This window comes from Cytobacillus sp. (genome assembly GCF_032154635.1).
Taxonomy (GTDB): domain Bacteria; phylum Bacillota; class Bacilli; order Bacillales; family Cytobacillaceae; genus Cytobacillus.
This window is the reverse complement of record NZ_JALDXW010000028.1, coordinates 1-57,671: the sequence shown is the minus strand read 5'-3', so window position 1 is coordinate 57,671 and position 57,671 is coordinate 1. Positions and strand designations below refer to the sequence as shown.

Sequence of the window (57,671 nt, the reverse complement as noted above, 5' to 3'; positions counted from 1 at the left end):
TTATAGCTTTAAAAGGAATCATATACTGCTTTAGTTGCGATAAAAACGTATCTGCTTGCTCTTTCTCTCTAATTTCAACAATCGGATTAAATATTTGTCTCTGCTCCTCACTAAGATCATCGAACAAATGGATAATCTTTTCATCAGTGAGCGTTTTCAATGCTTCAAGTACCTCTTTATCATTAACGGTTGTAAATCCATTAATGAGTATTTGTAGTTGATTTTTAATATAATTAAATTGATCACTTCTAATGAAGGGCTCCATTCTTTTCCACTCCTGTTCAAAACATATTTCCATTTAACTTTAAAAGGTACACGTCATGTATTCAATGGAAAAATTGATTAGGAAATAAAAACGCCATAGATAAAAGCACTGATTAGGATACCAGTGCTTTATTTAGTATATACGATTTTTTTTATCGTTTCGGTCGAGAGATAATATTCCTCAGCTAATTGATCAATTGTCCTTCCGCCTTTAAAAGCTGTTCTTATAGCAGAATTTCTTTCATCAATCGCCTTTCTCGTACCAGATCGCGTACCCCATTTACGATGGGATGCTTTCTTTTTCGGGATATAAATCGTCTCACCTTGAATATATTTTTGAATTTCTATAATTAAACTTTCCGGTAAAATTGCGTTTGCTTTTACATATTTCATCTCTGGTTAGCCCCTCATTTATTTTTTTCAAAATAAGGTGCAAAGCCGAATGAATTAGAAAAGCGTACTTGGGCGATTTTTCAATTTAAAGTCTACCCCATGCAAAGTATCGCCTTTCCAAAACTAGGCTTTGCATGAGATGCTACAGAATCTGGCCTCCTTATCGCCAATTCGATCACCTCCTATAATTACTTTTAATCCCATTATAATAAAAGAACGCTCTTCATGGCTAACGGAACATGTTGATCAAAGAATTTTTAACCTAATTTTCCTTAATTAGTTCAATTACTTTCTCTAACTGAATATCTTTATTTAAAACAATTGATTCCCTTGTTTTAGGAACTAAATAATCTGGATAAATCGCGTCTTTGTAAGTTTTGGAAAGGATATATTCTTTTGTGGATAAAGACAAATTTATCTTGCTATTTGGAAGAACTCCACTGACAACCTCTCCGAATGCAAATGGAGAATTTCCGGTAGGTTCACCAATAAGTATACCGATATTATTTTCTTGTATGACGCTCGCAAACATATTAGCGGAACTAAAAGTATGATTACTTATAAGCACATAAGTGTTACCTGTAAAACTCGAGTAATTATTAATACTTGAAGGTTGTATACGATTTATAAAAGCATCAATAACCGCGGAATTTCCCCCAGCATTTTGCCGTAAATCAATAACGATATTCCCTATACCATCCCTTTTAACTTCTTTAAAAAAGAGACTTACATTTTTCCGGTACTCCCTTGTATCATCACATGCATGTAAATAATAGTATCCAATATCATTTTCGTGGTCTATGGACCAGCCAAATGTATTTGAATCGTTGAACCGTTTATACCAACTATACCAGTTATCCTCTGCATCGGTCATTTGCGAATCTGCTACAGCTTTCTTTACAAGGGGAATTCTTACCTTCCTTTTTTCTCCTTGTATATTTTCTACAGATACTACTACTATATTGTTTTTAACCAATGACAGCTTTTTCAAATAATATTCATCTTTAATGAAAAAATTCGCACGAAACTTTTTCCAGTAGGGGTTCTCCGCCGATACGAATCTTCCTAAATCCTCAACAATTTCTTCAACTTCCATTCCGCCTAAGCTGACAATAAGATCCCCTTTTTCAACGCCATGTCCACTCTCTAAAACTGTCCACCCCTCTTCCGTCCAATCAAGAAGTAATGGCAGTATTCTTCGTTCGTCTAACATCACAAGACCCGTATGAGCATCTTCCATTTCCGCAACAAATTCTTGAAGAATAAAATAAAAATCTGTTGTGCTTTTTTCAGAATCCAGTTCACTTTTTATTTCAGCAATCCGCTTATCCCACACTTCCTTTGTCATTTTCCTTGCAGGATCGGGATGCTTTGCTAGCATTTCATCTATTAAAAATTGAAAGTCCTCCTGCATTTCATCTGGCTCTAGCATGACAACTGGATTCACTTCCTCTTTCGAAAATAAGTACCAGCCCATAAAAATTAGAAAGAATAACATACCTATTCTTGCCGTAATTCGGCTCTTATTTAAATTCCTTTCTATTTTCACCGCACCCACTCCTTAAATACACATATTCCCAATTATACCAAGTGGATATTATGCAATTTTCTAACTTATATGACAAAAAATCGACTGTTCAATATCAACAGTCGATTAATAAACATTATTATTTACTTTGTTCAGGCAAAGGAATTATTCCTCTTCTTATAAAGTTTGCAGACACTGGCTTCTTCCCGACTTCTCTTGCCCAGACAGAAATTTGACCGATATGATGAATTTCGTGAGCAATTACGTGACGCATCACCTCACCCCAAGTAAAAGTTTCCACCCGCCCATCTGGTAAAGAATCATGAAGCAGGTTACTTTCCATGCTTGCATCCCAATTTCTCACAAATTCTTCTACTTCAACTCTGAATTTAGTATCAAGCTCTTTTACCTTTTGCAGACTTTTATGCTCTTCAAAGCTTTCCTGAAAGTCAGGTTTGCCTTGAAGAAGACGAATCCAGCTCCATTCAACATCGATGATGTGAAAAAGCGTATGCAAAATTCCTCCTACCCCACCTGTTCGGGCTATAAGAAGCTCCTCCTCTTCAACGTCTTCACACCATTGATACCAATCTTCCCTTTTCAACCAATTGTACTGAAACAATGCTTGCATAAAATCCCTCCTGCTTGTCTAAAAATTCTAAATATACAAGACGAATTTTATCATAAGTAGGTTTTCTCCGACACTTATATTGACTCTTCTTTCTTATTAACTGGACCAATATATTTCGATTGCGGACGAAAGATAACATTGTTTTCTGCTTGTTCTAAAATATGGGCGCTCCAGCCGACTATTCGGCTGGCAGTGAAGGTTGGGGTAAATAAATCACTTTCCATTTGGACGGCTTTCATGATCGCAGCTGCATAAAACTCTACATTCGTATATAGTGATCTGCCAGGCTTTACCTCCTCAAGAATTTGCACGCCCAGCTTTTCTACTTTCATTGAGAGATCTAGCCACTCATCTTCACCTGAAAATGCCAGGAGCTTTGATTTCAATGCGGCTGATCGAGGATCAACCGTTTTATAGATTCGATGTCCAAAACCCATCAGCTTTTCTCCACGATTTAATTTATCTCTAATAACCTTTTCTGCATCCCCCTGTTCGTGTACATCATTTAAAAAAGAGATTACTTCAGAGGGTGCACCTCCATGAAGAGGTCCTTTCATCGTTCCAATTGCAGAGGTAATCGCTGAAACGATATCAGACTCAGTAGATGCCGTCACTCTTGCAGAGAACGTAGAGGCATTCATCCCATGCTCCATCGTTAGGATCATATATGTTTCCAGTGCATGAACATGTGCTTTCAGTGGAACTTCTCCATTTAGCATGTAAAGATAGTTTTCTACATGGTTTAGTTCAGGCATCGGCGAGATAAATGTTTTTCCTTCTAGATGTCTTTTTCGATAGGCAATGATTGTTGGTGTCATGGCAGTGATTCTTATTGCCTGTTCAATGGTTGGTTTCCAGCCATAATTACTTCTTCCTTCAGCAGAAATGACCGTTCTCAACACACTCATCATATTCATGTCATCAGGCAAGCTCCTAATTAAGTCAATCAGATAGCTAGGAAGTTCCCGATTATTGATTAATGAAGCTTTTAATTCACTTAGCTGTTTATTTGTTGGAAACTCTCCATTCCATAGAAGATAAGCTGTTTCTTCAAAGGAATAGGCTTCTGTTACTTCCCCAATTCCATAACCCCTATAGATAAGCTGCCCCTTTTCACCGTCCACATGGCTAATCTTTGTTTCCGCTGCAATCACACCTTTTAAACCGTAATGAATCATTTCCCATTTCCCCTTTCCTTATTTAGGTAAATTATATAAAATATATACAATTAAAAAAATTGAATGTTTTTAAATATTTTGATTTATATTTTTAATCAAAAGGAGAGATAACGGATGGATTTTAGCTGGATCCATACATTTTTAGTCGCCGCTAAAAATGGCAATTTTAGAAGAACAGCAGAATTACTTTACATTTCACAGCCTTCTGTAACCGTTCATATTCAAAATCTCGAGAAGGAATTAGGTGTTCAGCTTTTTGATAGAGAAGGCAGAAAAATGAAACTAACAGAGGAGGGCAGGCGGTACATTCCACATGCAGAAAAATTGATGGAGACATACCAAAAAGGGGTAGAGGATTTACACTCCTTTAATCAGGGGTATACTTCAAAGCTATCACTTGCTATCTCTCCGTTAATCGCTGATACGATCCTTCCGTTTGTTCTAAAAAAATATATAACTATCCATCCTCATGTTGAAATTTCAGTGAAGGTTCTTGAATCCATGGATATCGAAAAAGCTGTACTAAATGATGACATTGATATTGGGCTTTCCTGTCTCCATAGCACGAGTCCAGAATTATATTGCGAAGTTTTGTATAAGGATGAAGTGAAATTAATCGCACAGCATGATGGATTGGATGCGGAATCTGCTCCACCATTGGATGAAGAAGAAGTGCTGATGAAAAATTATCTGCTAACTGACAATCATCCGGTCTATTGGGAAACTTTAAGCCGTGAAATAAAATACAAGTTTCCATCTGTGAAAATGATGAAGGTCTCGCAAATTCATATTACTAAAAGATTTATCGTAGAAGGATTGGGTGTTTCCTTCTTGCCTGTTTCAACAGTCAGACGAGAATTAATAGAAGGGTGGCTGCTGGAAGTTCCCTGCAGTTCTATCAAACTGCCAGAAGCAAATACCTATGCAATTTTGAAGTATCATCATTCCAAGCAAAAAGAATTTATGAAGTTTTTAATGAATTTCCGAATATAGGTCTTAATCATCTAATATTTTCCTAGTTGATGTTCTTTGCAAAAATGGAGATAACACGAGAAATATCGTTCCTTATTAATGAGGATGACTATGTCAGATAGGAGACAATAACAAAAGATAACTAAATTGTAATAGGTGTTATAGATGCGATTACGGAGTGAAGGCATAGGATTTTCTTTAGCTGATTTTATCTTTGATATTTTTAAAAAACAGGATCATTTTCTGCCTAACCATACCATAATCGCATCCGTTAGCTGATTATTTTCTCCCAAAGTTTTAAATGTCCTTTAAAACTCACGAAATTACGCTTCTACACATTCATTAGGAAATTACCCCCATGCCTTTTTGCTCATCCAATTTAATGTTTTCTTAATCCCATCTTTATAAGGTGTCTGTGGGATAGGTCCGATGTTCGCTTCGTACTTCTTACCACTCAAGATTACGGGATCATCCATTAAGTACATCATTTCCACCATCTCTCGCATAAATGGCTGAAAAATTCCGATAAACCGAATCATTGTTTTTGATACCGTTCTTATCGACTTTTTATATCCTATCTCCCTACGTAAGATCTCAATAATTTCCTCACCCGTTATTGGATGTGCAGATGGAATATTCCAATTTTGATTGTACGTATCCTCTCGTGAAGCTAATTCCACCATTGCCTTTGCACCATCCAATGTAAAAATAAACTCTCGAGCCAAACTGATGTCACCAACAAAATTTGCAGATTTATTTGTAACCACTTTTTTTAGTGTTTCATGAAGGATTGTATTTTCCGCATTAGGTCCGTATAAATCTGGCATATGCACAATCAAATAAGGGGCATTACTTCTTTTTAACCTATTTTCCATTGCAAGCCGGATTTTTCCCTTTTTTGTATGTGGCTCCTTCCTCGTTTCTTCATTTACTTCTATTTTGGATTGCCTGCCATAGGCATATATATTATCTACTAATGCAATCTTTGCTTCGTGCATCTCTGCAGCCCGGACTATTATCTCTATGCATAAAGGATGTTTGTCCTTCCATTCTTGGTAGGGAAAGCTCACTGCATGAAAGATAACATCTGCACCATCTGCAGCCTCGATTACATCCTTTTCTACTAATGCATCCCCTAAGAAAATGGATACCTTTGGTTCGTGCTGATAAAGAGCATCTAACCTTTCTTTTGTTCTTGCAAACGCCACCACTTCCACACCTCGATCAACTAGCTCACGAACTAATGCATAGCCTATTCCGCCTGTTGCACCTAAAACTAATGCTTTCTTCATTAATTACACCCTTTCTTCATATTTGACCACTGGTCAAAAAGAGATAAAAAAATATAGCAAGCTCTAAACCCACGAAATGATTTAGAGCTGTTCTAGCCATTTAATCCTTTTAATATAAAATTTACATGCGATTTAGCTGCCAATTTCGCTTCTTCAAAATTATCAACATAGCCACGATAATGGGAAACAAAGCCATGTAGCGCTATAAATGCAGACCACACGTCTATAATCTCCAATTTTTTCTTTGCTAAAGATTGAACCGCTTGAGCAAATTTTTGATAACTGTAGTTGGCTGCTTCTTGGGATAGGCTATCTACCTCTGTATTTCTTACCAAAAACATGATTTCATACTGACTTTGATGGTTTAATCCAAATTCAATAAAACGAATTAATACATTATAAAGCTTTGTAGAATCATCTTCAGATCCTTGAATGGTTTCTTCTAACCAATAGTTCAGTTTAGAAAAATCTTCTTCTACAATCGCATAAAACAGTTCTGCTTTATTTTTAAAATGATAATAGATCGCTCCATGACTGCATCCCAGTAGCTTTGCAATACTGCGCATGGAAACTTGTTGAAAGCCTTTTTCGACAAACGTAGTTCGTGCTTTCTGTAAAATGATTTCTCTTGTCAGCTCTTGAGAAGTTGTTTTACGAGGGGACATCATCGATAACTCCTTTTATTGACCATTGGTTAATAACAATATACCACATTCTTTATCATAATCAAAGATCATAACAGAAATTTGGCGTGATATTCCCCTTCTTGAACAATTATCGTAATTGTTTCAGCGCGTAATCCGTTGTCATGGTGATGTTATCTGGCATCTCGTCAATCGGGAACCACTGGATTTCTTCTATAGCATGAGGCTCATTATTTATCACTTGACCATTTGTAATACGGACGATAAAAGTAGGAGCGACATAGTGAGTATCTTCTGCTTGAATAATATGATTGGTTACACATAACAGTCGTGAAATCTCAATATCAATTCCAAGTTCTTCTTTAATTTCACGTATGACTGCATCTTCTATCGTTTCCATGTAATCAACTTTACCTCCAGGCAGACTCCAGCAGCCCGCTTCCGGCTTCTTTTTACGCAAGACGAGTAAAATTCTGTTATTCTCATCTAATATAACAGCTCCAACGCCAACCATTGGCAATTTTTCTTTTTCCATTAGTATTCCTCCTTACATGCATGCCGTTCTCGATTATACAAGACAACCAAGAGTCTGGTAAAGTATTCCATAAAAAAAAGAGAATATTACGCAGTGTTAGAGTGTATAAAGAGAACGAAAAATGCCGCACAACTTTGATTTTAGGAGTTAGATCTCCACTTTTTTAGTTTTCGAACAGCAGTTTCTACATATTATAATAAAATCCGTACGTCCCAAGCTTATTCTTATCTTTTAAAAACCAAAAAGGTATTTTTATATAGTTAATTATACCATTTTACGTTTTTCATAGGCAGTGTAATCAGAGGATACAATGTAAAGCTGTTTTACTCTTCAATAGAAATTTCTTTATTCTTCTTTGATAAAAACCAGCCGCCAGCCGCAATCAATATTAATACTGCATAGAAGGTAATTTTCCATTCCGGCGACTTTGCGAAGCCTTCAGGCAACACTGATAATGCGGGGTGTGAAAGTGTATAAACCGATAATTTCACTCCAACCCATCCGACAATAAGGAAAGCGGCAATTTCCAAGCCAGGTCTAGCATGAAGTAATTTAACAAAAAAGTTTGCAGCATAGCGCATAATAATTAATCCAATGAAACCACCGGCGAAGATGACTAGAAACTTTCCTCCATCTAATCCGCCAATATGTGGCAGCCCTGAATCAGGAAGAGCAATAGCTAATGCGACCGCCGCAAGAATAGAATCCACTGCAAAGGCGATATCCGCTAATTCCACCTTAAACACCGTCATCCAGAAACCTGCATTTTTCTTCCCCTTCTCAATATCTGCCCTTTCTTCTCCTTTTTTGATTATCACTTTTCTATAAATATGATTAATAGCAATAAACAGCAAATAAAGGGCTCCGATCGCTTGAACCTGCCAAACATCAACGAGAAAGGAAATTGCAAATAGTGAACCAAATCGAAAAACAAATGCTCCTGCAAGTCCATAAAATAAGGCTTTCCTTCTTTCCTCTTCCGGTAGGTGCTTAACCATAATCGCTAAAACTAATGCATTATCTGCTGCCAAAAGCCCCTCCAGCGCAATTAATAATAATAATACTCCACCGTACTCTAGTAAAATGGCTAAGTCCATGTAAACATCATCCTTCCAAAATAGAGATATTTAATCAAATAAGTAAGTGGAAGAGGCTTTATCAAAAAAACAGAAAAAGCCTTTACCACAATGGTAAAGGCCCGTAAAACAATAAAGACCCTTACCCGAAATTGGTAAAGGTCTTGCTAACAACGATAACGTTGCCACCAAAGCCGAGAGTTACTCACTCTGAAATGACGACTTTGCTGTAAAAGCTACTCCCCTTTAGGAGTTACTATTTGATTGATTACTTTAATTGTAATCACATCTAAGTCAAATTGTCAATAATATTATTTCTTTCAAATTCATCAAATATTAACGGATTGGAAGCTTTTCTCACCTTATATTAAATGTTTAGGAAGTTCCCTAAATCGCCTTAGCTTCTTTTTTTCTTTTCAAATATTTATCATCAATCCGTTTTTCAATTTTCTCAAGCTGTTCACGGTCTCTTAAAAGCTCTTCTTTATTATCTCTTATCAGATTGGATAACGTCATTCTTTTTCTCGACATCTCTTCATCTCCTCTCATGCTGCGTTTGTAAGGAAAATTCATTTAATTACTAAACACTTTTCCTATAAGAGCTTGTTCATCGCCGTACAAACACAGAAGGGCCAGTTCTTTCGATAAAGAAGACACAATGAGTGGATCGAATTGATGTGACCTTATCGTAGGGAGTGGACCTAAAATTTACTAGGCGATCGGACGCTGGTGCTAGACAATCCCTAACTCAATAGTTATACATTTTTCCTATAAAAAAGGACAGAAAAGGTGTAGTAATCTCTACCCTTCCCTGTCCTTTATACCTGTGAGTTTTATCCCAATAATGGGTCCCCTTTGGTGCCGTACGAATGTATACGAGCTCTCCAGAGATGCGTCCTATTTGTGGTTCTTCTACCTGAGAGATTTGTTCCAAGGGTCTTTTCGGAACTTGCCCCTTCGGTGGCCTGTCATAATGCACTCTCCCACAATAGTCATCCGCTCATATTGAATTTTCTATATATTTAAAATAATACTTATTTGCTGAAATGTCAAGCGGAAGGGTCATATGCAGGGAATTGTAAAAATCTTACTAGTTTATGAAATTGACAAATGAGTTCCTCTGCCTTAAAATTTAATCTTTGGGCAATGCTCACGTGGTTCGAGAACCTCCCACGAAAAAAAACTAAGGAGAGAATAGAATATGAAGGTAAAAACACTTGTTGGTAATGGCATTTTAGCAGCTTTATATATTGCTGTTTCCATGCTCATCCAGCCCTTTGGGTTTACGGCTGTCCAGTTTCGGGTATCCGAAATGTTCAATCATCTAGTTGTCTTCAACAAGAAATATATTTATGGAATGATTCTAGGTGTATTTTTAACAAACTTGTTATTTTCACCAATGAAAGCGTACGATCTTATTTTCGGGGTCGGACATTCTTTCCTTTCATTACTAATCACAATTATTTGCTGCCGTTATATAAAAAACATCTGGGTACGAATGATTGTAAACACAGTCGTCTTTACGTGTATGATGTGGATCATTGCTCTTGAGCTTAACCTCGCATTCGGGTTGCCATTCGGCTTTACCTGGGTCACAACTGCCATAGGTGAGTTCGTTGTCATGGCCATCGGAATTCCAGTAATGTATGCATTAAACAAACGAGTTAACTTTGAGAAACTAGTCTAAAAACTCAATATATAGCATGTGAAATCTTAATGAATTTCACATGCTATTTTTTATTTCTCAAGCATGATAACCATGCACGCCAAATTTCATAGAAATCGAATAGATGTTTTATCATTTGATATTGCTTTCCTTCATTAAAAAAGATGTGAAGAGGCAATCGATACTTATCTCAAAAAAATTATTCCTTATATACTGTGATGATCGGCTGAAGACGGACTTTTATTTCCTTGATGAAGGAATTTTTACAAGCTAACCGGACAAGGATGGGCTTTCATTCACTTAATGAAGGGCTCTTTGCAGGTCAACCGAGCGCGAACGGGCTTTCATTCACTTGATGAAAGACTTTTTGCAGGTCAACCGAGCGCGAACGGGCTTTCATTCACTTGATGAAGGACTTTTTGCAGGCTAACTCAACGAGACGGGCTTTCATTCACTTAATGAAAGACTTTTTGCAGGTCAACCGGACAAACACTTGCATTCATCTGGAAAATTCATAAAAAAATAACAAGGCAGAAAAATGCAATAAACTTTCCTGCCTTGTTATTTTCTTTTTCCCACAAAAGCGAGTCCGCTATACCAAAAGCATCCTCACTTTTTTTGTCCACCACACATGGACAAAATCACAACTTTTGTCCACGGACGGTGCCTGGCACTTGTTCAAAAGCAGACCAGTTAATACATTTTTCTAATAAGATGGATAGGAGCACTCCCATGATGAGTCCATTAGAAATAAATGGCTGGATGAGTACAGGCAGGTTTTTGAAAAGGGATGGCGAGACATTCATTAAACTGATGCCAATAAGAACTGGCGCAGCCAGCCGGAAGATTGTGTTCGAATTGAACTCTTTACCATTCAGACTGCTGAAGGCCGTACCAAACAGCTGTAGATACGCTACAAACAGGACTGCATTCCCAACGGTAATAGGCATTGATGCCAATAATGATCCGAGTACAGGAATTAGTCCAATAACAGCGAGAAGTGCACCGCCAATGTAAAGTGGCTTTTTTTCTAAAATCCGTGTACTTTGTAAAAATCCGATTGAAGATGTAAATGGCGTGAATGGGACTAGTCCAAAGCCTGTCCCCACTATCGAAAAAATACATGTAATAAAAATAGAATGACTGTACTGTTTCTCTGATGCCTCATTTTTAAAAAGCTTTTGAGCGGCACTAATTGAAGCAATTGTGTTGCTTAAATTTAACATTCCAGCAAAGAAAGCTACCGCTATCATACCAACCTCTAAATTTGGCTTACCTAAAGGAAACAATGTAAAGGCAAAACCAGAAGCTTGTGTGACTGAATCTGCTTGGTTATAAAAGATTAATTCATACAGTCCCCATCCAATAATCAATCCGATTAAAATCGAAAAATTACTGATAACTGCATTGCCTTTTAATTTTATTAGACTAACCAATATGACAATTCCAACAGAAAACAGGCTCACAGGTATATCAATCGTTCCTTGCTCCGTGATTTTCAGCATACCTTTAAAAAAGATTAAAACAAGCTGAAAGGTTAATAAAAATAAATAGACCGACATCACCATCGGATTGAAAATCGATTGCAGGAGTGAAATGCCATTGAAAGCTGCAAGAATGATCGTCACAACACACGCTATTAGAAGGCCAGTGGCAATCCCTCCGCCAATGGTAGAATAGCTCATTCCAAGTGAAGAAGCTGATAAGCCTAAATTAAGAATAAGTCCCCATATTAATCCTGAATGCCCCTCCATTAGCGGATAGCGATGTCCCTTCCATCCTTGCAAGATGCATGCAAGACCTGTAAAAACAAGTGAAACTTTCAGCATCATCGCCATTGTTTCGTGTGGCAGCTGAAAGGCATTTGCCACAGATATCGGAACCATGACTGTATTTGCAAAAATAAAAAACAGCCATTGAACAGAAGAAAATACAGTCATCGATGAAAACCATTTATTCATATTTCCACCACTTTCTAATAAACAATTGAATAATTTTATAGTTTTTGCTCCTTTTGACAGGCACTTCCCTACTTAGGTAAGAAAAAACAGAAAAAAGCCGACTGCTTCAGCCGACTATCCTATTATAATATAATTGAACGAATCCTTAAATTTTTTTATTTCCTAGTCATTATTCAGCAAAAAGATAGGTCAACTACGTATGGGATCAATGGCGTTCAAATAAATTTTCTTATCAATCAATTAAAATTGTTGATAAAAAATTGAAAAACAGATGATAGGGTACAAATATGAGGTGTATATCATGAAATACAAAATTCTAATCGTAGATGATGAAATTGATATTGTCCATATGCTGAATGATTACTTTGAATTAAATGGTTATGATGTTCTTACAGCAATTGGAGGAAAAGAAGCGTTAAAGAAAGCAGAGAAGCAGCCTGATATTATATTGCTCGTTATAAATATGCCCGACATTGATGGGATACAGGTTTGCATTCAAATTCGCAATTTTGTATCTTGTCCTATTTTATTTCTTACGGCGAGAATTGAGGAGAGTGACAAAATAAAAGGCTTCGGCATCGGGGGTGACGATTATATCGTTAAACCTTTTTCTATTGATGAGCTTGGAGCTAGAGTAGCAGCACATCTTCGGCGTGAACACCGGCAAAAAGATTCCCCCAAAATTAAATTTGATCATGACCTTGCAATTGATTACTCTGCCAGATGTGTATATTTCAAAAATGAGCCACTAAGCATTGCAAAAAAGGAATTTGACATAATTGAGTTACTCTCACAGCATTCAGGACAAATATTTGACAAGGAACGTATTTACGAGAGAGTCTGGGGCACGGACGGCGAGGGAGACAGTGCAGTCATTGCGGAACATATACGCCGTATACGGACAAAATTCAATTCTGCAGGAATGAAACCATATATAGAAACGGTTTGGGGTGTTGGATATAAATGGGTAAAGTAAAGAATATATTTAACAATATGTCTCTTAAAACTTCTTTTATCATTTATACGTTCATTTTCCTTGCGACCGCATTTTTGTTTTCACTTGCTTCCTCTGGATTTTGTCAGTATTGGCAAGACTCAATTAATAAAAAATATAAAGAGCTATTTGAAGATGAGATTAGGGTAGAAGGGCAAATTATTGTTCAGGGAGATGCAAAATACAACGATAAAATTTACTTATATACTGAAAATTTACACTCCTTTTACACTTCTCAGGATGAATTAATCTACAACCTTCTCAGTTTTTTCAATATTTTCCTTGTTCCAATATGGTTTTTAACCTGCATCATTACAGCAGGGATACTATTTTATAAACGTAAACTAAAAAAGCCGCTTGAAATCCTCGATCATGCAGCAGCTAAGATTGCAAATAATAATTTAGATTTTTCAGTGGAATATAGTAAAAAGGACGAAATGGGAAAGCTTTGCTTTGCATTTGAAAAAATGCGTCTCGCTTTAAAAGAAAATAATTTGGAAATGTGGAGACAGATGGACGAGCGCAAACGGCTTAATGCTGCATTTTCCCACGATTTGCGAACACCACTAACCGTTTTAAAGGGACAAAATGAAATGCTGCTCAAATATGTGCCAAACAAAAAAATGACAACAACGAAATTAGTCTCTACTTTACACACAATGAAAACACATATTAATCGTCTTGAAACTTTTGTAAATACAATGAGCAAACTGCAAAGGTTAGAAGATATGGAAATAAATAAAACAGCAATTACCTCTAACGAACTGATCATGCGTTTGAAAGAAAGCAGTGAAATTTTGTGTACAGAAAAACGATTGAGTTTCAATGATCATTCTTTGACTACATCTACTTTGAAAGTAGACTTATCTGTCGTTATGCAAGTTTATGAGAATATTCTTTCTAATGCCATCCGGTACGCTAAAAGCAAAATTATCATTGAATTTTCCAATAATAAGGCTTTTTCTATCACTGTGTCTGATGATGGAAACGGCTTTAGCAATATAGATTTAAATAACGCAACTAAACCTTTTTATCAATCTGAAATATATCCAAATACCTCTCATTGCGGCATGGGGCTCAATATTTGCAAAATTTTATGTGAAAAACACGGCGGCTATATGAAACTATCAAATAACTCAAATGGTGCAACAGTGAAAGCTGTCTTTTAACTGAATAAAGTACATTTTAAAAACTTCTGTTAGCACTTTTTGGTGACAGAAGTTTTTTTCGTAGATAAAAAGTTGAAATTTATGCTTTACGATAGCTTTGATAAGAAGAATTGAAATTTACCATTAAAAGGAGGTTTTTATATGAGTAAAAATACGATTACCATCCAAAATTTAAACAAGTTTTATGGTAAAAAACAAGCGTTATTCGATATAAATTTAAAGATTGAACAAGGAATGTTTGGTTTGCTCGGAAGAAATGGTGCAGGAAAAACTACATTGATGAAGACACTCGCCACCTTGACTCAATATAAAAACGGTAATATTACGATCTGTGGTGTACCTATTGAAAAAACAAAGGAAATACGTAAGATTATCGGCTATCTGCCACAGGAGTTTTCGATGTATCCGAGCATGAGCGTGATAGAGGCAATCGATTATTTAGGTGTACTTTCCGGAATGGACAGCAAGGAACGGAAAAATTTTACTTAATCAGGTAAACCTGATTGAACATAAAAACAAAAAAATAAAAGCTCTTTCTGGTGGAATGAAACGCAGACTTGGTATTGCACAAGCTCTATTACACGATCCAAAGGTGCTGATTGTTGATGAGCCTACCGCTGGGCTCGATCCAGAAGAACGGATACGCTTCCGGAATCTACTTTGTGAGGTTGCAGAAGATAGAACCGTCATTCTTTCCACACACATCGTAGGTGATATTGAGGCAACCTGCGAGAATATCGCCATTTTAAATAATGGCAAGCTGCTTTATAGCGGCACGGTTGACACACTATTAGAAACAGCAACAGGTAAAGTTTTCACAAAAGTTGCTAATAAATCAGAACTGCCAAAGTTAAAAAAGGAGTACAGCATAATAAGTATACTTCCCCTGGGAGATCAGACACATATACGTTTTTTATCGGACTCTCCTGTTTCAAGTGCAGACGAGTGCAAGCCGAATATAGAGGATGCATATATGCTTTATCTTTATCATAATGGAGCAACCTTTGAAAGTTTTGGGGGTGAGAGGTAATGTTCGCTCTATTTCTTCGGGAGTTCAAGAAAGTCATATTATCCCTTACCTTTCTCACATTAGTTGCGGCAATACTTTTAATGGTCTATTCACAAGATGTACTTAATTTCAATGACAGAGAAATTAAAATGCCTCATCCGGGACAGAATTACGGAATGCAGACAGAGGAAATTCCAGAAATCATAATGCCCGCAGCACTTACATCTCTATACAGTGAATACAAGTCCAACAGCTATACAGCCTATCCAATTGGCTTTTATAAAAATGTAAAGCTAAACAATAGAGATCAGCAGCAAGTGGCGAAAATTCTATCTATGCTTACTGGAATATCATTGGATGAACTTATAAAATCAGCGAGCGTCACTGCGAAAAATCGTAAGAGCCTCATATTCGAAGACGGCAAGGATGCAGCTCTTTTAGTGAAAGATGAATTAACTTATGAAAAATTCAAATCATATATGAAGCAGGTGGATAAGCTTATTGGCGGCGGTTCAAATTATTCCGAAACCTTCTTAATTAACTTTGGGAAGATCCCCATTACTTATGAAGAAGCGGTTGCTAGTTATCATATGATAAAAGATGAGGACCATTTTTTAGGAGCATATGCCCGTTTATTTAGTGATTATATGGTCACGGTACTTTCGATTCTTCCCGTTTTTGTCGCTATAGCTATCAGCATAAAGGATAAACGCTTCGTTATCCATGAGCTTATTTATACACGAAAAATATCATCTGTAAATATAATCCTAATACGATACATTTCAATCATTACGGCAATTATGATTCCAGTGATGGTCATCTCCTATATTTCTAATATGTCCGTATGGTCATTTTATGACGGGATGAAGCTCGACTACCTTGCTCCTCTTAAATATAATTTGGGCTGGATTTTACCATCTGTAATGATTTCTGCAGCAGTAGGAATGTTCTTTACCGAACTGACAAATACTGCAATTGGAGTTGCTGTTCAAGGCTTATGGTGGTTTATTGACATTAACAGAGGAATAGCTGAAGTCAATAGTAGTTATTCCCTTTTCCGTCTGTCTCCTCGCCACAATTCATTGGCAAATACACAAACTTTTATTGATCATTTTTACAGTCTTATCGCAAACCGACTATTCTTTATAGTGTTAGCTTTGATTATAGTTGCAGCAACCATTCTTATTTACGAGCAGAAAAGGAGAGGAAAATTAAATGGTCAAGGAAAACTCAAATTACTTATCAAAAAAACATTTGCAAATATGGAAAATAGCCAAAGCAAATCTGAGGCATAATTTTCTTCCGCACTTTCTGTTGTCTATCTTATTGCTGATCCTAACTCCATTGTTGTTTGGAATATCCAGTTTAGATAGTAAAGCATCAGCCGTTCCTCTTGAAGTTTTTATATCATTGAATGGGATCCTGCTACTTACGCCGATATATCAACCTGAACAAGATCCTGCTATTGACGAAATAATATCCTCAAAATACATCAATAATACTTATGTTTATCTGATACGTATTGCCTATTCGCTTGGATCGTTGGTTATGCTAATCAGTATTTTTTCATTATTTATGAAGGGGAGGGCTTCTGATATAACTTTGCCATTATATTTAGGAGCCATTGGAACTGCTATGTTTTTAGGCTCTATTGGATTACTTACTGCTTCAATTTTTGGGAATGTAACCGTCTCCTATATGGTGCCAATTATTTATTATGCACTTAATTTTGGAGGGGATCATTTAGGGAATTTCTACTTATTCTCAATGACTAGAGGGGAATTTAAGCCGAAGATATGGCTTTTTGTAAGTAGTTTAATATTCATCATTCTTTCAATTTACGCAATGTGGATATTATCTGGTCAATTAAAAGCTATTATTCTGAAAAAATTGCATCGGTGATTGTTATTAGAATAATTGAAAAAATAATCCCTGAACCCAAAATGAACTTCTATGATCAGGGATTATTTTACATTTCAAATATCCTGTTTCATAATTGTCGGTATGTAGGAAGGCTACTCTTTTATACCGTCACCGCAGCGAAAAACTCCTCATAAAGTGCCTGGACTGCTCGTTTTTCATCGATTTCCTTTACACCGAACATCATGCTGACCTCAGATGAGCCTTGATTAATCATTTCGATATTTACGTTTGCATTCGCTAAAGCTTTTGAAGCCCTTGCCGTTGTTCCGATATTGTGGCGCATTCCTTCTCCAACAACCATGATTAATGCAAGGCCACGCTCGATAACTACTTCGTCAGTGTGAAGCTCTGTTTCAATCCGTCTTTTTATTTCCTTTTCCATATTCGGATTAAATTGATTTTCTCTTAAAATAATGGAAATATCATCAATACCTGAAGGAATATGTTCATACGATAATCCGAAGCTTTCTAGTATAGCTAACAGCTTTCTTCCAAATCCAACCTCTCTATTCATTAAATATTTACTGACATAAATGCTGCAAAATCCTTGGTCACTAGCAATCCCAATAACCGGTCCATTTGTATTATCACGTCCAGAAACAATCCTTGTTCCTGGCGCTGATGGATTATTCGTATTTTTAATTTGCACAGGAATGCCTGCCTGAAATGCCGGAACGAGCGCCTCATCATGAAGCACTGTAAATCCAGCATAGGAAAGCTCACGCATTTCCCGGTAGGTTAACTCCTTAACCTCCTTTGGCCGACTAACGATGGATGGATTGACAGAATAAACAGCATCTACATCAGTAAAATTTTCATATAAATCTGCTTTTAGCCCATTAGCAAGAATGGAACCCGTCACATCCGATCCACTGCGAGAAAAAGTGTATACTTCCCCTTCCTTACTATATCCGAAAAACCCAGGAAATATTAATATGCCTGAACGTTCGCGAAGTGAATAAAGTAATTCATACGATTCTGGAAGGACTTGAGCATTCCCTGGATCCGCACTGACAAACAGACCAGCATCCTTTGGATTCACATAATGGGCTTCTACTCCCTGATTTTGAAAATAGGCTGCCACCAACTTAGCATGGTTATCTTCCCCACTCGCTTTTATTAAATCGATGAACTGGTTTGGCTTGCTTCTATCCCAAGCTAGCCTCCCCACTAAATCATCTTCAATTTCCTTAACAATCTTACGAGGGAGCTGCAATTCCAATGCAATAGAAGAATATCTTTCTATTACCCTTTCAACCCATTCCGATGGGTCAGTATTTAATAAACATTGCTCTGCGCATTCAATTAATAAATCTGTTACTTTATCATCTGCAGCAAACCTCTTCCCAGGTGCCGAAACAACGACTATCTTTCTTTCAGAATCAGATTGAACAATCTGGAAAACTTTCTCAATCTGTTTCCCAGATGCTAAAGAGGAGCCACCAAACTTCACGACCTTCATCCATACATCTCCTAATCTCTAAAAATTTAATCTTAATTTTACTCCTATTCAGAAAATAATCAAGAGTTTTTCCTCCGTATAAATACATTTGTTTATATAGGGAGAACAACGAGATTCTCTACACTAGGAATAACTGCCTATAATTGTGAATATAAGCCCTCTCCTTCATGACAAACGGATGGTTTTTAAGCGAATCTCTAACAGATGGATTTAGTTTTAAAATATAATGATAGTATCTAAATCAACCGTATTTTTACAATTCATACAGGAAATTGAGAAAGGAAGCAGAACTCATGGGGATTTTAATAGTAGATGACAATCAATCAAACTTGTTTGTTATTGAAAATATTCTAAAACGGGCTGGATATGATCATTATCTATCACTAACATCCGCTAAAGAATTGTTTGCTTACTTCCAGCAAAAGCCGCAATTACCTATGGAGGTAGACATTATATTAATGGATATTATGATGCCTGAAATGGACGGCATTGAAGCCTGCAGACGTCTTCAGCAAATGCCGCATCTAAAAGATATTCCTGTCATTTTTGTAACTGCTCTTGAAGATTCTAACAAGGTTGTAGAAGCGCTCGATGCCGGCGGAATTGATTATGTAATGAAGCCAATTAATAAAACAGAGCTTCTAGCAAGGATTCGAGTTGCATTAAGATTGAAATATGAAAAAGATTGGCATATCGAACGGGATCAGAAAATTCGAAATGAGCTCGACCTCTCCATGCAAGTGCAGACGAGTCTTTTAAGTGAACCAGTTAATAAAGAAAACCTGTTATTAACAGCCTCCTATTTACCTGCATATAAGCTTGCAGGCGATATGTATTATTGGCAAAAGCTTGATGAGAACCGCTACGCTGCCATTCAGCTGGATATGATGGGGCATGGAATATCCGCCTCACTCGTGTGCATGTTTATTTCATCGGTCCTAAGGGATGCGATCACATCAGGCTCAGATCCAGAATATGTCATGAAAGAGCTCAATCGGTGGATGAATTCGCTGAATCGGCGTAACCAGCAAATCCCTTACTATTTCACAGCCATCTATCTTGTTCTAGATACTAAGAGGAAGTGCATAGAATATGTGAATGCCGGCCACCCAACTGGATTTGCCTTAATAGACAATAAGGAAGTAAAGGAACTTGCAAGCAATACTTGTGCTGTAGGATTTTTTGAAGAGATCCAAATAAATAAAAAAGTTATCACCTATGCTGATTCTGTTCAGCTTCTGCTATGCACTGATGGAGTAGAAGATTCCATTGAAAAATACGAGCCGAATGGATATAAGTTTCTAAAGGCGAAGGCAAATTCCTATTGGACAGATATCGAAAACAAACAGCCTATTGATTATCTCTTATCCAAAAAGCAGCAAGCAAATGCAGAAGATGATATGTGTGTTGTATTAATTCAAGCTGGATAAAAAAGAAGCAAATAATCTTGTTGGATTATTTGCTTCTTTTTTCAAGAATATTATTCCTTTTTATGCATCAGTTCTCCTTAAATATTCCTTCAAATCATCTTGGATGCTTTCTTTCGCAAGTTCTACATTTGAACGGTAAGCCGATCGATTTAATAAATGTGCTACAACCGGTGAGGTTAAGAATACAAAAAAGATTCCAAGTATTAATCGAATACTTACATATCCCTCTGTCAGCAAAAAGTATAGAAAAGTCCCGAATAATATACTTGATACCCCAATACTCGTGCTCTTTGAGGCTGCATGTGCACGAGTATAAACATCAGGCAGACGAATTAAACCAATTGCACTGAGAAAACTAAAGGCAGTTCCGATAAGAATGAAAATAGAGACGATCATTTCACTTAACATGTTTGCGTTCAATGACAACTCCCCTTTCAATGTATCTAGCAAAGGCAATGGTACCAACAAAGGAAAGAATCCCCAGCAAAAGAATAATGTCTAAAAATGCATGGGTATGAAAGAGGATAGAAAGAATAGCCACACCTGCTAAAAGGTTTACCCCAATATTATCCAATGCCATTACACGATCAGGCTTAGAAGGACCTTTAACTACTCGATAGAGGGCAGCGATAATGGAAAGAGTGATGAAAAATAAACATCCCATTAAAAAAAGTTTGAACATTATCGGGTTACCTCCTTTATAGCTTTCTCATATTTAATTTTTGATTGAATAACCGCATGTTCAGAGTCTGGTAAATTCAACCCATGAATATAAAAAATTCTATTGTCTGGTGTAACCTCCATCACAACCGAACCCGGAGTCAGCGTCAGAAGAAGAGCTAGAAGTGTTATTTCCATATCTCCTTCTAAATCCGTCTCCAGCTTAAATATTCCTGGCGTAACTTTAATCTTAGGTCCAATCACTTGACGAATGACATAAATACTTGATGAAACGGACTCACTAATAAACAAGCACAACAAACTTAAGATGGAAATAAAACGTTTTAAATAAAAGGATTCTGGAAAAAAACGCCTCATACAAAACAACACAAGGATACCTACTAAATAACCGCCTATGAACGATAAGATGCTCCATTCATCTTGAAAAAACATCCATAAAAATGCGATAAATAGGTTAATTAATACTTGAATGGGCAATGGTACCCCTCCTTTTCATGATCATTAACATCTATCAATCTTTATCGGATCGGATTCCCACCCATAACAGCTTCTATATACATATTCGGATTTAGCATGCTCTCCGTCGCTATTTGCACATAATCCTGGATTCCCTCTGCACCCAATCCAAGTGCAATGGTTATGGCAGTCAGACATCCAATGGACACCATCATACTCCCATTCAATTTCCCTTTCTCCATTTCCTTGCTTACATACGTTTCTCCCCAAAAGCTATTCATAAAGATTTTCATAATTGAATAAAGGACCATTAAACTCGTAATTAATCCTATTGCACCAAGCCAATAGTATTCGGCTTCAAAAGTTCCTCTAGTAATAAAAACTTTTCCTAAAAATCCACTAAGCGGTGGAATTCCAGCAAGGGAAAGAGCCGCAACAAAGAACATCCAGCCTAAATAGGGATGATTGCGTATAAGCCCGCTAATTTCCTTTAGCTTACTTGTTCCGGTGAGATGAATAATCATTCCTCCCAGCAAGAAAATAAGCGCTTTTATAAGCATGTCATGAATAAGATAATAAATGGACCCCATCATTCCCATTGTTGTTAATGAAGCAAGTCCAGCGATAATGAACCCCACTCCTACGATGACATTATAGGTTAATATTTTCTTTATATCCCAATAAGCAACTGCACCAATTGCTCCTAATACCATCGTTATTGCCCCAAGAATGCCTATAACTAAATGCGTAATTTCCGGCTCATGATAAAACACGAGAGTAAACAAGCGGAAAATCGCATATATCCCTACCTTTGTCAATAAACCAGCAAAAATGGCCGCCACTGCTGTTGGCGGTGCACTATAGGAACTAGGGAGCCAAAAGAATAGGAAAAGGGCTGCTTTCATGCCAAACACAATTAAAAACAAAAAGGCAACCGTTGTCATGAGACCGTCCTGCCCTGCCTCAGCTACACGCAAGGAAAGGTGAGCTAAATTCAATGTGCCTGTTATTGCATAAATATAGGCAATCGCAAGCAGAAATAAAGAGGATGAAAGAACATTGATTAAGATGTACTTAATTGATTCCCTCAGCTGAACTTTTGTTCCGCCTAAAGAGATAAGAACATACGATGAAATAAGCATGACTTCAAAACAGACAAATAAATTGAATAAGTCACCTGTCAAAAAAGAGCCATTCACACCTGAAATCAGAAATAAAAACATTGGATAGAAATAGTGCTTTTCCCTATCCCTCCCAATAGTTGAAAAAGCAAAGATCAAACAAAATAGAGCAATAATACTAGTAGTAAGAAGAAGAAGAGCAGAAAACATATCAGCAACAATCGTTATGCCAAATGGAGCTTCCCAGCCCCCCGCCTGAAGTGTCTGTATCCCTTCATTTCTAATCTGATTCATTAATAAGACAGATACAGCTGCTAAAGCAATAATTGCAATTATGCTTAACAACCGTTGAAAACGAATATTTTTTCTAAAGATGACCATAATTAGCCCCAATAGTATAGGCATAATCATTGGCAGTATAACAGTATTATTCATCTTCAATTCCCCTTAATTGATCCATATTATCTGTCCCTAATGTTTTATATGTGCGATAGCTAAGTACTAGAAAGAGTGCAGTGACTGCGAAGTTAATTACAATTGCTGTTAAAATAAGTGCCTGCGGTAATGAATCTGTAAAAGTAGTGTCATGCTTCCCCAGCAACGGAGGGCCTCCTGTCTTTAACCCCCCCATTGTAAGAATTAGCAAGTTAACACCATGGCTAATAATAGAAGTCCCTAATATGATTCGAAGCAAACTCTTTGTCAAAATTAAATAGGTCCCTATTGTAAAAAGGACACCTATAAGAATAGACATCGATGTTTCCATTTTATCCATCCTCACTTATGCTTAAGATAATGGTTACTGCTGTTCCAATAACCGCTAGAGCAACCCCAACATCAAATAGAACAGCCGTTGCAAGCTCTGTTTTCCCGAAGATTGGAAGATTAAAATAACCGAAAGCTTGATTCAAAAAGGGTTTATCGAACAACAAAGATATTGCACCGGTAAAAATAGCAATTAATACACCAGATGCAGCAACTTTTTTAAAATCGACTGGGATATTTCTTCTTACCGTTTCGATATCAAAGGTTAGAAAAAGAAGAACCAACCCTGAAGCTACGCTCAATCCACCGATAAAGCCCCCGCCAGGATTATGATGGCCTCCAAAAAAAAGGTAGATAGAAAATGTCAAGATAATAAAAACTGCTACCTTTGTCACTGAATGCAAGATGACATCGTTAGGTTTCATTTTTTCTCCCTCCCAGCTGATTGAAGCTTTATTAGCGTGTATACACCTAAGCCTGCAATACAAAGTACAAGAATTTCTAACATTGTATCCAAGCCACGAAAGTCAACAAGAATGGCATTAACGATGTTTTTCGCACCTGCCAGAGTATAAGAATCTTCAAAGTAACTCGAAATCGATTCAAAAAGACGATGATTATTCGCAGATATTGCTATGACAGTAACGACTGTTCCCACTCCTAGCGAAACAAGCAAATTGGTTAGTCTAAAAGGAATACCGCTTCTTTCCTTGCGCAGCTCTGGTAAATGGTAGAAGCACAGCAGGAATAATGCTGCTGTTACCGTTTCAACAACTAACTGTGTTAAAGCTAAATCAGGTGCACGGAAAATAACAAAGAAAAGAGATACGAGATATCCTAGTGCACCAACTGCAATAATTGCCGTAAATCTAGTTTTAGAAAAAACTACAGTGAGAGCGGCAATGAGCATCGCACAAATTACCCCGCCTTCATATAAGTGAATGGGTGCATTATCGGAGAAGTCGAACGAAATATCCTTTGATAACAAAAGTGACCATCCAAGCAAAAATATCATAAATGTAAAAATATATACTAAATAATCACGGACAAGACCGGTCATATACTGTTTTGTCAATTTCAGTGAAATTCTTTCCATGCCTGCAAGCGAATGATTATAGATGCCATTTAGCGTTAGAGCTTGTGGGAAGTAGCCGTAAAGTGGGGACCACTTTTTTAAAGAGCGATACATTAGTAAACCGATGCCAACGACACCTATTGTCATAAATAGCTCCGTGCTCCACCCATGCCAAGGGCTGATTTTCACATCAAGTCCTCCTACTCCAGCAAATTGCGGCAGAACAGCCATTAGAGCAGGCTGCAGCAGATACTCTGAAACTACATTTGGGAAAAAGAAAATAACAATGACTAAAAGGCAAAGAATGATTGGTGGAATCAGCATGCCAATTGGAGCCTCGTGGGCCTCCTTATCCAGCCTTTCAGGACGGTGTTTGCCCGTAAATGTTTTAAATACGAGAATCATGCAATATATAAATGTAAATACACTCGCTACCCAAGCGATGATCGGAAATAGGATTGCCAGACTGTTCATCCCAAACACTGGTGATTCAAAAACCTTCAGGACACTTGTAAAAAACATTTCTTTGCTTAGAAATCCATTAAAAGGCGGAAGGCCAGCCATCGCAAAGCTCCCAATGATTGTTAACGTAAATGATACAGGCATCAAACTCATCAACCCGCCTAATTTCCGGATATCACGCGTACCTGTTTCATGGTCAATAATGCCAACAACCATGAACAAACTCCCTTTAAAGGTGGAATGATTAATTAAGTGGAAAAGGGCAGCCAATATAGCAAAGGCATAAACTGTCGATTCATCTCCTTGGCCAAAATACAAAGAAGCCGAACCGATTCCAAGAAGGCTCATGATTAACCCTAATTGACTAATTGTCGAGTAAGCTAATAATCCTTTTAAATCTTTTTGATTAACAGCATTAATCGAACCATACATTAGTGTCATTAATCCAATGATTGAAATAATCCAAAACCACTCAGCTGTTCCTCCAAATATAGGCGTAAATCGGGCTACTAGGTAAATACCTGCCTTGACCATCGTTGCAGAATGTAAATAGGCGCTTATTGGAGTAGGTGCTTCCATCGCATCAGGCAGCCAAATACTAAATGGAAATTGAGCAGATTTCGTGAATGCACCTAAAAGAATCAGTAGCATCGCAGGCAAAAATAAAGGATCCATTGTTATCCGATTCACATGCTCGGCCATTTCACGTATGCTATATGTGTCAGCCATCATGGCAAGCATGATCAATCCTGCCAGCATGGCTAGACCGCCAAAGATGGTAATTAACATCGACTTTTGGGCACCATTTCGTGAGTTCTTTCGCTGATACCAGTAGGCAATTAATAAGAATGATGAAATACTAGTTAATTCCCAAAAAACGTATAAAACTAAAATATTATCTGAGATTACAAGGCCCAGCATGGCTCCCATGAATAACAGCATATAGACATAGAAGTTATGAAGCGCTTCTTTTTCTTTCGACATATAATAAATCGAATAAAGAACGACTAGCGCACCAACACCGGTAATTAATAAACTAAAAATCAAACTCAGACCATCGATATATGCGGTATAATTGATTCCTAATGACGGCATCCAGTGAAGGTCTAAAGTGATTGTCTCCCCCTTTGCAATAGAAGGAATATACTTTAAAAAATATAGAAATACTGCTAGTGGAACAGCGAGCACAAACCAGCCTGTATGGACTCTAACCGAAGTCCATTTATAAACAAATGGTACGAGGATAGCAAAAATAAATGGGATAAATATCATAACATGTAACCAGGACATCCAATCCCTCCTCCTGACATTGGTGTAAATAAAATGTATTTTGTTAAATTACCTGTAGTTGATATTGACTGAAACGAGTGCATAAGCTATAGTCATACATAGTCTAACCGTGCCACCTAAATTTCATCTAACTTTGAGGTGAGTATTAAAATGAAGAAGTTCAAAGGACGTATGGACGAAAGCATCCTCGTCTGCGTCTATTATGGGCCAAATGGTGAACGTCTCATTCAGCGTGGATGTAAAATAGCGCATATGCTTGATTGTCCGCTATATATCCTAACCATTGATCGTTTGCCTTTTGATGAGCTGGATGCCGAAAAATCAGATTATATTACCAGATGGAAGCAGTTAGCTGAACAACATAATGCAGAGGAATTTATCTTAAAAGATAATGAAAAACGGCCAATCTCAAAAGTAATTGCTGAAATCGCAAGAGAAAAGAAAATAACACAAATTATTTTAGGCCAGACAGCCCAAAGCCGATGGGAGCAAATTGCAAAGGGGTCCATCATTAACGCATTATTACGTGAAATCCCTTTCGTAGATTTACATCTTATTTCCGTTTCTCGTTCACTAAGAGACCATGAGGGGCAGTTCGAAAAAGGGGTCCGTGCTTATCTGACGAGAGAAGGAGAAGTCTATCGTTTAAGCTTTAACTATACGAAAGATGTTGAATTTGAAGGAATTTTCTTTAAGGACCATGGCACAGATTTTAATAATGGTGTATTTAAGTTTATGAAAGATAAAGAGACACTGCAAGTTAATGTAACAGAAGACATCGTGAAGGAACTAAAGCATGTTCGAATGATTGAACCGCTAGACATAGATGAAGATTAGTCATATGCGCTCTTCCGCTTACTCATTTATAAGCGGCAGAGCTTTTTTATTGTATTATAAATTCACATCAACCTTTATTAACTGCTTTTCGTTCTTCTCAATTCCTATATAACGTAAAGTTTCTGCTGGAGTATGATGATTATAAATCGACATTAATATAGAAATAGCTATGCCTTTTCGATAAGCGTGATAGCCAAATGTTTTTCTCAGTGTATGCGTGCCTATTTTCCCACTAATCCCCACTTCTTTTGCAGCCTGATTAATAATTCGATATGCCTGCTGACGTGTAATAGGCAGGTTGTTTTTTTTAGATTTAAAAAGGTAATCATCATCTTGTAATTTTGAGTTTTCTAAATAGTTTTCTAACGCCATTCTTACTTGATTATTAATGTAAAAACCTTTCTTTTCTTCGCTTTTTTCATCACTTAAATAGAGAAATTCCTTAGCACACGTTCCATCCCATACATCACAAACTTTTAGGGAAAGCAAATCATGAACTCTAATCCCCGTATTAATTCCTAATACAAATAACAATAGATCCCTTGGTGACTGATTTCGTAAATTCTTTTTTATTGCAAGAATTTTATTTATGTCTCTTATAGGATCAACATATTCCACCGTAATTCCTCCTACAGCTTAATGTTACATAACATCATTTTATCAAAAGCTAAGTAACATTACAATTATAGAAATTGGCAAAAAAAAATAGAGCATCATGAATACTCTATTTTTCCCAATCTAATTACACCTTATTTTTAATTTACTTTTTTACGAAATAATTTTTCTTTTGCATTAAAGTCTTCGAAGAAATTTGCTTCCGTTCGAATGGATTCCTTACTTCCTAACCCTAGAAAGCCGTTCGGGCTTAAACTTTCGTTAAATAATTCAAGAACACGCGCCTGTAAACTGACATTAAAATAAATGAGGACATTCCGGCAGATAATCACATGAAACTCATTAAATGAGCGATCAATTACTAAATTATGCTGTGCGAAAACAACCGCTTCCAGCAAATGAGGATTTATATAAACATACTCACAATCAGCTGTATAGTATTCGGAAAAGGATCGTTTTCCACCAGCTAGCATATAGTTTTTTGTGTATGACTGCATTTTTTGAAGAGGGATCATTCCTTTTCGTGCTTTTGTAATGACTTTTTCATTCATATCTGTTGCATAAATCTTCGCCCGGTTTCTTAGCCCCTCCTCCTCCAATAAAATAGCCATGGAATAGACTTCCTCTCCAGTGGAACAGCCCGCATGCCAAATACGGATTTCTGGCAGTTCCTTAAGATAAGGAATAACCTCCTCGCGAAAGGCTTTAAAGAAAGAGGGATCCCTAAACATCTCAGTCACATTAATAGAGAAATCACCCAATAATTTATTCATATATGTCTCATCATGGATAACTCTTTCTGTTAGACTAGCAATGTTTGGCAGCCTCTCCTGGTTAAGGCGGTTTTGAACTCTTCTCATAATAGAAGATTTCATATATTGTCTGAAATCGTAGCCCGAAAGCCGGAATACGGCTAGTAATAACAATTCAAGTTCCAATTCTTCCTTATCTATTCTTGGCATTCTTGAGCATCACTTCTCCATAGAAATCTTTTCTTTTTTACAAACTAGGACAGCCAAACCCTCATCACAGATAATAGCTGTTCAAGGTTTAGCGGCTTGCTGATGTAATCGGAGGCACCTGATTCAATGCACTTGCGCCGATCACTTTTCATTGCCTTTGCAGTTAAAGCTATGATTGGCACTTCCTGATATTTCTCTATTCCACGAATCTTTTGCATCGTTTCATACCCGTCCATAATTGGCATCATAATATCCATTAACACGATATCAATTTCTTTTGTTTCCTCGATTATTTTTAAACATTCTATTCCATTTTCTGCCGTTCTTACATTCATCCCCTCCTTTTCGAGTGCATTTTTAACCGCGAAAATATTTCGGTAGTCATCATCGACAACAAGGACTGTTTTTCCTTTTAAGACGGAAGAGTTCTCATCAAAAAATTCCACTGTTTCAACTGATTGGGACTCCTTCAGTTCTTCTGTATGCATTTCATCTGCTATTGCGGATGCAGCCTCCTCTTTCACTCGATTCTCCTCTATTTCTGGCAATCCTTCCGGCAAGCTAGGGATAAGTAAGGTAAAGCTGCTTCCTGCCCCTTCAATGCTCTGTACTTTACATACCCCGCCAAGAAGCTGTGCAAACTCTTTTGTAATAGATAATCCTAATCCCGTTCCCCCATACTTTCGCATTGTCGCTCCGTCCACTTGCTGAAATGCTTCAAAAATTTCCTCCTGTTTATCTTTTGGAATTCCAATTCCCGTATCTGTAACTACTACTTTTAGCCAGGTATCCGCTTCTTTTCCAAGAGATAACTCGAGAAATTCTTGCCTTTTTGCTTTATCTACTGAAACAGAAACAGAGCCTTCCTCTGTAAATTTAAAGGCATTTGAAAGCAGATTTTTAATCATTTGCTGCAGGCGCTGCTCATCTGTAAAAATAAATTGTGGGGCTGTTTCACTTACATTGACAGTAAAGGTAAGATTTTTTTGATTAGCAAATGGCATGAAGTGACTTTTTAATCGGTTAGTAAATTCGTTAATGTTCACCTCTTCAAAATGAATATCGAGCTTCCCTACCTCTACCTTAGACAGGTCCAAAATATCGTTAATTAAATTTAGCAAATCCTGACCCGATGAATGAATAACCTTGGCAAATTCCACCTGCTCCTCATTCAAGCCGTGTTCTAGATCATCTATCATCATTTCTGAAAGCAATAATATGCTATTTAATGGTGTGCGGAGTTCATGGGACATATTTGCTAGAAACTCTGATTTATATTTCGAGCTTTGCAGAAGCTCACGTGCCTTTTCTTCCAGACTTTCTTTTGCTGCTCGTAGTTCCTCCGATTTAAGCTCAGCATCCTTTGTTCGCTCTTCTAATTGCTCATTGATCATGCGGAGCTCTTCTGCTTGCGTTTGCATCTCCTCGGATTGCGATTGGAGTTCCTCTGATTGGGTTTGGAGCTCCTCTGATTGCATTTGCAATTCTTCCGTCTTCGCCTGGGACTCTTGAAGAAGACAAGCAATTTCCATTCTTCCAAGTATATTTGTAATGGCAATCCCGAGAGTTCCAAGCACCTCCTCCAAAAGCTTTACCTGTGTAGATGTAAAGTCTTGCAAGCTAGCTAGTTCAATAACAGCTAACACCTCATCTTTAAGCAATATAGGTGCCATTAATATACTTTTCGGTTTGATTGCCCCCAGCCCTGTTGAAATTACCTGATAATCATCAGGAACCTCATGTAAGAAAAATATTTTTCCATCAATCGCACACTGCCCAACAAGACCTTCTCCTTCGAAAAAGTGATCTCTGCCTGCCTCGCGATCCATATCCGCATAGGAAGCAATTTTACGGAAAATAGGCTTCTTTCCTTCTTCCTTTAAATAAAAAACACCAAGCTTTGCTTCTAGCACTTCTGCTAATTTGTTGATTAGTTCTTCTGCAAGCCCTTCAATTGTTACATGATGACTATACAGATGAACAATGCTTGACGAATGCGTTGTTACCCAGTTTTGTTCAGTAATTTCTAGTGTGTATTGCATTTCCCTTGCACTATAGGTTTCCAGTGACGTTGCCATTGAATTAAATGCAGATGCAATTTCACCGATCTCATCTTTTGTGTTTACATCTAACCTCGGAATTCTTGTTAAATTTGAAAAATCAATTTTCTTTATTCCTTTCGTAATTGAATGGATATTTCTGCTTGTACTTCTAATTAACCAAAGGGTCACAATAATGATTAATAAAAGAGCAACCGCGACAGCAGAGATAAGCACAGTCACCAGCGTATTATATGTATTTGTAGCGTTCTTCAATGATTCTTCCATTAACGATTCCTGATAATTTTTAAACTCGTCTAAATTTATTAGCAGCTCATCCCGATTTGTTCGTTCCTTATCATATAAAGATCTGAGATTATCTATTTCTCCGTTTTTAAGATCTACAAGAAATTGCTGTTCCATTTCATAATACGATTGGTATGCTACTACTATATGATTGATGTACCTTTTTCCTTCTTTCGTGTTTACTGAATTCTGGAGATCAATCAGTCTCGATTGAATACTAGCATCGTTTTCCTTTAGTGACTCTGAAATAATAGTCGTTTCGGGTACTTCATTATCTACAACAATTCTTAGAAGCTGACGATCGGCCTGATCAAATAATTGCCTAATTTCCGTTGCTTGCTTCACTTTATAATATCTGTCCTGAACAATTTCTATCATATTTGCTCTCATCACATTCGCCATAAATAAGATGACAAACATTAATAGAACCATACAAAAGATCGTTAAGCCCAATCCAAGAAATTGCTTCTTTTTAAAACTCATATTTCCTCCCCCTTCCTCCTAAAATATCATTCTTATTGAAATCTATTAGAATACATTTTAGAAGGCTGTAGTAGATCAATGGTGATAGTATTACATTGAAGGCGGAAGTAATAATACTTCCGCCTCATTATGTGGAGTCCTTAAAGCTCATCTCTATTCTCACTGATACTGATGAAGCGCTTCGCCGGCATTTGTCATCCATTCTATTTGTCGAAGTTTTAGCTGGAATAGTGTTAACGGATCGCGATAGGTTTCAGGATTCATTCTCATTTCCCTTAATGACTCTTTATTCCATTCTATTTCTTTACTTGCTTCTTCTGCTGCTTCATTTAATACAGTGAATGGATGGTCAAAAAACATGTGTATATCTCGATGCAGCGATTTTTCAAATAATTCAAACGGTTGAATCAGCTGATTGGATATCGTCGCTGTTACATTGCTATAATCCTCATTTTCAATATACTGCTTATATTTATTATGAATTAAAGCCTTATTCTGTGGAAGGGCATTAAATAGTTTCCCAGCACTTTTAAGTAAAAATTGGGATGGGGTAAACCGAAGAAGTATATTCATTTTTTCTAGGTGAACCGATCCTCTAGTCATCCGGTCTGCATCCCGCCGCCAATCTTCTAAAAGCTTAAAATCACAATCCAGCTTAATTTTCTCATCGCCGTAAAGTTCATTGAAGCCTGAGCACATATCATTTAGGAAGCTTTGACTCTGTTCAAACTCGATCTTTGCATCAGCAATCCAATTTTTAAAAGTATAATAAATGTTTGGGAGTACTTTTTCATCCATATAACTCTGAACTTTTTCGTTCATTTTGTCATTTAGTTTGATATGAATTTTGCCAAAGTCGCAGTCCTCTGTAATAAGCTCCGAGCAAGCCCGCAATAATTTTGGAATTTCTTCGGTTAGCTCTAACTTCATTTCATCTACCATTTTTCGATACGCTCTTTTTATAGTTCGTATCTTCTCTTCTTCCAGATCGCTTAGTTGATTCGTTGCCCCGTTTAGCTTTGTTACCATCTCTTCATTCCATTTAATTGAATCAATGAAGCTATTCTCCATGTCAACGCGTCTTTCTAGCAGATACTTTATCGTTTTTCTAATATAATGATGTACCTTAGAAGTGCGTTCATCTTCTAGATTTTGATTATATTTTATTTCAGTGATAAAGTTTGAGAGTCCTTTCCATTCGAAATCAGCAGCGAAGGCAGCATGAATTTTTACTTTTGGGAAATACGTATGCACTTGTGCGGTGACATGGTCAATTACCTCTTGCTCTGTGCTATTGACGAGAAAATGGATAGGAAGATTTGGTGCTTTCTCTCGAATCTTTAACGCGACCTCCAGCTCCCTCTCTGAAAAAAGCTCATCTGAATCTAGAATAAATAATAAGCTATCTGCGAGCTGTAAGTATTGATATACTTCATTTCCAAACTTTTTCTCTCCAGTCATGCTAGGTGTATCAATGAATGCAACTTCATTTTCACGTAAAAAAGACATGGGCTGTTTATATTGAATAATTGCCTGAGGGTGGACGGAATGCTCTGAGAGACTATCAATCTTTTTGATTTCCTCATCAGAAATCTCCATTACTTCAATAGTATCATGATCTTTGAAAATAGCTGGTAAGGAGGAAAAATTATGCATGATATTTCCTCCTATAGTTGATTGGATAAAATTCCTTTTACTTCGATAGTCTGTTCCAACCAGAAGAATATGATAGGCATCCAGATCAAGCAGCTCCTTCACCATCCAGCCAAAACGTTTCCCTAATTCTATTCCATTCTTCTTGGCCCAATGAACAATAGATTCAAATAGAAGATACCCCTCTTCCAGTGCATCTCCATCCCTTTCTGTTCTCTTTAATAGACTTTCTGCCTTATTGATTATTTCTGGCTCAATCGCTGAAGGGAAAATTTCACTCCATGCCAGTGTGGAAGCAGCAGCAAATAAAGTATGGGATGAATCAGCTAGCTTCAGCCAATTCGTTAGGTGATTAGGTATAAGATGTGATAATTCTTTGATTAAATACTTTCCATCGATTAATTCATAATACGTATTGGAATAAAGTTCTGATAACTCACGCCATATATGTGCTCTACTCCCGTCCTTATGTAGAAGAATATGATTGATCTCTTTAAGCCAAGAGAAATAAAACTCACTATTCTTATAACACTTCCAAAATGACACAGTTAGTGCTTCAAACTTCATTAAATCCACTTTATATAGTGTATGAAGGACCTCACTAAAATCACTAGGAGGCATTTTCATCATTTTTCCTTGCTCTACATACTTGTGGGCAATATCGTACCAATGTAAATTTCCTGTACGAACAGATTCATTTACCGCAAGTTCTACCGCATTATGCCAATCCTGGTACTCCTCAAAAAAGGATCGAGCAATCTCCGTTACTTCTGTATAGTCCGGATTAAAGCTTACCGCTTCTTTAATCACTTCAACAGCCCTTTCAAGCTTGCCCTGCTCAATGTAAAGCGAAAACAGCTGAAGAAGCACTTCTGTTTTTAATACTTCTGAATCAGCATGAATGGACTGGTAAATATCCTCTGCAGTTGAAAGCAACTCAAGCTCAAAATAGGCATCCGCCATATTTTTCTTTGCCCATGGTTCTAGTTCATTGCTTATATTCTCCCATTTAAAAATGGCTGCTTCATAATCCCGGTTATGGAAATAGACCTCCCCTTGAGAGAAGCGAATAAAGGATAAATCGGACAACTCCTTTTTCTGCTCATCCATATAAAGATCCCCAAGAAGTTTCATAGAATGCAAATCACCATTTTCTGGTAACAGCGTTTTGTAATAAACTTTGTTATTTAGCTTCTCATCTATTGTCATCATGTTTCCCCCACGAACATTATTTTGAATTTGAAACAAATCCAGCCGAAAAAGCTGAAGGGTCAAGACAACGATTCAACAAATTTCTTCAACTCTTTCTTGTATTCTAACAAATTATCCATATATTTTTGATTACATTATTGTATTCCATTGTAACAATTTTAATAATAGGAAAATATTCATGCGCTTTTCTATCTGAATATCCGCTTTTCAATCATATAAAACATGCGCATTGAATGAAATTCGTCAGGATATAGGTTTTTTTGTCGCATTCGAACGGCTCCTTTCATTGTCCCTAATTGATTTACCCAAAAGAAATCAGTAAAATAAGGAATAACTATATCGAATAGAAAGGCTGATACAGGTTTGGAAAATAATTCATCCAATTTTATTAAAAATATTATGATTGAAGATTTGGAGACTGGAAAGCATAAAGAAATTATTACTCGCTTTCCTCCTGAGCCGAATGGATATCTTCATATCGGTCATGCCAAATCGATTATTATTAACTTTGGTCTTGCAGATGATTTTGAAGGAAAAACAAATTTACGCTTCGACGATACGAATCCATTAAAGGAAGACCAAGAATTTGTAGATTCGATTAAGGAAGATGTCAAGTGGCTTGGGTATGAATGGGATGAACTTCGCTTTGCATCTGATTATTTTGAAGAAATGTATAATCGTGCAGTCCTTTTAATCAAAAAAGGAAAAGCATATGTTGATGAATTATCACAAGATGAGATCCGTGAATACCGCGGTACACTCACAGAACCTGGAAAAGACAGCCCGTATCGCAATCGTACAACTGAAGAAAATCTTGATTTATTTGAGCGTATGCGCAATGGTGAATTCGAAAACGGCAGTAAGGTTTTGCGGGCAAAGATTGATATGGCTTCACCAAACTTAAACATGCGTGATCCGGTTATTTACCGAGTAGCACATGCGACTCATCACAATACTGGTGATAAGTGGTGCATTTATCCGATGTATGCCTTTGCCCATCCGCTTGAAGATGCAATTGAAAATGTCACTCATTCAATTTGTACGACTGAATTTGAAGATCAGCGCCCGTTATACAACTGGGTTGTTGAGGAATGTGAAATGGAAAGCAAGCCTCAGCAAATTGAATTTGGGCGCCTGAATATCACGAACACGGTCATGAGCAAGCGGAAACTAAAGCAGCTTGTAGATGAAGGCTTTGTCGATGGCTGGGATGACCCGCGCATGCCAACAATTTCTGGTTTAAGAAGAAAAGGCTTTACACCAGGAGCCATTCGTGAATTCGTTAAAGCAACTGGTGTTTCAAAAGGCTCTGGAGCTGTTGATGAGGCAATGCTAGAGCATTTCGTCAGAGAAGACTTAAAGCTTAAAGTACCGCGTACAATGGGCGTACTAAATCCATTGAAAGTAGTTATTACAAACTACCCAGAAGACAAAGTTGAGATGCTTGACGCTGAAATTAACCCTGAAAATCCTGAAATGGGTTCTCGTCAAATCCCATTCTCGCGAGAAATTTATATTGAACAGGATGACTTCATGGAGGATCCTCCGAAAAAGTACTTCCGCCTCTTCCCTGGCAACGAAGTACGTTTAAAGCATGCATACTTCATTAAATGTAATGATGTCATTAAAGATGAAGATGGCAAGGTCATTGAGATTCACTGCACATATGATCCTGAGACAAAGAGCGGAACGGGCTTTACCGGCCGTAAAGTAAAAGGAACGATCCACTGGGTAGATGCAAAAAATGCCATTCCAGCAGAGTTTCGTTTATACGAACCACTTATCCTGGACGAACAGATGAACGATGAAATGCCTGAAGGGAAAACATTCCTTGACTACGTCAATGCAAACTCTCTTGAAATTGTTCAAGGGTTTGTTGAGCCTAATATGAAGGATGTTGAGCCGCAGGATAAATTCCAGTTTTTCCGTCATGGCTATTTTAATGTGGATCCAAAGCATTCTACTTCAGAAAAAGCGGTATTTAACCGCATTGTTTCATTAAAGAGTTCATTTAAATTATAAAAACATCTAAGCAATTGGGAAGAAATAAGGAGGAATTCAGGTGACAAATCAACAGAACAATCAAGAGCTGCCAGCAAAAACATGTACAATTGATAAATTAGTAACGGTTCCTGAAGATATTGAGAGAGTACTTGCAGGCAAAAAAACAGCTACTCGCCGTAATGGCCGTTATGCAGACATCGGTGAGATCATGACTCTTCAGGGGAAAGACTTTGTCGTTGAAAATGTTTATTCTCAAGCACTTGGTGAGTTAACGGATGAACATGCCAAGCAAGAGGGCTACGAAAATGTAGAGGAGTACAAAGAATCCATTCTTTCTTTTCACCCAGGTATGCCATGGCTGCCGCAAATGAGAGTGTGGGTACATGAATTCCGTCCTGTCTCGGAGTAATGGACACACTCTATCGATTTATTGTTTACCTGCATGTAGGCAGTGCGGTTTTCTCCATTGGACCCTTCATTATCTTGATTCCAATTGTTAGAAAGCTTCGTTCTGCCGACACTAATGTTCAACAAGCCTATATTGATATCATTCGTTTTTCCGTTAGACTCGTTAAACATGCAGGGCATGTTTTAGTGGGGAGCGGCGTTTTACTTATGATAATGGGTCCTTGGACATGGAAAACATCGTGGATCATCGCTACCTTAATTGTCATGTTCGGTTCTATATTTTTCTTGGCTCGTGCCTATACACCTACCCTTCGTGTATTTTTTGAACCAAAACAAGACCAGCACAAATTAATCAAAAAACTCTCATGGTCAAGCTGGCTTTATCTCATTCTACTTATGATCATGCTTTGGTTTATGGTTGCTAAGCCAGTGCTTTGGTAAAAAAACGATAATAATGGTCAGTCTCATGTAGAGGCTGACCATTTTTTTAAGATAAGGTTTTTAACTTATAAGTCAGAGAATTGTCTAGGTCACAAGCCAATCCTCCCACAAAGGTAAAAACACCTTTCCGGAAGCCTGGTCTTGTACTTGTCGGGAGTAAACAAAGCGATTGCGCATTTCTATTAAGGGATATTATTTTCTTTTTAGTAGACTAGTGAACTATAATAAACTTATAAAATGACGAATTAATTGAAACTTTTTACACATATAAACGTTTATAAACTAACTGCGCTATTTAAAGGAGTGTATGATTGTGGGCGTTACTTTACGTAAAGGGCAAAAAGTAGATTTAACAAAAACCAATCCGGGTTTGGAGATGGTTGTTGTCGGATTAGGGTGGGATGTTAGTAGTGGCCATTCAAACTATGATTTAGATGCTTCTGCATTTTTAGTCGGTCCATCCGGAAAAGTTCAAAGTGATCTTGATTTCGTATTCTATAATAATCCATCAGGCGGAAACGGCTCGATTATTTATAGCGGCGATAACAGAACAGGAGCTGGTGCAAACGATGATGAGCAAATCAAAATTGAACTGAATAAAGTTCCTCCATCCATTCACCGCATCGCCTTCACTATTACGATCCATGATGCCCAAGCAAAAGGGCAAAGCTTCGGACAAGTTTCAAATGCCTATGTAAGGATATTTAACGCATTTACGAATGAAGAATTAATTCGCTTTGATCTTGGACGTGATTTCACAGTGGAAACGGCCATTGTCGCTGCTGAACTATACCGCCATAATGGTGAATGGAAATTTAATGCCATTGCGAGTGGGTTCCAAGGCGGTTTAGCAGCACTATGCCGTAATTTCGGCGTAACTGTTGATGATGAGCCATCTGTACAGCCTGCATTCCAGCCAGGATACCAGTCGCAGAATAGTTCAGCCTTTGGGGGCACACAAGCATTTAATACTCAGCAAAACACAGGATACAATCAGCCTGGTTTTGGCCAGTCAACTCACCAACAAAGTACATTAAATCAACCAGGGTTTGGACAAAACGGACAATACAATTCTCATTATAATCAGCCTGGAGGAATCGGACAAGCTAATCCATCTTATAATCAGCCTGCTTATGGCGGACAGCAAGGTTATTCGCCAAGCTATAGCCAGCCTACATATGGTCAGCCCCACTCTTCCAACGCCTATGGGGGTGACAATATTAATTGTATTCGCTGTGGGTCTTCCAATGTTAGAACTGGAGAAAAGGGCTTTGGTCTTGGTAAAGCAGCGATTGGCGGACTTATTCTAGGACCTGTAGGACTATTAGGCGGATTTATTGGAAAGAACCAATTAAAGTTCACCTGTAACAACTGCAGCCATTCCTGGTCTCCGAATCAGACCGATTATGCTCAATGGGCAAATCAGCAAAAAAGAAGAGCACAAGAGCTATTTACCCGCTATAAGAGTCAAGATGTTATGGATGCAGTAGTAGCTGCCTGTGCACTCGTAGCACTTGCTGATGGCAGACTCGATCAAGCTGAACGCCAAAAAATGATTGAATTTGTCAATCAGAGCGAAGAATTAAGAGTGTTTGATACGAATAAAGTCATTCAACAATTTAATTTCTTTGTACAAAAAATTGAAAGAGATTCTATTATTGGACGTGCAGAGGCATTCAAAGCTTTAGGGCGTATTCGATCAAAGCCAGAAATTGCTAGATTAGTTGCCCGTTATTGTATAGCTATTGGGTATGCAGATGGTCATTTTGACCCAAGCGAGAAACAAATCGTGACTGAAATATGTATGGAGCTTGGCTTAAATCCACATGAATTTTTGTCATAACTTGAAAAGCGGAAGTGCTCTGCGCTAGACAGTTCTCAAATTCGAAAAAATAGATAATACTTCTGCAAAAAGAGGGCGATCCTTGTTGGATCCTCCTCTTTTTGCCATAGTATGTAAATGGAGGGATTGCGATGCACAAGAGAAAACTTGTCATTACCCAAAATCTAGGCAACGGTCTCATTGATAAAATTAGAGAGATCATTCCTGACTGGGAAATTATTATTGGGAAAGAAAAAAGCATCTGGACTGACCATTTAAATGAGGCAGAAGTTATTGTTAGCTGGAAGAAGGAAATGGAGGGGATGATATCTAATCAGTCTAAACTCCGCTGGCTGCAAGCCTGGTCTGCTGGGGTTAATAGCTTGCCATTACATGAATTAGAAGCTAAAAATATACATACAACCTCAGCAAATGGCGTTCACGCCTATCCAATCTCAGAAACGATCTTCGCCCTTATGCTAGCATTAACACGTAAAATCCATACATATGTAAAGAACCAACAAACAAAAATATGGGATCATGCAGGCTTAAATCTTGAAATACATGGAAAAACCATTGCCATACTAGGGGTTGGCGCTATCGGCAAAGAAACAGCAAAAATCGCCAAGGCATTTGGCATGGAAGTCATTGGCTTCCGGCACTCTGGAAAACCTGAGGAATATGTAGATACCATGTATACACTTGAACATTTAAATGACGTACTCCCACAGTGTGACTATGTCGCTGTTACGCTTCCTTATACAAAGGAAACCCACCGTCTATTTGGAATGGAGCAATTTAAATTGATGAAGCCTTCCTCTTTCTTCATTAATATAGGAAGAGGAAATATTGTTGTAGAACAAGAGCTTATTAAAGCTTTAAAAGATGGGGAAATTTCAGGAGCTGGTCTCGATGTTTTTGAAATAGAGCCTTTAAATGAAGGAAGCCCCTTATGGGAGCTTGAAAATGTTATCATTACTCCACACACATCTGGTTCAACAGAACATTATACAAAACGTGTGATAGAAGATATTTTCATCCCGAATTTAAAAAGCTATGTACAAGGGGGAACCCCAGCTATTAATTTAGTTGATTATAAAAAAGGATATTAATTAGACGTTATTAATGACTGACAAAAAGCAGTGCCACACCAAGGAGGCACTGCTTAAGAATTATCTAATATTTTTCTCATGGTAAGCTTGCTTATCTGCTTTAATCTTTTTGGCTTTTTTCGGCTTTGGTCCCATATTGTCAAATCGTGCTTGTTCATAAACAGCTGTTCCTACGATTTCAGCAACATCCTTCAGCTTTTCTTTACTAATTTTATCTATTGTATCTTCTGGCGTATGGTACCAAGGCTCAGTTGGACTATGAATGAATAATGCGGCAGGGATTCCAGCTTCTGCAAATGGAACGTGATCACTTCTTCCACCTTGTGAATATGGGGTCGGTGTTCCGTTCAATCTCGTACTTGAAGCTTGGGCAAGCTCAGTGACAAGGTTCGGCTGACCATCTAAAGTTGCCATTATTAAGTCCCCGGCATCCTTGCTTCCCACCATATCAAGATTAAAGTTTGCAATCATGCGATTTTTTTCATCATCTGAAAGGTTTGCAACATAGTGCGTTGAGCCAATCAAGCCTAATTCTTCAGCACCAAATGTAATGAAGCGAATTTCGGAATCAGTCGGTAAATCTTTAAACACCCGAGCGAGTTCAAGTGTCATTGCCGTTCCAGAAGCATCATCATTTGCTCCAGGCGCACCAGCTACTGAATCATGATGAGATCCTACTACAATCACATTATTCGTATCTTTCTTTTTATTCGTTGGCTTTTTCGTAGCGATTACATTATGGGAAACACTTTCCCCCGTTCTTGCACCTTCTATCTTTAAATCTGCTGTTAATGCTTGCCCATTGCTTAAGGCAGCAGCAAGCGCATCTCCCTCTGCTTTCGATAAAGCTGCTGCAGGAACATAGTTTTCATTTGCCTCTCCTAGTGTACCGTTCATGGCTCCTGATGTATTATTGTAAATTACAACACCAGAAGCACCTTTATTAGCTGCATTTAACACTTTTTCTGCAAATGAAATTTCTCCACGTTTAATCAAAGCAATTTTCCCAGTAAGATCTAAACCTTCTAAATCACTTGCCGTACCTAAACCCGCGTATACAAGTTCACCTGAAACCTCTCCGCTCACAGTGTAAGTAAAGGAATCTGGATTTAGCTTCCCATCATAACCGTTTACATTCAATTCAATCGTATGAGGAGGAGTATAGCCATAGAATGTAAATGGCTGCAGATCCACTTCATATCCATAGGATTCGAATTGCTCTTTAATAAACTTAACAGCATTATCTTCTGATACAGTACCTGCAACCCTAGGGGTTTTTGATAGAAATTCGATATTCTTATAAATATTTTCTACATTCAGCTTGTTAATAACCTTATGATCAAATACTTTAACAGGCTGATTCTGAGCAATTTCTACCGGTTTTGCGAAAACTGCCTGTGAACCAACTGCACCGAATGCTAATGTACTTGCTAGTACGATTGTTAAAATTGGCTTTTTCATAGACTACCTCCTAATAGATTAATAGATTCTATTAAGATATTAAAATATTTAAACAATTCTGATAAGAGCATTATATACTAAGTTTAGCTAGGCATAAACTTCTAATTACAAATAAATATGAACCGATCAGTCCATTAATCATGGGCAAGACTGCATAAAAAAAAACAGTCTCTACCAAATTGGTTCGAAACTGGTTTTTAGTAAAATTTATTTCATTATGTCATGGTCAACATAGCGCTCTCCATTTAATTCACTAATTACATTAATAGCTACTCTTGCGCCATCACCAGCTGTAATGATGGTATGCATACTTACTCCAGCAACTGTACCTGCCCCCCAGATGCCTTCAATATTTGTCTTACCATCCGTATCTAAGTCTAAAATTGTTTTAATGCGTGGCTCAGTACCAGGCTTTGTATGTAAACCAATTTTTTCAGCAAGATCTGTTAACATCCCTGTTGCAAAGATGACATGTTTCGATTCAAATGATTGATCACCCGTAAGAATTGTGAAGCCAGATTCAGTTTTCTCGATATTTTCAACGGTAGCTTCTATAAGCTCTGCCCCAAACTTTGCTGCTTGCTTTTTACCAACCTCAACCAATTCTGGTCCAGTAATCTCCATCACACCGTAATGGTTTTCAACCCATGCACGCTTTGTTACACTTTTGTCATTATCAATAACCAATACTTTTTTACCTGCTTTTGCAGCAAATAATGCAGCACTAGCACCTGTAGGGCCCGCCCCAATAATTGTTATATCAAACATGTTAGTTCCTCCTTTAAATATTTTCTATTTATAGACTATATAAAATAATACTAATTGTAAAATAATTTGTTTCGTAAGGCATTATCTGCTAATGCCCTTAATCCTCATCCTTTACATCTATGTCTTCTGGAATAGGTTCATTTAAAATTTCTTCTACTAATTCCTTATATTTTTCGACTTGCTGTAAATGAGTAGTGAATTGGTCTTTATTGATTAAATATTGCTCCCCATCATAAATCGCACGGATTCGTTTTTGCTGCACAAGGCTTTCAATATATGCTTCTGGATAAGAGAGATATTCAGCCGTTTCTTTAATGGTTAAATACATATTTAATTCATCCTTTTTTAAGTATATAAAGTTATTATAACAGACAAAAATGACCTTTTTCGAAAAATAGAAAGCAAAAGAAGCACATATGAATCAGAACATAAATTCATACGTGCTTCTTTACGTTACTTTCCTCAACCTTTAATTTCTAACAGTTTTTTTCTTAAATCACTTTCCATTGCTGCTAGTTCATTCTCTGCAAGACGGCGCTTATGACGGCCTTCCTCTTGAATCTTCAGCGTTTCCTCCAAGGTAGAAATTAGACTTTCCTGTGTTTTCTTCAATGTTTCTATATCAACGATTCCACGCTCATTTTCTCTCGCCGTTTCGATCGTGTTCGTTTTAAGCATTTCAGCATTTTTTAGAAGCAGTTCATTTGTTGTCTTAGACACTTGCTTCTGTGCCTCTACTGCATGACGCTGTCTAATTAAGGTCAATGCAATTGCTACTTGATTCTTCCAAAGCGGAATTGCAGTCATGATCGAGGATTGTATTTTTTCAATAAGTGCCTGGTTTGTATTTTGAATCAGACGAATTTGCGGGGCACTCTGGATTGTAACCTCCCGACTTAGCTTTAAATCATATAAGCGCTTATCCAATCGATCAGCAAATTGAATCATATCATTTACTTCTTGGAACTTCATTTGATCATTTGACTCTTCTGCCTCTTTTTTCAGTGCTGGGATCGTTTTTTGGTGCAATTCCTCAAGCTTAATCTCCCCTGCAGCAATATAGACATTCAATGCATGAAAATATTCCTTATTATTTTCATAGAGCTTTTCAAGCATCACGACATCTGATAAAAGGATATTTTTGCTGCGTTCTAGCTTCACACTAATTCGGTCAATTTGTGCCCCTGTTTTTTGATATTTGGATAGTGTTTCTTGGATGGAGCTTGATATCTTGCCAAACATACGTGCAAAAAAGGATGATGGCTGTGCTTGCAGATCATCAGGATTAACCTCATTAAATTTCTGCATTAATTCGTTAATAATTTCGCCGACTTCTCCAATGTCCTTCTTCTGAACATGTTCTAGCATTGAATGGGAGAAGGTTAATAGCTTGGATTGTGCCGGTGTACCATATGAAATCATTGCTTGGTGATTTTTCGGATCGATTTGTTCAGCAAGCTGGTAAGCCTTTATTCTGTTTTCCTCTGGGATCACATCAATAAGCCTAACAGGCTTCTCCTCCTTCTCTTTCATGCTTGGAAGCTCTTGATTGTCTCCAAATGGATTGGAGAGAAGGTCATCCATTAAATTTGCCTGACTTGTATTTTTCAACAGGGATGGATTGCTTTCACTCATTTTAATCGCCTGCTTTCATTATAATTTCGGGAATCTTTTATTGTTTTAATTGAATGCTTTGCTACGTCTATTTCAAAATTCAGGTGATCAATATCATCTGAAATGACTTGATACAAATCTTGCTCTACTAATGAAGATAGCTGTTCCAATGTCTTCCGTGTTTCATTTAAAGACTGATCGAGCTCATATGTCTTTTTTGGCTGAGCAGATAAGAAAACGTATTTCTCAGATAGCTCCACCGCCGAATCCAAATGAGAAAAATAAAATTGTTCTGCCTTGTAAAATCGCTTTGGCTCTTTTTTAGTTAAGGTGTATATTTTTCGTGTTGTTCGTGTAAAATCCACCCGCTGCTTTAATGACGGAAAATGGCGAATAGAAAGCAGCGATTTATGCAACCGATTGATTTTTCCTTTTGCTTCATCTAAATTCTTCTTAATATACTGGTACTCTTTTCTTGTTAATTGATGCTTTTTCAAAAAGCGCTTCTTCAAAACCATCCCACTTAACAAATAAGTAAGAAATCCAGCCAAAAGAGAAATAACACCCGATAGCATAAATGTTTGATCAAAGGCGAAAAAACTCAATAACCAAACAATAAAGGTCGTAGGGATGCTTAGTAACATTCGTAAAACAAAGACTAAGAACTGATTCATCTCACAATCGACTCCTGACATTTAATCCTTATTATTTATACGTATGAACGAAATCAAAGTTTCAGCTTAAAAAATAAAAACAATTCCATCCTTACCATTAAAGATACATGATATACACACTCCCTTCCATAGACCACAACCTTAAATATGACTAAGACTTAAGACGTATTTAGAAATACCGCAGCCAGTCATCGCCCTTAATTATTTCACCTACTTTTATCTGTTTAAACGGACGCTCTTAATTAAGTTACCTAGGCTTGATTGTTAGTCCATTTTTACTTTGGTAATAAAATTTACCAAAAAGTGATCATTTCCTAGTATAATTATCACACGAAAGGGGTAATATGAATGTTTTTCACCAAAGAGAGAAAAGGCAACAAAAGCCTGGTACAGCAAATAATTAACCAAGAAATAGGACATGTACATCTGGAAGTAGAAAAAGGTACTGATATTGCTATCCAATTAGAATTAATTGGTCTGACAAAGCAAGATTTAGCCATATTAAGTGGAATTAAACCAATTGTTGCTAAGCATATTAAAACCATTTATCAAGAAGCTCTCTCACATCCACATGAAGGAGTTAAAAAAATAACCGACACCTCACTTATAGGGATCACTTCAGAAATGAGCCAACAGTATGTCCTTAGCTTTTTTGAAGGAACTATAGATACTGAATATTGTCAGCGCCGAAAGCAGGTCGGCCAATTATATGTCCAGATAGGGGTGCAAATCCATTGGTTCATGTCCGTTTATAAATTATTAATGACACGAATTCTTGAATGCGTGTTTAAAGAATTACTCATTGACGAACATGATGCATTCCAAGTGTTTCTTGCTGTTTCTAAAATATTCAACTTAGAAAACCAGCTTGTTACCTCAGCTATGCAAATGACTATACAAGAAATGCTGGCAGGAAAAGAACGTGAAGCAAAAACAAATATAAAAGCATATGTTGGCGATTTTGTTGAAAACTTAGCTGCAATGACAGAAGAAACGGATGCATCCGTTGATCAGATACTTCAACAGACTGTTCTTATTTCCGAAACAGCTAAAATGAGCCTTCAAACTTCTGTATCTATGGAGATCCATTCTGAAAATGGGAAAGAGCAGTTGGACAAAGTGATTACTAACATGCACGAACTGAAAGAGAATGTTCAGCATATTACTAAATCAATTGATGAACTCGAAAAAAATTCCACTAAAATTGGTGAGATTGTTAATGTGATTACTGGCATTGCTGACCAAACCAATCTACTTGCACTAAATGCGGCAATCGAGGCTGCTCGTGCTGGTGAACACGGAAAAGGCTTTGCAGTGGTTGCTGATGAAGTAAGAACACTCGCTGAACAAACAAAGAAATCATCTTTTACTATTACAACCCTTGTTAAGGAGACCATATCACAAATTTCTGATGTTATAATGCAAATCAACACGATTAATCAAGTCGTTGACATTGGAAATACAGAACTAACAAATACAACCAATGTATTTGAAACTGTTTTACAGAACAGTATAGTTAATAAAGAAATGAGCGACAATACAGAAAAGGCTATTCAGGTTTTGTCTAATCTTCTAAGTCAAATTAATGATGCCATTTCAAAAATGGCTGATTCAACAGAGGAATTGAGGACAACTATATCTAATTTTTAACTATTTAAAAGTCTCGATAAACTAGCTTTATCGAGACTTAATTTATAATATTAACAGTTAGTTGATTTCAAAACGGATCGATCGATTGCCTCAGCAAATGTATGAATAATATCATCTACATGCTCAATTCCCACTGAGATTCGGACTACTTCTTCTGTGATCCCTAATGCCTTGCTTGCCTCCGGCGGTAACGCACGATGAGAGGTCGTAAGCGGATGAGAAACCGTTGTCTCAACTCCGGCTAGTGTTGGAACAATTTTTATCCAGGAAAGTGATTTGAAAAATTGTTGGATATCCACGTTCTTTGAGAGTTCAATCGATACCATCGCACCGTATCCAGATTCCATGTCATTAAACGGATAATAGACTTTAGCAACATTCGGGTTCTCTAAAAAGGCATCAGCTAGCTTTCTAGCGTTAAATGATTGGGCTTTCATGCGTAGTGCAAGTGTTTTTAATCCCCGGCATGTTAGCCACGCTTCAAAAGGACTTACATTCGCACCAAGATTTACGACCTTTGCTCGTGCTAAACGAACTAAATCTTCCCTGCCAACAACTACTCCTGCTGTAACATCGCTATGTCCGCCGATATACTTCGTTGCACTATGGATAACCAAATCAATACCTAATGGATAAGGATTACAATGAAATGGAGTGGCAAACGTATTATCTACAAGTGTAAATAGATGGTGTTTTTTGGCGAGAACTATAACTGCTTCTAAATTCTCCACTCTTAGCAGCGGATTTGTAATTGATTCTGTATAAAGAAGCTTTGTATTCGACTTTATCGCTTCTTCAACCTTAGATAGATTAGAAAATGATACAAAAGTCGTCTCAATGCCAAGCTGATTTAATTCCTCTTTAAGAAGATGAAAGCTCCCGCCATACAAATCATCCGCTGCAATTATATGATCCCCGCTTTTCACTACAGCAAGTACCCCTGCCAAAATAGCAGATAATCCAGATGAAGTCGCGACACCAGCTGGAGCACCTTCCATTACTGCAACAGCCTGCCCGAGCTCATCCGTATTCGGGTTTCCTGTACGAGAGTATAAATAATTCCCCTCTCCTTGATAAAATCCTTCTAAATCATCCAGATTATCAAATGTAAACGCAGATGTTTGATAAATCGGTGTAATCTTGCTTTTTATCAGCTTTTTTTCCTTATTAACACTATGCAATAACATGGTCTCAAACTTTTTCTCCAAAACACTCACCTTCCTTTTTAGGTGCCTGGCACCGCTCGTGGACATTTCTATTATTTATGTACGCCTCTGACGGACATAATCTCATATGATTGATGAATGTTTCTATTATAAGCCCCTGGCTATACTTTTTCATTAATGATAAACACTTATTTAAAAAAATAGTTGATTTCCTCGTGATCAACTGGCATGCTTAAGAGACTTTAAAGTAAAAGAAAAGCAGGTGGCTTAAATATGATTGAGATCAAAACATCCACACTAAGTGATGGGGAATTCAATAGAGGTGTATTTGCGACACGGAATATAGCAAAGGGCGAGCTTATACATGAAGCACCTGTTATTGCTTATCCAAACAAAGAGCATGAATTTATCGAGAAAACGATACTTGCCGATTATGCATTCGAATATGGCAAAAATCATAGCGCCATTCTTCTAGGGTATGGCATGCTATTTAACCATTCATATCAGCCGAATGCCACATATGATATTAACTTTGATAACCATACATTTGACTTTTATGCCTATACAGACATAAAAGCAGGAGAGGAAATCCTGATTAATTATAATGGGGATGTCGATGATATGGATCCATTATGGTTTAATAAAGAATAAAATCAGAAGGGACATTCGCTTGTGCGAATGTCCCTTTCTTTTTGTCTTATATTAGTTCTCTGCTAATTTTGTTGTAACCTTTTCATCTGCTTTTTTCATCATCGGATCTTCCGCTTGTTTTGCCCGCTTAATAAAGAAGGCAAGAACAATTGCAACAGCTGCAATCCCTGTTGCCACTAAGAATGCGTCATTAATTCCCTCTAGCATTGCTTTCATTGCAATTTGCTGCTTCATTTCTGCTAGAACGGCTTCAGTTGGTTGAGCCGTCAAATTTTTCATCGCATCCTCAGCTATTTCAGTTGCATGTGTTTCTGTACGAGTTGACATAACAGTAACTAATAGTGCTGTGCCAATCGCTCCTGCTACTTGGTTCAATGTATTGTTCATCGCTGTGCCATGTGGATAGAAACGTGCTGGCAATTGATTTAATCCATTTGTAGAAACTGGCATCATAACCATTGACATTCCAAACATCCGTACAGAGTTTAGGATCACTAAATACGTATACGTCGTTTCATCTGTTAATTGGCTAAAGAAGTACGTTGTTACTGTCATGATGATTAATCCAGTAACTGCAAGAATACGTCCGCCGAATTTATCAAATAGTTTCCCTGTAATTGGTGACATAAAGGCCATAACAAGCGCCCCTGGAAGCATCATTAATCCTGCATCCATTGGGGAAATTCCACGAATTGTTTGAACATAAATTGGAATTAACAGCATACCAGCAAACATAGCCATATTCACAATCATCGTAATTGATGACGATAAGGCAAACATTGGATATTTGTAAACCTTGAAGTTAAGCATTGGACGTTCCATTTTTAACTGACGTAAAATGAACCATACAAGTGAAATAACTCCTATCGCAATTGTTCCATAGACATGAGGACTATCCCATCCTTTGCTGCCTGCAGAGCTAAATCCGTATAAAATACCACCAAAACCAACACTTGATAAAAGAAGCGAAAAAATATCAAGGCGGATATCCACTTTCCCCTTTTTATCCTTAAGTAAGAAAAAGCCAATTAAGATAATAACAACAGCAATTGGCGTGACAAAGTGGAATAGCATTCTCCAATCATAATGTTCAATAATCCATCCGGATAATGTTGGACCGATTGCCGGTGCAGCCATTAAAATTAATCCGAATACCCCCATGGCTGCTCCTCTTTTTTCAACTGGGAAGCTCACAAGCATCACATTCATTAATAAAGGCATCATAATTGCCGAACCCGAAGCCTGAAGCATCCTGCCTGTTAATAATATTGGAAATGAATGTGCAATCCCAGCCACAAGCGTACCTATTGTAAATAAACACATAGCTACTAAGAATAGACGACGTACGGAGTATTTTTCAATTAGGAATGCTGTTGCAGGAATCAGGATTCCGTTTACGAGCATAAAGCCGGTTGTAAGCCACTGTACTGTTGAAGCATCAACCTCAAGATCAGTCATGATTGAAGGCAATGCTACATTTAATAACGTATTATTCAAAAAAGCAATAAAAGCACCAATCATCAGGACAGCTATTATCCCATACGGTGGACGATCAGTCTTTTTTATGGAATGGTCCATGTTGTTTCCCCCTATATACATTTAGTTCATTATTTTGTACTGCTGTTTCACATAAGCTATATCATAAACCATGAGTTCAAATTATGCAATTAAAAAATACCTTGATATTTATGTGTTTGTATAAATCTAAGAAATAATATACTATAAGTTTTATACAGGTAGTTCAACAATTATTAAAGGTGATTATATGAACGCTAGGAAAAAACATGTGATAAAAATGGCTCACCAATTATTTATCGACAAAGGCTTTCAAGCAACTTCCATTCAAGACATATTAGAATATAGCGGTATTTCTAAAGGAACATTTTATAATTATTTTTCGTCTAAAAATGAATTATTAATCGCTATTTTTAATACAATCTATAAAGATTTAGAAAAGGAACGGAATGAATTATTAATTGGCCAGGACCCTTCTAATATTGAAATCTTTATTAAGCAAGTTGAATTACAGTTAAAAACAAACCGAACAAGTAAATTAGTCTCCCTTTTCGAGGAGGTCTTTGTTTCCAATGATGAAGATCTTAAGCAATTTATCAAGCGCGGACATTTGCGGATGCTTCACTGGTTATTCCATCGGTTCATTGATCTCTTTGGAGAAGAAAAAAGACCTTATTTATTGGACTGCTCGATTATGTTCACAGGGATACTTCAGCATAACCTTAAATATGACGCCCTGGCAAACCAATCGCATGCCAGTATTCATAGAGTCGTTCGATATAGTGTCGAGCGTATTATTAAGATGGTTGAAGAGGTAGCAGAATCTGGCGACCAGTTAGTTCAGCCTGAGCTAATAGAAAGCTGGGTCCCTGTTTGCAAGAAACTGGACCGATCTTTTCAGCAAAAGCTTTATCATACAGTATTAGCTTTAAAAAAGGCACTTAACCATAATGAAGAGCACACACAGCACATAGAGCTATTGGATTTTATTCAAGAGGAGTTGCTCCACTCAAAGAGTCCAAGGAGATTTCTAGTGGATAGCGCGTTATTCTCTATAAAAACAAATCAATTAGTCCTTGGAAAAATTGAACTTGAAAAGCTTGAACAGCTTGTTTCTGATTTTTTCGGGCAAATAGAAGAATAACATATAAAATAATTAGGAACCAGTTTTACTTGCCAATGCCAATGCAAGAACTGGTTCCTCATTTGCTTATTAATGAAATATCCCACTTTCATTTGACTTTTTTCTTAATTTATACAGAATCCTATTCATCGGTTCTTTCAAAAATAACCCTATAAGAATAGCAGCTGCAGCAAAGATGAGCAGGCAAAGGATATCCATTCTTACGTTTACCCAGACAATCCCTCCAACCGCTTCACGCATTAAATCAATAGAGTAAGTAAATGGCAAAAACGGGTTGATGATTTGAAAAAATCTTGGAACTAATTGTACCGGATAGGTTCCTCCTGCTCCTGCAATCTGTAAGACAAGAAGTACAATCGCCATCGCTTTGCCAACATTCCCGAATATCGAAACAAGCGTATAAACAATAAGAATAAAAACAAAGCTAGAAAGCAGTCCAAATAAGAGAAACCAGCCAGGACTATGGATATAAATATTCTTCAATATGAAAATATCTCCTAATGTGACGATTAATGTTTGTAAAAAGCTAAAGGTCCAAAAGGTTAAAAATCGGCCCAGATAGATTTCATGACTTTTATATTTCTCATAGTGGGCAGGATCAACAGACAATAAAGAAATTAATAGCAAACACCCGACCCAAATAGCTAAAACAGTATAAAAAGGATTCATGCCTGAACCATAGTTTGGCAATGAAAATAAGAGGCTGCTTTCAATTTTCACTGGATTAGCCAAAAAGTTACTTTCTAAATTTGGATTATTTCGCAGAATGTCTATAATCTCATTAAGATTTGTTTCCTTCTGCAGCCTTTCTATCGTGTTAGCTAACTCTCCCACTTTTTGGGCGATCATTGGATATTGCTCGTTCGCATCTTTTAAAACCTTCTCCCCTTTATGGATAGTACCAGAAGCATTTTTTAATTCACGATCGATAGAAGGAAGAGTCTGAACGAATTCATTTAATATTCCTCTCGCATTTTGAAGAATTTGTTTTGTTTTTAGGACTTCATCTGCAATAACCGACTCAATTTTTTTAATATCCGCTTCGCTGATTGGACGTAATACTTGCTGAACATTGTTAATAATAGCTTTGAAATGATTCATTTGATCTTGAGACGGGATCTTCCCAGCTGCTAAAATATTCCGCATTTCCGCCGATACAGTCTCCGCATTTTTAAAATTTGTATGAATTTGCTCAAGATGGTTTCTATGCCTTTCAATGATAGCCCTTGTTTTTTCATTGATCGGGTGATCTTTAGTTATATTCAATGCTTGATTTAATTTTTTTTGGATAGTTGCGGAAATCTCCCCGCCCCTGATTAAAAGTGGTTCAATCTTCCCCAGCACTGTTTGCAGCTTTTGAGGATCAACATTCATTGGCTGTACTTGATTGATTAGTGTTTCGGCAGAATCAGTCACCTTTTTTAGTGATTGTATATCCTCATGAATGTTTGGCTTTAGCGTATCGATTTCTGCTTCAGCACTAGTAATAGCCTGATTCGTTTTATCAATTATGGACAGACCTTCATTTGCTATCGTTTTTACTTTAGGGACAGCCCCTTGAACCTTACCTAGAATTTTGTCTGCATCCCCTGCATAGGATATGGATTGATCAAGCAACGCTTTCACTTCTGGAAGTTTTTTTTGGAGCCTGAATACGAAATCCTCAAATTGCTTTATAGCAGGAAGCTTATTTTCCAGTTCGATTCCAATCTGATTGAATATATCAAAAATTACGCCGTTGACCGTCGTAACAAATTTGTTACTGACTTGCTCGGCAATGGCACTAGCTCCTTTTGAAGTTATTTTTGGTGCAATAGCATTCTTTTTATCGTTCTCATAATATTCAATTGTTGCCTGTTGCTGTTTGTCGTTAACAATTGTTGCAAGATCCTTTGAAAATTCCCGAGGAATAATGATGGTTGCAAAATAATCCCCGGACAAAACTTTTTCCATTCCATGATTTTTATCTGTAAACTGCCATCCTAAATCTCGATTATTCTTTAACTCCTTTACAATCTCCTCTCCCGCATTAAATGAGACTCCGTTGATTTCGGCACCACTGTCTTCATTAACTACGCCAACAAGGATATTTCTTGTATTTCCATAAGGGTCGATCGATGCCTGAATGTTAAACCAGGCATATAAGGACGGCAGCAGGATAAGACCTCCGACTACGATTGCCGCAGCCCAATTTGTGCTTGTCTTCTTCAGGTCGTTTGAATAAATACCCCATATATTTTTCATCAGGCACCTTTCCTTTCTATCCCCCACACATTTCCAGCTATTACATTAATGTGCATCGAATAAACACTTTTATACCCTATGCAGTTCCCCTGGAATAAAAAAAGAGATTAGCCTCAATAAGATGCTAATCTCTTCTTTTATCTATATAAATTCTGCGATATCTTTAACCGGAATACGAGTGGTTTTGAATGGTGGTGCTGCAGCTTTGCCTATTGCAATTAGCACAATGGGCATATAACGTTCAGACACATTAAACCTTTCGATAAATTTCACCTTATCAAAGCCACCCATTGGTACAGTGTCATACCCTTTTTCTTTTGCAATGAGCATAAGCTGCATTGATACTAATCCAGCATCAAAAGAGGCGATATTTTCTCTGACTTCTTCTGATAGATTTGGGTACAAGCTATTTGCATTGTTCATTAAACGATTCATATTTTCTTCATCCATATAGCCTGCCTCATAGCCGCTTCGATAAACCTTTTCAATATTCTTATACATTTCCTTATCACCTAACACTGCGATAACAGCAGAAGATGTCTCAATTTGCTCTTGGTTATTAGCAATCAATCGAAGTTCCTTTTTCACTTCTTCGTTATCGATGATGATAAATCGCCATGGCTGAAGATTACTAGAAGAGGGGGCTAAGATGGCCCCATTTAAAATGTCTTCCATTTCATCTCTTGAAATTTTATAATTAGCATCATATTTTCTAACAGAATGACGTTCCTTTATAACAGTTGATACGCTTTGGTCTGTTTTAAATGACATTGTTTTTCCTCCTAGTTGCGTTTACTTACTAATAGTAAGTTTGAATACAGCTTACTATTAGTATGTAAATAGGTCAAGTAAAAATACATTTGTGATAGAATAGAGAGAATTAAGATATTAAATGGGGTTATTATATGAGTGATTCAATGCTTGAAAAGAATAATCAAAATGTTTGCCAGAATATATGTAATGACTTCCATAGCACCATCGAGTTTCTTGGAAAACGTTGGATGGGCATGATTATTTATAGCTTATTTTCAGGGCCAAAACGCTATCACGAAATCATGGATAACATTCCTGGGATATCAGACAGATTATTAACTGAGCGATTACGGGACTTAGAAAAAGAAGGATTGATTGTAAAGAGGATTCTATCTGCCCCAAAAAGGAAAGTTGAATATGAATTGACCCAGTCTGGAAAAAAACTTGAAGATGTGTTTATAACAATTATCGCGTGGACACAAGCCAAGAATGAATCATAAATTGATACAAAAAACCTCCTATAATAAATAATAGGAGGTTTTTTGTATCAATACCCATTCATTACTTCTTTTTGTTCTTCTTAGTCAATCTGCCCAATACGAATGCTCCAGCAGCTACACCAAGCACTGTGTTAGTCTTTTTATTAAACACTTGTTTTGCAACAAGATTTAAATTTTGCGGTCTTTCCGCAAGGCGTCTCATGAAATATCCATACCAATCTTTTCCAAAAGGGACATACGTACAGAAATTATAGCCTTCACTTGCTAATTTAAGCTGAAGCTCTTTTCTGAAACCGTATAGCATTTGGAACTCAAATTTATCATTTGGAATATCATTCTTTTTCACGAAGTCTTTTACATGATTGATGATATTATGATCATGAGTAGCAATGGAAGTAAATTTGCCATTTAACAAGTGCCATTCAATTAGTTTAATAAAGTTGGCATCAATTGCTTTTTTATCTTGATAAGCCAATTCTTCTGGTTCTTTATATGCACCTTTTACAATACGAAGGCGGTAATTTTTATATTTTTGAATATCCTCTTCCGCACGGAAGAAATAAGCTTGAATAACTGTTCCTACATTATCATATTCCTTTGAAAGCTCATCAAGAATATCGAATGACGGATCTAAATGTCCATGGTCTTCCATATCAAAGTTTACAAAAATTCCATAGCTGCTTGCTCTGTCTACAATTTCTCTTAGATTATTCAGACAGAAATGGTAATCAATATCTAATCCTAATTGAGTAGGTTTTAATGAGATATGTGCATCAACTTGGTGTTCATGAATCGCTTCAATCACATTAAGAATTTGTTCTTTTGCTTCAGTTGCCTCTTCTTCTTTAAAAACAAATTCGCCTAAGTTATCCACTGTACAAGAGATCCCATGTGCATTTAATTCTTTAATGCTCTTAATGGTTTCTTCTATATTTGTTCCCGCTACGACACTTTGCGCCCCCAACTTTAGCCCGTACTTCTTCGCAGCACTATTTAGAAATTGGTTTTGTGATAGGCCGATAAAAAAATCTTTCAACATAGCGATTACTCCCAACTATTTTATTTTTCAGAGTAATTATATCACACGTATTCGACAAAAATCGATTGCTGAAATATTTAAAAAATAATTATATTCGCTCTCTATTATATTCCTTTATCTAAGTTTAGGAAACTTTGTTATTATTTAGCCGTATTATTAAGCTACAATGTAATTAGATCTTGTACCGAATAAGGAGGAGCTATGAAAACTTTAGTACGCGGGGAAAAAATAAAACTCTCAGACCTTACTGCGCTTACTCAATTACAAGTAGAAATGAATGTTACATCCAGCTTTGAAATCGATATTACTTGTTTTGGTTTAAATGAGGAAAAAAAACTTCTTGATGACCGTTATATGATTTTCTATAACCAATTACAATCACCTTCTAACGAAATTCAACTCCAATCCCATCGCAGTGGCGGGGGAACATTCCTTATTGACTTGCCTAAACTGCCCACCTCCGTTCGGCATCTTGTATTCACAGCGACGATTGACGGAAATGGGACTATGGGGATGATTTCAAGCGGATCTTTCGTTATCAAAGCAAATGGTGAATCAATACTTACCTATTCATTTAATGGCAATGATTTTAAGAATGAGAAAGCAATCATTATAACCGAAATCTATTATAAAGATGGATGGCGGATTTCTTCAGTTGGCAGAGGGTTTGATGGGGGGCTTGCAGCGCTATTGAAGGATTTTGGCGGTGAGGTTGCAGAAGAACAAGCACAATATGCTCCTCAAGCAACACCGACACCGCTGCCGTCAGCTCCTTCTGCTCCAGTCAACAGCAAAAAAATATTACTTGAAAAGAAAATGGAAGTACAAGCTCCTAAAATTCTCGATCTTTCCAAAAAAGCTAAGGTTTCTTTAGAAAAAGTTGGGCTGCAAAATCATCATGCAAAGGTGGCTTTATGCTTAGATATATCTGGTTCAATGTCCGGACTTTATCGATCTGGGAAGATTCAAGAATTTGCGGAACGGATCTTAGCGTTAGGCACTCGCTTTGATGATGATGGATCGATTGACATTTTCTTATTCGGTGCAAATGGTCATGAAGCAGGAGAACTAACCATTGATAATTTTAACGGATTCGTCAATCAGCTGATTAAACGTTACCCTTTAGAAGGCAGCACGTACTATGGTAAAGTGATGAAATTGATCCGTCAGCATTATTTTGGCTCAGCAAGCAAACGGAAGCAGCCGATCTCTATGGAAGTGCCTGTCTATGTCATGTTTGTAACAGATGGATCAACCTTTGATGAGAAGGAAACAATCAACCATATCCAAAACTCCTCCTACGAACCGATCTTTTGGCAGTTTATGGCTATAGGGAAATCCAATAAAGGACTTAAAGGCCGTGGTTTCTTCCGTGCTTTTCAATCAGACTTTTCTTTTCTAGAGGAATTGGATAACTTATCTGGGCGATATCTTGATAATGCTGATTTCTTTAGTGTCGAAGACCCGCAGCACATTTCAGAAAACGAGCTTTATGATTTACTTATGAAGGAGTATCCAGAATGGGTAAAGGCAGCTGCTGATAAAGGATTAATTCAGAAGCAGTTTAGCCGAATGGAGATTTAATATACAAAAACACATTCCCTCATTTCAAAAGGGAATGTGTTTTTTTGCTAACAGTTAAATCAAATCGTAAATCTTTTGATCAAACCTTTTAACCCCTCAGCCATTTTGGCTAATACGGGACAGGGGGACAGGTTCCATGTCCCGTTTTCGGTGCAAAGGTTCCAAAATTGGATCCTCTTCATATCGTACTAATATGACTATTTTGGAGGTTTTTTTATGTACCATCACATTGTAAAACCTAATGAAACACTTTGGTCGATTTCCGAGGATTATCGGGTCCCTTTTCAAACTCTGATTCAAGCAAACCAAATCGTAAATCCTAATAGGATTAATGCGGGGCAATCCATTATTATTCCGGGACTGCCTAATCCCAATCAAATCCCATATTCTATTCATGTCTCCGTCAAAAATAAAACATTGACTTTAATGCGAAATCACACTCCGGTAAAAACATACCCTATTGCAGTCGGTAAAATACTTACTCAAACCCCAGTGGGTGACTTTGTTGTAATAAATAAAGCCCCTAACCCCGGTGGACCTTTTGGAACGATGTGGATGTCTCTCTCAAAAAAGCACTACGGAATACACGGTACAAATAATCCTTCTTCCATCGGGAAATCCGTTTCAAAAGGGTGTATACGAATGTACAATTCGGATGTAGAAGAGCTGGCCCGTACAATTCCGATAGGCACTCGGGTTTATATTCGGTAATTTATTTAAAACCAACTAGGCTAATATATTAAGAATCCAAGTCTGCGCTTGTTGGGGTCTTCATAACCTTGATGAACGACCCTTTCCTCATTTTCTAAGCTTGTTGGGGCTTTTATGACTTCGATGAACGACCGTTTCCTTATTTTCTGCGCTTGTTGGGGTCTTCATAAGCTCGATGATCGACCGTTCCTTCATTTTCTGCGCTTGTTGAGGCTTTCATTATCCCGATGAGCGACCGTTTCCTTTTTTTCTAAGCTTATTGGGGCTTTCATAACTTCAATGAACGACCCTTTCCTCATTTTCTAAGCTTGTTGGGGCCTTCATAA

General features: G+C 37.3%; 52 protein-coding genes, 1 pseudogene and 2 riboswitches (1 of these 55 running past the window's edge). Of the genes and pseudogenes, 20 read left to right on the top strand and 33 right to left on the bottom strand.

Annotated elements, in window-relative coordinates:
• The 5 genes from RUH74_RS17610 to RUH74_RS17590 form a co-directional block, all read right to left on the bottom strand.
• Positions 1 to 265, bottom strand: partial view of a FusB/FusC family EF-G-binding protein gene (locus RUH74_RS17610; protein WP_313802327.1) — the beginning only. It extends 374 nt beyond the left edge of the window; 265 of the gene's 639 nt are visible here — the first part of the coding sequence; it begins with the start codon at positions 263 to 265; its stop codon lies beyond the left edge, outside the window.
• A gap of 128 nt (positions 266 to 393) precedes the next feature.
• Positions 394 to 657, bottom strand: a complete 264-nt coding sequence (locus RUH74_RS17605; protein ID WP_313802325.1) for a CD3324 family protein — start codon at positions 655 to 657, stop codon at positions 394 to 396.
• Positions 658 to 919: 262 nt separating this feature from the next.
• Positions 920 to 2,206 carry a S41 family peptidase gene (locus tag RUH74_RS17600; RefSeq protein ID WP_313802323.1) on the bottom strand — a complete coding sequence of 429 codons (1,287 nt, stop codon included), beginning with the start codon at positions 2,204 to 2,206 and terminating at the stop codon, positions 920 to 922.
• Between the two features lie 118 nt (positions 2,207 to 2,324).
• Positions 2,325 to 2,816: a DinB family protein gene (locus RUH74_RS17595; protein WP_313802321.1), complete on the bottom strand. Its 492-nt coding sequence runs from the start codon at positions 2,814 to 2,816 to the stop codon at positions 2,325 to 2,327.
• A gap of 74 nt (positions 2,817 to 2,890) precedes the next feature.
• A complete protein-coding gene (locus RUH74_RS17590; RefSeq protein ID WP_313802319.1) occupies positions 2,891 to 3,994 on the bottom strand; it encodes a citrate synthase/methylcitrate synthase in 1,104 nt (367 codons plus the stop codon).
• A gap of 114 nt (positions 3,995 to 4,108) precedes the next feature.
• On the opposite strand from RUH74_RS17590, the gene RUH74_RS17585 reads away from it, so the two are divergent.
• Positions 4,109 to 4,987 carry a LysR family transcriptional regulator gene (locus RUH74_RS17585; protein ID WP_313802317.1) on the top strand — a complete coding sequence of 293 codons (879 nt, stop codon included), beginning with the start codon at positions 4,109 to 4,111 and terminating at the stop codon, positions 4,985 to 4,987.
• Between the two features lie 329 nt (positions 4,988 to 5,316).
• Here the strand turns inward: RUH74_RS17585 and RUH74_RS17580 are convergent, their stop codons facing one another.
• From RUH74_RS17580 to RUH74_RS17560, 5 genes are all read right to left on the bottom strand, one after another.
• Positions 5,317 to 6,258: an SDR family NAD(P)-dependent oxidoreductase gene (locus RUH74_RS17580; RefSeq protein ID WP_313802315.1), complete on the bottom strand. Its 942-nt coding sequence runs from the start codon at positions 6,256 to 6,258 to the stop codon at positions 5,317 to 5,319.
• A gap of 92 nt (positions 6,259 to 6,350) precedes the next feature.
• Positions 6,351 to 6,923, bottom strand: coding sequence for a TetR/AcrR family transcriptional regulator (locus tag RUH74_RS17575; protein WP_313802333.1), 573 nt, complete (start codon positions 6,921 to 6,923; stop codon positions 6,351 to 6,353).
• 109 nt (positions 6,924 to 7,032) lie between these two features.
• A complete protein-coding gene (locus RUH74_RS17570) occupies positions 7,033 to 7,437 on the bottom strand; it encodes an NUDIX domain-containing protein (RefSeq protein WP_313802313.1) in 405 nt (134 codons plus the stop codon).
• Between the two features lie 323 nt (positions 7,438 to 7,760).
• Positions 7,761 to 8,534 (bottom strand): TerC family protein, encoded by a 774-nt coding sequence (locus RUH74_RS17565; RefSeq protein WP_313802311.1) that lies wholly within the window; start codon positions 8,532 to 8,534, stop codon positions 7,761 to 7,763.
• Positions 8,535 to 8,900: 366 nt separating this feature from the next.
• A complete protein-coding gene (locus RUH74_RS17560) occupies positions 8,901 to 9,044 on the bottom strand; it encodes an FbpB family small basic protein (protein ID WP_313802309.1) in 144 nt (47 codons plus the stop codon).
• A 363-nt stretch (positions 9,045 to 9,407) separates the two neighbouring features.
• Positions 9,408 to 9,509: riboswitch (glycine riboswitch) on the bottom strand.
• Positions 9,510 to 9,661: 152 nt separating this feature from the next.
• A riboswitch (PreQ1 riboswitch) is annotated at positions 9,662 to 9,706 on the top strand.
• An 8-nt stretch (positions 9,707 to 9,714) separates the two neighbouring features.
• Here RUH74_RS17560 and RUH74_RS17555 point away from each other — a divergent pair.
• Complete coding sequence (locus tag RUH74_RS17555; protein WP_313802307.1) at positions 9,715 to 10,200, top strand: QueT transporter family protein; 486 nt, start codon at positions 9,715 to 9,717, stop codon at positions 10,198 to 10,200.
• Positions 10,201 to 10,820: 620 nt separating this feature from the next.
• Here the strand turns inward: RUH74_RS17555 and RUH74_RS17550 are convergent.
• Positions 10,821 to 12,140, bottom strand: a complete 1,320-nt coding sequence (locus RUH74_RS17550; RefSeq protein ID WP_313802305.1) for a uracil/xanthine transporter — start codon at positions 12,138 to 12,140, stop codon at positions 10,821 to 10,823.
• A gap of 301 nt (positions 12,141 to 12,441) precedes the next feature.
• Here RUH74_RS17550 and RUH74_RS17545 point away from each other — a divergent pair, with 301 nt between their 5' ends.
• The 5 genes and pseudogenes from RUH74_RS17545 (at position 12,442) to RUH74_RS17525 (ending at position 17,214) form a co-directional block, all read left to right on the top strand.
• The gene (locus RUH74_RS17545) at positions 12,442 to 13,116 is read left to right on the top strand and encodes a response regulator transcription factor (protein WP_313802303.1); all 675 of its coding nucleotides are present in this window, start codon (positions 12,442 to 12,444) and stop codon (positions 13,114 to 13,116) included.
• Positions 13,104 to 14,303 carry a sensor histidine kinase gene (locus tag RUH74_RS17540; protein WP_313802301.1) on the top strand — a complete coding sequence of 400 codons (1,200 nt, stop codon included), beginning with the start codon at positions 13,104 to 13,106 and terminating at the stop codon, positions 14,301 to 14,303. The genes RUH74_RS17545 and RUH74_RS17540 overlap by 13 nt, the downstream gene beginning before the upstream one ends.
• A 141-nt stretch (positions 14,304 to 14,444) precedes the next feature.
• A pseudogene (locus tag RUH74_RS17535) lies at positions 14,445 to 15,333 on the top strand (ABC transporter ATP-binding protein).
• Complete coding sequence (locus tag RUH74_RS17530; protein WP_313802299.1) at positions 15,333 to 16,607, top strand: hypothetical protein; 1,275 nt, start codon at positions 15,333 to 15,335, stop codon at positions 16,605 to 16,607. Before RUH74_RS17535 ends, RUH74_RS17530 begins: the two are co-directional and overlap by 1 nt.
• On the top strand, positions 16,528 to 17,214 hold the full coding sequence (locus tag RUH74_RS17525) for a hypothetical protein (RefSeq protein WP_313802297.1): 687 nt from the start codon (positions 16,528 to 16,530) through the stop codon (positions 17,212 to 17,214). Before RUH74_RS17530 ends, RUH74_RS17525 begins: the two co-directional genes overlap by 80 nt.
• Positions 17,215 to 17,335: 121 nt before the next feature.
• Here the strand turns inward: RUH74_RS17525 and RUH74_RS17520 are convergent, their stop codons facing one another.
• Positions 17,336 to 18,697, bottom strand: a complete 1,362-nt coding sequence (locus RUH74_RS17520) for an aspartate kinase (protein WP_313802295.1) — start codon at positions 18,695 to 18,697, stop codon at positions 17,336 to 17,338.
• A gap of 293 nt (positions 18,698 to 18,990) precedes the next feature.
• On the opposite strand from RUH74_RS17520, the gene RUH74_RS17515 reads away from it, so the two are divergent.
• Positions 18,991 to 20,127 (top strand): PP2C family protein-serine/threonine phosphatase, encoded by a 1,137-nt coding sequence (locus tag RUH74_RS17515; protein WP_313802293.1) that lies wholly within the window; start codon positions 18,991 to 18,993, stop codon positions 20,125 to 20,127.
• 60 nt (positions 20,128 to 20,187) lie between these two features.
• On the opposite strand, the gene mnhG is transcribed toward RUH74_RS17515, so the two are convergent.
• The 7 genes from mnhG to RUH74_RS17480 are packed head-to-tail and all read right to left on the bottom strand — an operon-like array spanning position 20,188 to position 25,977.
• Positions 20,188 to 20,523: a monovalent cation/H(+) antiporter subunit G gene (gene mnhG, locus RUH74_RS17510; RefSeq protein ID WP_396230088.1), complete on the bottom strand. Its 336-nt coding sequence runs from the start codon at positions 20,521 to 20,523 to the stop codon at positions 20,188 to 20,190.
• A 1-nt stretch (position 20,524) separates the two neighbouring features.
• On the bottom strand, positions 20,525 to 20,809 hold the full coding sequence (locus tag RUH74_RS17505) for a Na(+)/H(+) antiporter subunit F1 (protein WP_313802289.1): 285 nt from the start codon (positions 20,807 to 20,809) through the stop codon (positions 20,525 to 20,527).
• Positions 20,809 to 21,285: a Na+/H+ antiporter subunit E gene (locus RUH74_RS17500; RefSeq protein WP_313802287.1), complete on the bottom strand. Its 477-nt coding sequence runs from the start codon at positions 21,283 to 21,285 to the stop codon at positions 20,809 to 20,811. Before RUH74_RS17500 ends, RUH74_RS17505 begins: the two co-directional genes overlap by 1 nt.
• Before the next feature lie 41 nt (positions 21,286 to 21,326).
• Complete coding sequence (locus tag RUH74_RS17495) at positions 21,327 to 22,820, bottom strand: Na+/H+ antiporter subunit D (RefSeq protein ID WP_313802285.1); 1,494 nt, start codon at positions 22,818 to 22,820, stop codon at positions 21,327 to 21,329.
• Positions 22,813 to 23,151: a Na(+)/H(+) antiporter subunit C gene (locus tag RUH74_RS17490; protein ID WP_313802283.1), complete on the bottom strand. Its 339-nt coding sequence runs from the start codon at positions 23,149 to 23,151 to the stop codon at positions 22,813 to 22,815. The genes RUH74_RS17495 and RUH74_RS17490 overlap by 8 nt, the downstream gene beginning before the upstream one ends.
• A gap of 1 nt (position 23,152) precedes the next feature.
• Positions 23,153 to 23,575 (bottom strand): Na(+)/H(+) antiporter subunit B, encoded by a 423-nt coding sequence (locus RUH74_RS17485; protein ID WP_313802281.1) that lies wholly within the window; start codon positions 23,573 to 23,575, stop codon positions 23,153 to 23,155.
• Positions 23,572 to 25,977 carry a Na+/H+ antiporter subunit A gene (locus tag RUH74_RS17480; protein WP_313802279.1) on the bottom strand — a complete coding sequence of 802 codons (2,406 nt, stop codon included), beginning with the start codon at positions 25,975 to 25,977 and terminating at the stop codon, positions 23,572 to 23,574. The genes RUH74_RS17485 and RUH74_RS17480 overlap by 4 nt, the downstream gene beginning before the upstream one ends.
• 150 nt (positions 25,978 to 26,127) lie before the next feature.
• On the opposite strand from RUH74_RS17480, the gene RUH74_RS17475 reads away from it, so the two are divergent.
• Positions 26,128 to 26,814, top strand: coding sequence for a universal stress protein (locus tag RUH74_RS17475; protein ID WP_313802277.1), 687 nt, complete (start codon positions 26,128 to 26,130; stop codon positions 26,812 to 26,814).
• Between the two features lie 54 nt (positions 26,815 to 26,868).
• On the opposite strand, the gene RUH74_RS17470 is transcribed toward RUH74_RS17475, so the two are convergent.
• The 4 genes from RUH74_RS17470 to RUH74_RS17455 form a co-directional block, all read right to left on the bottom strand.
• Positions 26,869 to 27,432: a tyrosine-type recombinase/integrase gene (locus RUH74_RS17470; RefSeq protein WP_313802275.1), complete on the bottom strand. Its 564-nt coding sequence runs from the start codon at positions 27,430 to 27,432 to the stop codon at positions 26,869 to 26,871.
• 137 nt (positions 27,433 to 27,569) lie between these two features.
• Positions 27,570 to 28,391, bottom strand: coding sequence for a CheR family methyltransferase (locus tag RUH74_RS17465; RefSeq protein WP_313802273.1), 822 nt, complete (start codon positions 28,389 to 28,391; stop codon positions 27,570 to 27,572).
• 44 nt (positions 28,392 to 28,435) lie between these two features.
• Positions 28,436 to 31,219, bottom strand: coding sequence for a response regulator (locus tag RUH74_RS17460; protein WP_313802271.1), 2,784 nt, complete (start codon positions 31,217 to 31,219; stop codon positions 28,436 to 28,438).
• 159 nt (positions 31,220 to 31,378) lie between these two features.
• Entirely contained in the window at positions 31,379 to 34,084 is a 2,706-nt protein-coding gene (locus RUH74_RS17455) for a GTP-binding protein (protein WP_313802269.1), read from the bottom strand.
• Between the two features lie 363 nt (positions 34,085 to 34,447).
• Here RUH74_RS17455 and RUH74_RS17450 point away from each other — a divergent pair, with 363 nt between their 5' ends.
• The 5 genes from RUH74_RS17450 (at position 34,448) to RUH74_RS17430 (ending at position 39,871) form a co-directional block, all read left to right on the top strand.
• On the top strand, positions 34,448 to 36,106 hold the full coding sequence (locus RUH74_RS17450; RefSeq protein WP_313802267.1) for a glutamine--tRNA ligase/YqeY domain fusion protein: 1,659 nt from the start codon (positions 34,448 to 34,450) through the stop codon (positions 36,104 to 36,106).
• 40 nt (positions 36,107 to 36,146) lie between these two features.
• On the top strand, positions 36,147 to 36,497 hold the full coding sequence (locus RUH74_RS17445; RefSeq protein WP_313802265.1) for an ASCH domain-containing protein: 351 nt from the start codon (positions 36,147 to 36,149) through the stop codon (positions 36,495 to 36,497).
• Positions 36,497 to 36,937 (top strand): hypothetical protein, encoded by a 441-nt coding sequence (locus RUH74_RS17440; RefSeq protein WP_313802263.1) that lies wholly within the window; start codon positions 36,497 to 36,499, stop codon positions 36,935 to 36,937. Before RUH74_RS17445 ends, RUH74_RS17440 begins: the two co-directional genes overlap by 1 nt.
• Before the next feature lie 313 nt (positions 36,938 to 37,250).
• Positions 37,251 to 38,780 (top strand): TerD family protein, encoded by a 1,530-nt coding sequence (locus tag RUH74_RS17435; protein WP_313802261.1) that lies wholly within the window; start codon positions 37,251 to 37,253, stop codon positions 38,778 to 38,780.
• A gap of 131 nt (positions 38,781 to 38,911) precedes the next feature.
• Positions 38,912 to 39,871, top strand: a complete 960-nt coding sequence (locus RUH74_RS17430; protein WP_313802259.1) for a D-2-hydroxyacid dehydrogenase — start codon at positions 38,912 to 38,914, stop codon at positions 39,869 to 39,871.
• A 60-nt stretch (positions 39,872 to 39,931) separates the two neighbouring features.
• Here RUH74_RS17430 and RUH74_RS17425 read toward each other — a convergent pair whose 3' ends face one another.
• The 5 genes from RUH74_RS17425 to RUH74_RS17405 form a co-directional block, all read right to left on the bottom strand.
• Entirely contained in the window at positions 39,932 to 41,332 is a 1,401-nt protein-coding gene (locus RUH74_RS17425) for a M20/M25/M40 family metallo-hydrolase (RefSeq protein ID WP_313802257.1), read from the bottom strand.
• Positions 41,333 to 41,539: 207 nt separating this feature from the next.
• Positions 41,540 to 42,100, bottom strand: a complete 561-nt coding sequence (locus tag RUH74_RS17420) for an FAD-dependent oxidoreductase (RefSeq protein WP_313802255.1) — start codon at positions 42,098 to 42,100, stop codon at positions 41,540 to 41,542.
• Positions 42,101 to 42,197: 97 nt separating this feature from the next.
• A complete protein-coding gene (locus RUH74_RS17415; RefSeq protein WP_313802253.1) occupies positions 42,198 to 42,428 on the bottom strand; it encodes an excisionase family DNA-binding protein in 231 nt (76 codons plus the stop codon).
• Between the two features lie 134 nt (positions 42,429 to 42,562).
• Positions 42,563 to 43,735 (bottom strand): toxic anion resistance protein, encoded by a 1,173-nt coding sequence (locus tag RUH74_RS17410; RefSeq protein WP_313802251.1) that lies wholly within the window; start codon positions 43,733 to 43,735, stop codon positions 42,563 to 42,565.
• Positions 43,732 to 44,388, bottom strand: coding sequence for a 5-bromo-4-chloroindolyl phosphate hydrolysis family protein (locus tag RUH74_RS17405; RefSeq protein ID WP_313802249.1), 657 nt, complete (start codon positions 44,386 to 44,388; stop codon positions 43,732 to 43,734). The genes RUH74_RS17410 and RUH74_RS17405 overlap by 4 nt, the downstream gene beginning before the upstream one ends.
• A gap of 348 nt (positions 44,389 to 44,736) precedes the next feature.
• On the opposite strand from RUH74_RS17405, the gene RUH74_RS17400 reads away from it, so the two are divergent.
• Complete coding sequence (locus tag RUH74_RS17400; protein ID WP_313802247.1) at positions 44,737 to 46,038, top strand: globin-coupled sensor protein; 1,302 nt, start codon at positions 44,737 to 44,739, stop codon at positions 46,036 to 46,038.
• Between the two features lie 50 nt (positions 46,039 to 46,088).
• On the opposite strand, the gene RUH74_RS17395 is transcribed toward RUH74_RS17400, so the two are convergent.
• Positions 46,089 to 47,246, bottom strand: coding sequence for a trans-sulfuration enzyme family protein (locus tag RUH74_RS17395; protein ID WP_313802246.1), 1,158 nt, complete (start codon positions 47,244 to 47,246; stop codon positions 46,089 to 46,091).
• Positions 47,247 to 47,477: 231 nt separating this feature from the next.
• Between RUH74_RS17395 and RUH74_RS17390 the strand changes: the two genes are divergently transcribed.
• Positions 47,478 to 47,855, top strand: coding sequence for an SET domain-containing protein (locus RUH74_RS17390; RefSeq protein ID WP_313802245.1), 378 nt, complete (start codon positions 47,478 to 47,480; stop codon positions 47,853 to 47,855).
• Between the two features lie 51 nt (positions 47,856 to 47,906).
• On the opposite strand, the gene RUH74_RS17385 is transcribed toward RUH74_RS17390, so the two are convergent.
• On the bottom strand, positions 47,907 to 49,433 hold the full coding sequence (locus tag RUH74_RS17385; RefSeq protein WP_313802243.1) for a DHA2 family efflux MFS transporter permease subunit: 1,527 nt from the start codon (positions 49,431 to 49,433) through the stop codon (positions 47,907 to 47,909).
• A gap of 187 nt (positions 49,434 to 49,620) precedes the next feature.
• On the opposite strand from RUH74_RS17385, the gene RUH74_RS17380 reads away from it, so the two are divergent.
• Complete coding sequence (locus tag RUH74_RS17380) at positions 49,621 to 50,514, top strand: TetR/AcrR family transcriptional regulator (protein WP_313802241.1); 894 nt, start codon at positions 49,621 to 49,623, stop codon at positions 50,512 to 50,514.
• Between the two features lie 69 nt (positions 50,515 to 50,583).
• Here the strand turns inward: RUH74_RS17380 and RUH74_RS17375 are convergent, their stop codons facing one another.
• Entirely contained in the window at positions 50,584 to 52,758 is a 2,175-nt protein-coding gene (locus RUH74_RS17375; RefSeq protein ID WP_313802239.1) for a YhgE/Pip domain-containing protein, read from the bottom strand.
• Positions 52,759 to 52,899: 141 nt separating this feature from the next.
• Positions 52,900 to 53,529 carry a nitroreductase family protein gene (locus RUH74_RS17370; protein WP_313802237.1) on the bottom strand — a complete coding sequence of 210 codons (630 nt, stop codon included), beginning with the start codon at positions 53,527 to 53,529 and terminating at the stop codon, positions 52,900 to 52,902.
• A gap of 134 nt (positions 53,530 to 53,663) precedes the next feature.
• Here RUH74_RS17370 and RUH74_RS17365 point away from each other — a divergent pair, with 134 nt between their 5' ends.
• Positions 53,664 to 54,011, top strand: coding sequence for a winged helix-turn-helix transcriptional regulator (locus tag RUH74_RS17365; protein WP_313802235.1), 348 nt, complete (start codon positions 53,664 to 53,666; stop codon positions 54,009 to 54,011).
• 61 nt (positions 54,012 to 54,072) lie between these two features.
• On the opposite strand, the gene RUH74_RS17360 is transcribed toward RUH74_RS17365, so the two are convergent.
• Complete coding sequence (locus RUH74_RS17360) at positions 54,073 to 55,050, bottom strand: proline dehydrogenase family protein (RefSeq protein WP_313802233.1); 978 nt, start codon at positions 55,048 to 55,050, stop codon at positions 54,073 to 54,075.
• A 201-nt stretch (positions 55,051 to 55,251) separates the two neighbouring features.
• Between RUH74_RS17360 and RUH74_RS17355 the strand changes: the two genes are divergently transcribed.
• A complete protein-coding gene (locus tag RUH74_RS17355; RefSeq protein ID WP_313802231.1) occupies positions 55,252 to 56,634 on the top strand; it encodes a VWA domain-containing protein in 1,383 nt (460 codons plus the stop codon).
• A 216-nt stretch (positions 56,635 to 56,850) separates the two neighbouring features.
• Positions 56,851 to 57,345, top strand: a complete 495-nt coding sequence (locus RUH74_RS17350) for a L,D-transpeptidase family protein (RefSeq protein ID WP_313802229.1) — start codon at positions 56,851 to 56,853, stop codon at positions 57,343 to 57,345.
• Positions 57,346 to 57,671: the final 326 nt, after the last annotated feature.

Coding starts and splice junctions, on each gene's coding strand:
- RUH74_RS17605 (WP_313802325.1), bottom strand. CDS start 657: ATGAAATATGTAAAAGCAAACGCAATTTTACCGGAAAGTTTAATTATA.
- RUH74_RS17595 (WP_313802321.1), bottom strand. CDS start 2,816: ATGCAAGCATTGTTTCAGTACAATTGGTTGAAAAGGGAAGATTGGTAT.
- RUH74_RS17590 (WP_313802319.1), bottom strand. CDS start 3,994: ATGATTCATTACGGTTTAAAAGGTGTGATTGCAGCGGAAACAAAGATT.
- RUH74_RS17585 (WP_313802317.1), top strand. CDS start 4,109: ATGGATTTTAGCTGGATCCATACATTTTTAGTCGCCGCTAAAAATGGC.
- RUH74_RS17580 (WP_313802315.1), bottom strand. CDS start 6,258: ATGAAGAAAGCATTAGTTTTAGGTGCAACAGGCGGAATAGGCTATGCA.
- RUH74_RS17575 (WP_313802333.1), bottom strand. CDS start 6,923: ATGTCCCCTCGTAAAACAACTTCTCAAGAGCTGACAAGAGAAATCATT.
- RUH74_RS17570 (WP_313802313.1), bottom strand. CDS start 7,437: ATGGAAAAAGAAAAATTGCCAATGGTTGGCGTTGGAGCTGTTATATTA.
- RUH74_RS17565 (WP_313802311.1), bottom strand. CDS start 8,534: ATGGACTTAGCCATTTTACTAGAGTACGGTGGAGTATTATTATTATTA.
- RUH74_RS17560 (WP_313802309.1), bottom strand. CDS start 9,044: ATGTCGAGAAAAAGAATGACGTTATCCAATCTGATAAGAGATAATAAA.
- RUH74_RS17555 (WP_313802307.1), top strand. CDS start 9,715: ATGAAGGTAAAAACACTTGTTGGTAATGGCATTTTAGCAGCTTTATAT.
- RUH74_RS17550 (WP_313802305.1), bottom strand. CDS start 12,140: ATGAATAAATGGTTTTCATCGATGACTGTATTTTCTTCTGTTCAATGG.
- RUH74_RS17545 (WP_313802303.1), top strand. CDS start 12,442: ATGAAATACAAAATTCTAATCGTAGATGATGAAATTGATATTGTCCAT.
- RUH74_RS17540 (WP_313802301.1), top strand. CDS start 13,104: ATGGGTAAAGTAAAGAATATATTTAACAATATGTCTCTTAAAACTTCT.
- RUH74_RS17530 (WP_313802299.1), top strand. CDS start 15,333: ATGTTCGCTCTATTTCTTCGGGAGTTCAAGAAAGTCATATTATCCCTT.
- RUH74_RS17525 (WP_313802297.1), top strand. CDS start 16,528: ATGGTCAAGGAAAACTCAAATTACTTATCAAAAAAACATTTGCAAATA.
- RUH74_RS17520 (WP_313802295.1), bottom strand. CDS start 18,697: ATGAAGGTCGTGAAGTTTGGTGGCTCCTCTTTAGCATCTGGGAAACAG.
- RUH74_RS17515 (WP_313802293.1), top strand. CDS start 18,991: ATGGGGATTTTAATAGTAGATGACAATCAATCAAACTTGTTTGTTATT.
- mnhG (WP_396230088.1), bottom strand. CDS start 20,523: ATGATCGTCTCTATTTTCATTCTTATCGGAACTGCCTTTAGTTTTCTC.
- RUH74_RS17505 (WP_313802289.1), bottom strand. CDS start 20,809: ATGTTCAAACTTTTTTTAATGGGATGTTTATTTTTCATCACTCTTTCC.
- RUH74_RS17495 (WP_313802285.1), bottom strand. CDS start 22,820: ATGAATAATACTGTTATACTGCCAATGATTATGCCTATACTATTGGGG.
- RUH74_RS17490 (WP_313802283.1), bottom strand. CDS start 23,151: ATGGAAACATCGATGTCTATTCTTATAGGTGTCCTTTTTACAATAGGG.
- RUH74_RS17485 (WP_313802281.1), bottom strand. CDS start 23,575: ATGAAACCTAACGATGTCATCTTGCATTCAGTGACAAAGGTAGCAGTT.
- RUH74_RS17480 (WP_313802279.1), bottom strand. CDS start 25,977: ATGTCCTGGTTACATGTTATGATATTTATCCCATTTATTTTTGCTATC.
- RUH74_RS17475 (WP_313802277.1), top strand. CDS start 26,128: ATGAAGAAGTTCAAAGGACGTATGGACGAAAGCATCCTCGTCTGCGTC.
- RUH74_RS17465 (WP_313802273.1), bottom strand. CDS start 28,391: ATGCCAAGAATAGATAAGGAAGAATTGGAACTTGAATTGTTATTACTA.
- RUH74_RS17460 (WP_313802271.1), bottom strand. CDS start 31,219: ATGAGTTTTAAAAAGAAGCAATTTCTTGGATTGGGCTTAACGATCTTT.
- RUH74_RS17455 (WP_313802269.1), bottom strand. CDS start 34,084: ATGATGACAATAGATGAGAAGCTAAATAACAAAGTTTATTACAAAACG.
- RUH74_RS17440 (WP_313802263.1), top strand. CDS start 36,497: ATGGACACACTCTATCGATTTATTGTTTACCTGCATGTAGGCAGTGCG.
- RUH74_RS17430 (WP_313802259.1), top strand. CDS start 38,912: ATGCACAAGAGAAAACTTGTCATTACCCAAAATCTAGGCAACGGTCTC.
- RUH74_RS17425 (WP_313802257.1), bottom strand. CDS start 41,332: ATGAAAAAGCCAATTTTAACAATCGTACTAGCAAGTACATTAGCATTC.
- RUH74_RS17420 (WP_313802255.1), bottom strand. CDS start 42,100: ATGTTTGATATAACAATTATTGGGGCGGGCCCTACAGGTGCTAGTGCT.
- RUH74_RS17415 (WP_313802253.1), bottom strand. CDS start 42,428: ATGTATTTAACCATTAAAGAAACGGCTGAATATCTCTCTTATCCAGAA.
- RUH74_RS17410 (WP_313802251.1), bottom strand. CDS start 43,735: ATGAGTGAAAGCAATCCATCCCTGTTGAAAAATACAAGTCAGGCAAAT.
- RUH74_RS17405 (WP_313802249.1), bottom strand. CDS start 44,388: ATGAATCAGTTCTTAGTCTTTGTTTTACGAATGTTACTAAGCATCCCT.
- RUH74_RS17400 (WP_313802247.1), top strand. CDS start 44,737: ATGTTTTTCACCAAAGAGAGAAAAGGCAACAAAAGCCTGGTACAGCAA.
- RUH74_RS17390 (WP_313802245.1), top strand. CDS start 47,478: ATGATTGAGATCAAAACATCCACACTAAGTGATGGGGAATTCAATAGA.
- RUH74_RS17385 (WP_313802243.1), bottom strand. CDS start 49,433: ATGGACCATTCCATAAAAAAGACTGATCGTCCACCGTATGGGATAATA.
- RUH74_RS17380 (WP_313802241.1), top strand. CDS start 49,621: ATGAACGCTAGGAAAAAACATGTGATAAAAATGGCTCACCAATTATTT.
- RUH74_RS17375 (WP_313802239.1), bottom strand. CDS start 52,758: ATGAAAAATATATGGGGTATTTATTCAAACGACCTGAAGAAGACAAGC.
- RUH74_RS17370 (WP_313802237.1), bottom strand. CDS start 53,529: ATGTCATTTAAAACAGACCAAAGCGTATCAACTGTTATAAAGGAACGT.
- RUH74_RS17365 (WP_313802235.1), top strand. CDS start 53,664: ATGAGTGATTCAATGCTTGAAAAGAATAATCAAAATGTTTGCCAGAAT.
- RUH74_RS17360 (WP_313802233.1), bottom strand. CDS start 55,050: ATGTTGAAAGATTTTTTTATCGGCCTATCACAAAACCAATTTCTAAAT.
- RUH74_RS17355 (WP_313802231.1), top strand. CDS start 55,252: ATGAAAACTTTAGTACGCGGGGAAAAAATAAAACTCTCAGACCTTACT.
- RUH74_RS17350 (WP_313802229.1), top strand. CDS start 56,851: ATGTACCATCACATTGTAAAACCTAATGAAACACTTTGGTCGATTTCC.